The following is a 56339-nucleotide window of genomic DNA, read 5'->3' as shown; positions in this document are numbered from 1 at the left end:
GTGTGTTGACCCTGCTTCACGACATCTGCAAGAAAGACCGACTCACGGCCATCGTGACTCTGCATCAAGTCAACCTCGCGCGCATGTTCGCCGACCGCATTGTGGGCCTTCGCCAGGGCCAGGTGGTGTTCGACGGGACAGCAGCGCAGTTGACGGAAGAAGCCCAGTCTGCCCTGTACGCGAAGTCGTCACCTGCCAACATGGGCAGTCAATTTGATTCCCCCTCTCAATCCAAGGAGTTTTTACCGTGCTGAATCGCCGCCGTTTCCAATTTATCGCTGCCGCCACTTTGGCCGCCCTGTTGCCACTTGGCGCCCATGCCGAGGGCAAAAATCCTTCCAAGCTTCGCGTTGCACTGTTGCCGGACGAAAACGCCGCCACCATCATTCAGAACGCACAGCCTCTGAAGCGGTACCTGGAACAGACCCTGAAGAAGGAAATAGAGATTACGGTGACTACGGACTACTCGTCGATGATTGAAGCCATGCGCTTTGGCCGCATCGAGGTGGCCTACTTTGGACCGTTCTCTTACGTGCTGGCCAAGTCCAAGGCGCCCAACATTGAGCCTTTTGCCGTTGGCGTGGAGCGCGGCTCTCCGACCTACCAGTCGGTTCTCATTGCCACGGCGGGCGGCCCGGTCAAGACCCTGGCTGACGTTCGTGGAAAGCCTTTTGGCTTTGGCGATCAGGCTTCGACGTCCGGTCACCTTGTACCGCGCGCGCACTTGCTTAAAAACCACCAACTGAACGGCGAGACTGACTACCGCCCCGTTCACCTGGGCACGCACGATGCCGTGGCCCGAGCTGTTCAGGCAGGGCAGGTTCCCGCCGGCGCTCTGTCAAAAACCATTCTGGACAACCTCATCGCAAAGGGCATGGTGGATGCCAACAAGATTGTGCAACTTGAACTGTCGGCACCCATTCCGAACTATCCCATTGCGATGCAAGGTAATCTCACGCCGGAGCTCAAGGAAGCCATCCGAGCCGCCTTTCTTCAGATGAAGGACGCCGAGATTCTCAAGTTATTCCGTGTGCAGGCCTTTGCCGCGACCGATGACAAGGCCTACGACGTTCTGCGTGACACCGCACAAATTCTCAAGCTTGATCTGGGACGCATGAAATGACATCGGTAGCCTTGGAATCCATCATTGCCATTGACGGACAGCGGCGACTCAGACGGCTGGGCGCAGCCTGCGTAGTCCTGCTCGTTTGCACGCTGGCATTGTTTGTCACCGGTTTCTTTGACGCGCAGCGTTTCATCGAAGGGGCTCCTGCCATTCAGCAGTTGGCCTCTGAGATGGTGCCGCCCAACTTCGCTCGCTGGGAGCAATGGGTCATTCCACTGCGCGACACCTTGGCCATGTCGATTGCGGGAACGGCCTTGACCGTTCTGGCGTCCTTACCACTCGCGTTGATTGCGGCGCCCAATACAGCGCCGAATAGGGTGGTGGGACGAATTGCCCGAACCATCCTGGCCGCATTTCGGTCTGTGCCTGAAATTATCCTGGGCATTCTGTTCGTCGCGGCCGTTGGTTTCGGCGCTCTGCCGGGTGTGCTGGCGTTGGCCTTGCATTCCACCGGTATGGTGGCCAAGTTCTTCGCCGAGGCCATCGAGCATGTGGACCCCAAGCCCCTGGAGGCCGCTAAGGCCGCGGGCGCAAGCCGGTTTCAGGTCATCACCCATGCTGTGTTACCGCAGGTTTTGCCCCAGTTGGCGGACATCACCATCTACCGATGGGAATATCACTTTCGCGCATCGGCAGTGATGGGCATCGTGGGTGCGGGCGGCATTGGCTTCGAACTCATGGCAGCTCTGCGCCTGATCAAGTACGACGAAGTCTCCGCCATTTTGCTGTCCATCCTCATATGCGTGCTCGTGGTCGACGGCATTGGGTCGGCGCTTCGCAAACATCTGAAATAGAAAGAGAGAGGAAGGTAATGATGCCGAAAATTGTGGTGACGCAGCCCATCCATGAAGAGGTACTGGCGCGTCTTATGCAGGTTGGTGAAGTGGTGATGAATCCCGGTCCTGAGCCGTGGAGCGAGGCCGAGCTCCACCGTCATCTGAAGGATGCCGACGCAATGATGGCTTTCATGCCTGACCGGGTAGATCAGCGAACCCTGTTGCACGCTCCCAGGCTCAAGACCATCGCTTGCGCCCTGAAGGGGTATGACAACTTTGACCTCAAGGCATGTGCGCAAGCCGGTGTCAGCGTGAGCTTCGTTCCTGACCTGCTCACAGAACCCACGGCAGAACTCGCCATTGGGCTGGCCATCGCCGCCGCGCGCCATGTGCTGGCAGGTGACGTCAGTGTTCGCAAGAGCTACGCAGGATGGCGTCCCCAGCTGTACGGAATGGGGTTGCACGGCTCGATAGTGGCGGTCGTCGGACTTGGCGCCGTTGGGCGGGCCATTGTGGACCGTCTCTGTGGCTTCGGGTGCGCTCAACTGCTGGGCGTGGACCCGCATGGTGATGACGAACGCCTGACCATGGTGAGCCTGGGTGAGGCCCTGTCGCAATCCGACTATGTCATTCTGGCCGTTCCGCTGCTGGACGTAACGCGTCACCTCGTCAATGACACCATGCTTGAAGGTGTTCGGCGGGGGCAGATCCTGGTCAACATTGGGCGAGGCTCGGTTGTGGACGAGGCTGCCGTGGCACGGGCGCTCAAGGACGAGCGCCTGGGTGCATACGCCGCCGATGTCTATGAGATGGAGGACTGGCTGCTTGCAGATCGCCCTCGCCAGATTCATCCGGAACTCTTGCAACACCCCTCCACGGTTTTCACACCCCACATTGGTTCGGCGGTGAAGAAGGTTCGCCGAGCCATCGAGTTGCAGGCTGCTGAAAATTTGCTACTCGCGCTGAGTGGGAGCGAGCCGCTTGCACACTACGAGGCATCGCACTGAGCGGCTCATGTGGCAGCTTCGCACTGCTCGGTGCAGCCATGAGGTCACCACACCAGAGAATGCTTTTGGACGTTCTATGGTTCTGGCCGATCTAATTCTTTGAGAAGACCTTGGCTACGTGTTTCGGACCCGCGGGCCAACTGCGGATGCTCTTCGCAATGGTTCCGATAAGCCGTGCCGCCAAGTATCCGGGGTGGGATTCCCCCGGTTTCTCGGACGGTTTTCTGGGATCGTTGCCTACATCAACACCGACCGCAGCGGGTCGGGAGAACCAATTCATCCTTGGTGTGATCAGTTGCTCCTGCTACCTTGCCCGGCTCGCATCAATAGAGTGACCGGTCTGAGCAACAAAGCGGTCGCTTGAGACCCTGCTCGGCCAATGACCAGTTGCGCAACACGCGAACTTTCAGGCGTTAGGTTCGAGTGTCGGAGATCAGCCTGAAGCAGCCAGCCCAGCAGGCGTTGCGACCGGCCCCTTCTGGCCGCAAGCTGCCCCACAGCCTTTGAAGCGCGGTCTTTGCTCAGCGCCTTCTGAGCATTTCACTGAAAAATCAGCTTTCCCTTCAAGCCGATTCGGGGAATTAAATCCTGCCGGCCTATCAGTTAAATAGGCCGCTAAGGCGCTTTAGATAAGCGCTAGCAGCTACCAAATTCATAGCATCCAGCGCCTTTCGGTATCACGGGCACGCGTGCTGCCCCACCTCCGAACCCAGCCCCTCACCCCACCTGCCACCACCGTGGCAACAACGCGCGCACCTCTGCACGCTGAAAGCGGTCGTCCATCAGCACCACCACGCCCCGGTCCTGTTCGGTGCGGATCACGCGGCCGGCGGCCTGCACCACCTTGCGCAGGCCGGGGTAGAGGTAGGTGCAGGCATAGCCCTGGCCGGGGCCCATCACCTCGTCCAGCGCACATTGCATGGCGTCGTTCACCGCGTTCACCTGCGGCAGGCCCAGCGTGGCGATGAAGGCGCCGATGAGGCGGGTGCCCGGCAGGTCCACGCCTTCGGCAAAGGCGCCGCCCAGCACGGCCAGGCCCACGCCCTGGCCGCCCTCGGTGAAGCGGGCGAGGAAGGCGGCGCGGCTGGCATCGTCCATCTCGCGCGTTTGCTGCCATTGGGGCACCTGCGGGTGGCGCTGGGCCAGGGTGGCGGCCAGGCGCTGCAAGTAGTCGAAGCTGCTGGCAAAGCACAGGTAGTTGCCGGGCTGGTGCGCGTACTGCGCGGCCACCAGATCGGCGATGGGGGCGAGCGAGGCCTCGCGGTCGCGCCAGCGGGTGGAGATGTGCGGGGCCACGCGCACCTGCAGCTGGTGGGCGGCAAAGGGGGCGGCCACGTCCAGCCAGACGGTGTCGGGCGGCAGGCCCAGCAGGTCGCGGTAGAACTGCGGCGGGCTGAGCGTGCCCGAGAACAGCACCGTGGCCTGCGCTGCCGCGTGGCGCGCCGCCAGGTGCGGTGCGGGCATGACGTTGCGGATGCTCAGCGTGGTGGCGGGTGTGCGGGCCCGGCCGCTGCGGCTGCGCGGTGGCGTGGCGGTGTGCTGCAGGTCGAACAGCGCATGCGGGCCGAACTGCTCGGCCAGGGCCTGGAAGTGCAGCAGCGACCAGTAGAACGCCAGCACCGCGTCGCCCGGCGGCAGGGGCTGGTCGGCCTGGGCCTCGGCCATGGCGCCCACGGCGCGCTGCACGGCGCCCAGCAGCGCGGGCGGCACGGTGGCGTGGGCCTGGTAAGTGGGCGTGGCGGCGAGGGGGTGCGCGGGTGCGGTGGCGCCGGTGTGCAGTGCGCCGGGTGCGCCCGGCGTGTCAGCGTCCTCTACGCTCTGGCCCAGGGTCTTGCTCAGCGCGTTCCACTGGCGGTGCAAGGCGTCGAGCGCCTTCTTGACGGGACCGGTGGCGGTCTGGCGTGCGGCGGCCAGCTCGAAGGGCGAGAGCGGCGCCGTGTACATGCTGCGTGCGCGCTCCAGCAGGTTGTGGGCTTCGTCCACCAGCACGGCCACGCGCCAGCCCTGCTGCTGCGTGAGGGCGTACAGCATGGCGGCGCTGTCGTAGTAGTAGTGGTAGTCGGCCACCACCACGTCGGCCCAGCGCACCAGCTCTTGCGACAGGTAGTAGGGGCAGATGCCGTGCTGCAGCGCCACGCTGCGCACGGCGGGTGCATCCCACGGCGCGGGCTGCTGCACGGCGGCGGCGCGGGCGGCGGGCAGCCGGTCAAAGAAGCCGCGCGCCAGCGGGCAGGCATCGCCATGGCAGGCGCTGCCGGGGTGTTCGCAGGTCTTGTCGCGCGCGTGCAGGTCCAGCACGCGCAGCGGCGTGCCGGGCGCGTGGGGTGCCAGCGCGCCCTGCAACTGGGCCAGCGCGTGCAGCGCCGGGCCGTGGCCCGTGCCCTTGGCGGTGAGGAAAAACAGCTTGTCCAGGCCACTGGGCAAGCGTGACGCGCTCTCTTTTTTGATGGCTTCCTTGTCCCCTCTGGCCACCGCATCGGCGGCGGCGCCGGATGCGGCAGCGGCCGGAGCCGGCCTGCCCTGCCCTTGCGTGGTCATCGCCGGGGGTACCGTGGCCGGGGGCGCCATAGCCTTGAGCAGCGGGAACAGCGTGCCCAGGGTCTTGCCGATGCCGGTGGGCGCCTGGGCCAGCAGGCAACGCCCGGCGGGGGCGCTGGCGCCCTCTGCGTTGGGGTGTGCGGTGCGGTACACGGCCACGGCCAGCTCGCGCTGCCCGGCGCGGAATGCGGGCAGCGGAAAGCGCAGCCGCACCAGGGCGGCGTTGCGCTGCTGGCGGTGCGCGGCCTCGCTGTGCGCCCAGGCCAGATAGCGCTGGCACTGCGTGGCAAAGAACGCCTGCAGCGCGGCGGCGGTGTGTTCCTGCACCAGCACGGTCTCGGCATGGGTGGTGGCGTGCACGTAGACCAGCGCAAGCTTGAGCCCCGCCAACCCGCGCGCCTGGCACAGCAGGTGGCCGTACACCTGGGCCTGGGCCCAGTGCAGCGCGCGGTGGTGGGGGCGCACGCTGTCCAGCGTGCCGCGGTAGGTCTTGATTTCTTCGAGCTGCCCCAGCGCCGCGTTCCAGCCATCGGCGCGGCCGCGCACCATCAGGTGGTCGTACGTGCCGCTCAGCGGCACTTCGGCCTCGTAGCCTGCGCCGCGGCGCTGCTGCACCGCACGGTGGCCTTCCATGCCTTCGAGCGCGCTGGGGGCGGGGGTGAAGCGCAGGTCCAGGTCACCCGTGCGGGCCGTGAACTCGCACAGCGCGCGCACGGCCACCACGTGGGGGCGCGGGGCGGCCGTCATGCCGGGCCGCACCACTGCACGTGGCACACCTGCACCGGAATGCCCTGCGCCACGCAGTAATCCAGCCAGCGGATCTGGTTGTCCTGCAGCTTGTCGCCGGGGGCCTTCACCTCCACCAGCGCATAGCGCTCGGCCCCGGGCGGGCGGCCGGGCCAGAAGCGCACCAGGTCGGGCAGGCCGGTGCGGTTGGCCTGCACGTCGCGCAGCAGCCGGGCGAACAGCCGCTCCAGGTGCGCGGGCGGAATGCAGTCCAGCGCCAGCGCCAGCAGTTCGGCGCTCAACGCGCCCCAGGCCACGAAGGGCGACTGGGTGCCGTGCTTCTCTTCAAAGCGCTGCAGGATGGTGGCGCGGTAGCGGCCGTCGTGCAGTTCGGCCAGGCAGGCGTTGAACAAGGCCTGGCGGCGCGCCACGAAGTCGGGCGCGGCCAGGTCGGCCGGGCCGCTCTGGAAGGGGTGGAAGAACGCGCCCGGCAGCGGCGCAAAGATGGCCGGCCAGCACAGCAGGCCGAACAGGGCGTTGACGAGCGTGTTCTCCACATAAAACACCGGTGCCTCGGCGCAGTGCCAGTGCGCGCGCAGCGCGTGCTCCACCGACTGGGGCGGCGTGGGCGCGGGCAGTTCCACGTCCATGCGCAGCGCAGCCACGGCCGGGGCCAGCGCGGGCCGGCGCGGCCCGCCGCCCTGCCCCAGGCTGCGGCGCAGGCGCGGCAGCATGCGCGCCACGCGCTGGTGTTCTTCTTCACTTTCAGGAGCAGTCAGCGCTTGATGGGCAAGGGCTAGAGCCTGATCGGAGCATTGCATGCGCTCCAGCACGCGGATCTGGCGGTGGCGCGCACCGGGGGCGCTGCTGGCGGCGTAGGCCTGGGCGGCCAGCGGCCAGTCGCGCGCGCGCTCGCAGGCCTGGCCCACGCGCAGCAGGACCCGCGCGCGGCGCTGCTCCAGCCATGGCGTGGCGCTGTGCGCGGCGGCCAGGGCCTGCAGCAGCGCAGCGGCGTCGAAGCCCTCCGCGTCCAGCGCCTGGCGGCAGGCGCTGAGGGCGAGGTAGGTGTCCACATCGGCCTGATGCTGGAAAGCGCGCGAGGCAGCGTCCAGCGGCACGGCCTCGTAGCGGAACACGCCCAGGTCGGCCAGCACGAACTCCGCCCAGCTCTGGTGCAGGTTGCCGAAGAACATGAGCCGCAGCCGCTCGCAGCGCGCGCCCACCGTCACCTGCCACACGGGCTCGTCGGCATGCGGGTGCCAGGCGGCGTAGGGCTGCCGCAGGTCAGCGCGGTCGGCCAGGGCCTGCAGCATCTCGGCCTTGCGCATGGTGGGGTGCAGCGCAGTGCCCTGCAAAATCTGTAGCAGCTCGCGCTTGGTGTGCAAAGCGAACAGCTCCGATAGACCCAGGGGCGCATCGGCGCACAGCCAGCCCCGCGACAGCAACGGCGCGGCAGCGTCGCGCGTGTCGGGAATCTCGTCATAGGCCAGCTTGCTCGCGCGAAACCACGGCCCGCGCCGCATCACCATGCGCACCAGCAGGGCCTGTGCGGCCTGGGGCAGTTGCCGAAAGTCGGTGAGGAACTGCAGGTCGTCCACACCGAGCAGGTCGCCATAGCGCGTGTGCAGCCAGTCCAGCGCACGCTGGAAGTTGTGCAGGTAGTAAAAGCGGTGCGGTGCGGGCGCAGGGCTGGGCTGCGGCATACAAAAGACTGTGCGTTTATACAGTCAATGATACCGGCGCAGCGGGTGCGCCGTTAATGTGGGGATAACGCGCCGTTTCTAGAATGCGGGCTTTTGCCAAGCGGGCCGCATGCACATCCTGATCGTCGAAGACAACGCGCTGGTGGCCAGCGGCATCCAGGCCGGGCTGGAGTTGCACGGCTTCACCAGCGACACCGCGGGCAGCGTGGCGCAGGCGCAGGCCCACATGACTAGTCGCCAGTTCGATGCCTGCGTGCTGGACTTAGGCCTGCCCGATGGCGACGGCATCAGCCTGCTGCGCCAGTGGCGCGCCAAGGGGTTGGCGCTGCCGGTGCTGATCCTTACCGCGCGCAGCACCATCGAGGACAAGGTGGCCGGCTTTCAGACCGGCACCGACGACTACCTGACCAAACCCTTCGACCTGCAGGAGCTGGTGCTGCGCCTGCGCGCCCTGCTGCGCCGCGCGGGCGGGCGCACCAGCGACCTGCTGGCGCTGGGCGACTGCCAGGTCAACATGGCCACCGGCGAAGTCACGCGCAACGGCGTGGCGATAGACATCTCGCGCCGCGAATGGGCTTTGCTGCAGGCCCTGCTGCAGGCGCACGGGCGCGTGCTGAGCGCGGCACAGCTGCATGACAGCCTGTACGGCCTGGACCAGGACGTGGGCAGCAACACCGTGAACGTGCACGTGCACCATCTGCGCAAGAAGCTGGGCGCCGATGTGATCGACACCGTGCGCGGCCTGGGCTTTCGGCTGGGCGCGCGCTACTGCGGCGGTGCGGCATGACGGCACGACCTATGCAAAGCCTGCGGGTTCGGCTGGTGCTGGGCCTGAGCCTGACCATTTGCATGGTCTGGAGCGGCGTGGCGATCTGGCAGTTCACCAACATGCAGCGCGAGCTGCGCACGCTGCTGGACGACCGCCTCATCGCATCGGCCCGGATGGTGGTGGGCATCGTGCAGCAGTTCCAGCAGGCCGAGCTGGCGGCAGCGCCGCGCGCCAGCAACGATGCGCTGCTGTCGGTCATTGGCCGCGATGGCGTGGCCTGCGAGGTGAGCCTGGTGCGCAGCGAAGTGGACATCCTGCCCATCGCGCGCACCAACAACATCCCGGACATGGCCTCTGCCGGCAGCGCGGGCTTTGGCCAGATCACCAAGGGCGGCAAGCAGTGGCGCACCTATGTGCTGGAGGACAAGGGGGTGCGCGTGGCCACCGCCGACCGGCTGGATGTGCGCGACCAATTGGTGCAGACCTTCGTGCGCACGCTGGTGCTGCCCTTCGTGCTGGCGCTTGCCGTCATCCTGCTGCTGACCTGGTGGATGGGCACGCGCAGCCTGCGCCCGCTGCAGCGCCTGCGCGAGGAGCTGGTGCAGCGCCCACCCCACGACCCCACGCCCGTGCAGTCGGGCCGCGACGTCAAGGAACTGGCCCCGCTGGTGGACAGCCTGAACCAGTTGCTGGCGCGCATGGACGCCAGCATGGAACACGAGCGCCGCTGGACCGCCGACGCGGCGCATGAGCTGCGCACGCCGCTCACCGCCATCAAGACCCATGTGCAGGTGGCGCAGTTGACACTTGCCGCGGGCAACAACAACGCCAGCCCCGACAAGGCCGCCAACGCACTGCGCCAAGCGGGCGAAGGCATTGACCACATGCACGCCACGCTGGAGCAACTGCTGCAGCTTGCACGCGTGGAAAGCGCCAGCGCGGGAGAGGCGCGCGCCACCGTGGGCACCGGCATCGCGCAGGCCTTCCGCCTGGCCTGCAGCCAGTCCCTGCAGCGTGCCGAGAACGAGGGCATTCAGTTGCCCTCCCCACCGCTGGACGCGGCAGAAATACCCGCCGACCCGGCAGCCTGGCAGGCAATACAGCTACCGCTGCCCCCCGCGCTGCTGGCCTGCGCCATCACCAACCTGATCGACAACGCGCTGCGCCATCACCAGGGCCCCGCCCCTGTGAGTGCCACGCTGCGCTGGCAAGCCGATGCTGCCGGCCCGGGCACGGTGGAAGTCTGTGTGCGCGACGAAGGCCCCGGCCTGACCCCTGCGGAGTGCGAGCAAGCGCTGCGGCGTTTCTGGCGCAAGTCCAGCTCCTCGCCCGGCAGCGGCCTGGGCCTGACGATCGTGCGCCGCATCGCCGAAAGCGCCCATGGCACGCTGACGCTGGAGCCGGCCCAGCCCGGCCTGCGGGCGCGGCTGTGCCTTCCGGCGCTGGCGGTGACCTCTTCGGCGGCAAAGGACTGACGCCGCCGTGGACCGCGTACTGCACCTGGGCCCACTGGTCCTGCCGTGGATGTTGCTGGTGCTCCTGGGCGCCTGGCAGTTGGGCACGATGGTGCATGAGCGACTGGCCGCACGGCGTGGCCTGACGGGCGGCCCGCATGGCTGGCGGCTGCCCCTGGTCGCACTGATCGCGGCGCGGCTGGGCTTCGTGCTGCGCTATGCGGATCTGTATGCCAGCGCGCCGGTGGCTGTGCTCGACATCCGCGACGGCGGGTGGTCGCCCTGGGCGGGCCTGGGCGCCGCGCTGCTCTATGTCGCGCTGCTGTGGCTGCGCCGCAGCCCATGGCGGCAGAGCGCCACGGCCGGGCTGGCCACATTCGCCGGCGTATGGCTGCTGGGTTGGGGCGTGCTGCAGGCTACGGCACCGCGCGAGCAGGCCGCCCTGCCCTCATGGCAAGGCGTGGCGCTGGATGCGCGCACGGTCGCCCTGCCAGAGCTGAAGGGGCAGCCCGTGGTGGTGAACCTGTGGGCCAGTTGGTGCCCACCCTGCCGGCGCGAGATGCCCGTCATACTGCAGGCGCGCGAGGCGCAGTCGCCCCAGTCACAGGTGCGTTTTCTGTGGGTGAACCAGGGGGAGCCTCCCGAGACAGTCGCCCGGTTTGCGGCGCAGCAGCGCCTGCCGGCCGCCGATGTGCTGCTGGACTCAGCGGGCCAGCTGGGTAGCGCGCTAGGTCACAAAGCCCTGCCCACCACCCTGTTCTATGACCGCCAGGGCCGCCTGGCCGCAGTGCGCGTGGGCGAGCTGTCGGCTGCCACGCTGGCCCAACACCTCGCGCTCATCAGCGGCCACTCCGCCCCTTAGCAACGCGGCCGCTGGCGCAAAGAGGTGCGCCGCCGGCATCACGACACGCCCTGCGGCGCGCCAGCCCCTTTCAGGAACGCATTGATGGGCAGCTGGATATAGGTACGCCCGTCGTCCTGCGCGGGCGGCAGCTTGCCGGCGCGCACATTGACCTGCACCGAAGGCAGGATGAGGGTGGGCATCGCCAGTGTGGCGTCCCGCGCGGTGCGCATCTGCACGAACGCGGCCTCGGTCACGCCCTCGTGCACATGGATGTTGCCGCTGCGTTGCTCTGCCACGGTGCTGACCCAGGCAGGTGCGCGGTTCTCGGGCGGATAGTCGTGGCACATGTGCAGTCGGGTGTGCGCGGGCAGCGCCAGCAGGCGCTGGATGGAGCGGTACAGCGTGGCGGCATCGCCACCCGGAAAGTCCGCGCGGGCCGTACCCACGTCGGGCATGAACAGCGTGTCGCCCACGAACACGTCGTCACCCACGCGGTAGGCCATGTCGGCAGGCGTATGGCCCGGCACATGCAGCGCCGTCAGCTCCAGCCCGCCGACATGGAAGGTCTCGCCGTCCTCGAACAGGTGGTCGAACTGGCTGCCGTCGGGCAGGAAGCTGCGCTCGAAATGGAACACGCTGCGAAAGAGCTGCTGCACCGCGCGGATGTGCGCGCCGATGGCGACCTTGCCGCCGAGGTGGTGGCGTATGTGCTGCGCGCCCGAGAGATGGTCGGCGTGTGCGTGGGTTTCCAGGATCCACTGCACCTGCCAGCCCTGGCGGCGCACGTATTCAATGATGCGGTCCGATGAGGCGCTGGTCAGCGTGCCGGACTTCGGCTCGAAATCCAGCACGGGGTCGATCACGGCCGCTTGGCCGGCGTCGGTGTCTGCGAGCACATAGCTCACGGTGCCCGTCACGGGGTCGAAGAAGGGCTCGATATGCATGGAGGCGTGGGGCATGAAGGTCCTTTCGCAATGAAGACGGAAGTGCCGAAGCAGCACCACCAACCAACAACAGTTTATTTTTTGATATATTATATGAAAACATATTGTCTTGCACCTCCATCATGATTAACGACGCCACGACCCTGGACCTGCCCGCCATGCGCGCCCATGCGGGCGAAGCCGTGACCATGCTCAAGCTGCTGGGCAACGAAGACCGGCTCATGCTGCTGTGCCAGCTGACCGAAGGCGAGCGCACCGTGGGTGAGCTGGAGCAGCTCACCGGCATCGGCCAGCCCACGCTGTCGCAGCAGTTGGGCGTATTGCGCCGCGACGGGCTGGTGCAAACCCGCCGTGAAGGCAAATTCATCTGGTACCAACTGGCGGACGACCGCGCACTGCAGCTGATGCAGGCCATCCATCGCCTTTTCTGCAAGCAAGGAGCTTGATCCCATGACCATCCTCTGGAATTCGTTCACCCCCTGGTCATCGCTGGCCGGCGGCATGCTGATCGGCCTGGCCGCGGCGCTGCTGATCGTGCTGCTGGGGCGCATCGCCGGCATCAGCGGCATCGTGGGCGCACTGCTGCAGCGCAGCAGCTGGGCCAGCGTTGCCAACTGGGGCTGGCGTGCGGCCTTCGTGATCGGCATGGTGGCGGCGCCATTGGTCTGGCAGCTCATCGCCCCCCTGCCCCCCATGGAGATGCCCAGTAACCCGCTGGTCATCGTGCTGGCCGGCCTGCTGGTCGGTTTTGGCACCCGGCTGGGGTCGGGCTGTACCAGCGGCCATGGCGTGTGCGGGCTGTCGCGCCTGTCGCTGCGCTCCCTGGCCGCCACCCTGACCTTCATCGGTGCCGGCGCCGCCACGGTGTTCGTGGTGCGTCACGTGCTGGCCTGACCCCATCTCAAGGAGAAACACCATGGCTTCTGCCATCGCATCACTGCTCGCCGGCCTGATCTTCGGACTGGGCCTGATCCTGTCGGGCATGGGCAATCCCGAAAAAGTACAGAACTTCCTGGACTTCTTCGGCGCATGGGACCCTTCGCTCGCCTTCGTCATGGGGGGCGCCATTTTTGTGGGGCTGGTGGCGTTCACCTGGGCCCGCAAGCGCAAGACCTCGCTGCTGGGAGACCCCATGCAGCTGCCCTCCTCCACCGCGGTGGACAAACGCCTGCTGACCGGCGCGGCGCTGTTCGGCATCGGCTGGGGCCTGGCGGGGTTCTGCCCCGGCCCGGCCGTGATGAACCTGGGGACGCTGCGCGGCGAGGTCTGGCTGTTCGTGGCCGCCATGCTGGCGGGGATGCAGCTGCAACACTTCTGGGATCGCCGCACGCGCTCCTGAAAAAATAGCTGGCAGCGCTTGTCATTGGCCGAATTCATCGCAGTAACGCATTGAAAACCAATACCAGCAAGCGCTATAAGCTCCTTAATTCATAGCGATGCACATGGACTCCCTGTTGTTTCTCCTCACCGCCGCACTGCCGTTGCTGTACCTTGTGCGGCACTGGGCGTGGGCACCTTCCGCCACACGCGCCCATACACGGTTGCGGCAGGAATGGTTTACCGCCATCGCGCAGCACAAGGGCACCGAAGTGCTGGGGGTCCAGACGCTACGCAACTCGCTCATGTCCTGCACCATGACGGCGACCACCGCCACCCTGGCCTTCATGGGCGGGCTCACGCTCACCCAGGGCCACTGGCCGTCGCAGTGGTGGCACCACGGTTTTCCACCGTTGGGCACCGACCAGGGGTTGGCCTTCTGGAACGCGTTCGCCGTGCTGGTGCTGCTGGCACTGGCATTTCTGACCTCGATGCTGGCGGCGCGCAACTACCACCACGCTGGCTTCGTGGTGGGCATGCCCGTGGAGTCCGCTGCGCGCCGGTCATGGCAGACCCTGGGCGAGCGCAGTCTGATGCGCGCGGGCCTGTACTACAGCCAGTCGCTGCGCCTCATGATCTGGGCGGTGCCGCTGGCGCTGTTCTACATCCACAGCCTGCTGGGCGCCGCCGTCGCGGTGGCGCTGTTCGTGTCGATGTGGGGCTGGCTGGACGTGGACCGCTGATGCCCTATTTGCCGCCGCCCAGGCGGTCCATCAAGCCGCCGCGAGAGCTGTCGGGGTTGGCCACTTGGCCGCTGGCGGACTCCACGGCAGTGACAAAGTAGCTCATCGCCTCGACGGCCTTGCTGCGCTCCTCACCGCTGTTGAGCGTCTCATCCACGCTGCGCCCATCGGCGGTGTGAACCCGCACCCAGCTACGCGGCGTATAGGCGATCTGGTCCACCAGCCGCAAGGGCACATCGAACGCCGTGGCGGGGTAGCCCAGCGCAGCGGCCTCGGCGCGCGAACGCGACCGCACGCGCACCGCCTGCCCGCCCCCCAAATGGAAGTCCGCGCCCGTGACCTCCGCCGCCTGATGGGGCAGGCCCACGGTGAGCACCGCCTGCGCCGGCTTCGCCGCGCTCCACGCCGCCGCCAGCACGGGGCACTGGGGCCGGGAGCACGCGGCACTCGCGGGCGCCACCGTCACGGTCTTTTTCCCTTCGGATTCGCCTTGCTGAATCTGCGGCACCAGCGTTTGCTGGCTGGCACAGCCCGCCAACACCAACGCTCCGAACGCACCCGCCCGCCAGAATTTCATGGATTCACTCCCACATAGAAAACCGCATGGTGCCATGCCCGCGGGCGAGATGCGGCAACCCTCGGAATCCTTCATGGGCCCGCTCCCGGAATAAGGCATCCGCGCCGACCGGCTCCGGCGTCGCCATTGCACGCTCTGCGCCAACGCGACGGCACGCGATGCGGCGCGCGGCTTTCACCGAGGCGCGCAGGAGGCGATCCGCCACCACACTGCCGGGCATTACCGCCCCCAGCAGGTCCGCCGACGGATTGCATGGCAGCCACCATGGCCGGGCTTACCACCAGTGCCCACCTTGCTAGGTCAGGGCCTGGATCGTTTGCTGGCCAGCGCATTCACCTGGCAGGCAACGCACTGAGGCCCGCCACCCCGCTCCGCGCATGGCCGCAAGCCGGCCGGCCAAGGAGTTGCGGGTCACGATGTGGGGGGCGTCGCCTCCCTCATGGCTTTGGCGAGCCCATGGTTGCCGCGGGACTCCAGTCCTTGAATCGCGCCCTCGCGGTCTTGCTCGCTGTGGTGCTGGTTCAGCTTGCGCTTTCCTTCCAGTCGCCCGAGACGGATCTCGATGCCCACGATATGCCGCAGTTGCTCATCCAGGTAGTCTGGCGGCGCATCGCCCATCTTCCACGGCTGTGCCTGCCCCGCCTCATGCTGGCGCGTTAGCAAGGCGACCACCCTGCGAACGAATTTCACATCGTCGCGGACATGAATCGTTCCGTGGGCATGGACAACCTCGTAGTTCCAGGTAGGCACGCGCCGATGCGTCTCCTGTTTACCGGGGTACCAGTTGGGAGAGATATAACCTTCGACGCCGCGGAAGACGACAAGCACTTGATCGCCGTCGCGTACCTCGCGCCAGATGGGATTGCCACGCGCCACATGCGCCAGCAGCATGTCGCCATCCAGAAAAAATGGAAGGTGGTTGGCCTCCAAACCGGCGGGAGTGTGTGTCACCAGCATGCCCAGCGCGTTCTCGCGGACGATGCGGTGAAGCTCCCCAATCCGGGACTCGGCGAATTGTGCAGGTAGGTACATAAAGTGCGTGGTGAAAAAAGTTGCCGGAAGCCTTTCAGCCAAGCGCCCGTTTGGCGCCTATCCAAACCCGCTGCGCAAAGGATGGACAGGCCCCTAAGGCTAGCAGCCTCATCGTCAGCACTAACGTGATGAGCGCTTCAAATGTGCGAGCGCCTGTCCAAATCCAGCGACTACGGGGCTAACTGCTCCCGCAAGGTTGCCAATATTTCTTCGGACAGCGCCGGGTTGCCTGCCGCCGTGGCGCGGGCGAGAACCAATGCACCAACCATGCTGCTAAGGGTCGCGATAGTCCGGGTACGCTTGGCCCCGTCATTACCCGGGAGCACGCTCATAAAGCGCTGGATGTTGCGCTCCACCCCCTGTGCAAAAACCTTTGACATCTCAGGCCCCGCTCTTGCAGCATCCGCCGCCAATGCCGCAGCAGGGCAACCCTCTCCAGGGTGATCGCGGTGGTTCACAGAAAGGTAGCCATGCACCAGCGCACGGAGTCTGGTTTCAGGCGCACCTTCCGCCTCCCGAGGCTCCCATCCGTCTAGCGGCGTGATCGTCCACTCAAACGCACGCAGGCACGCCTCGCGCGCGAGCGCATCCTTGGACTCAAAGTGTCGGTACAGCCCGCCGTGCGTCAAGCCTGCATCGCGTGTGATCTCGGCCACGCCCACGCCATCCAGGCCCTTCTCCCGATAAAGGCGCGCAGCGGCTTCCACGATTCCTTCGCGATTCTCGGCGGCCTGTGCTTTGCTCACTTTCATGCATTAGATGATACCCATCATCAAAACTCACTTATGATGACAACGATCATCAATAAATCACGCTCAACGCTTCGCAGGAGCTGGATTTCACAGTGGAAGGTGCAGCATGGATCGTCGGGTCGTCATCACTGGCTTGGGCTTGGTATCTCCTTTGGGGTGCAATGTGGAAGTGGCCTGGCAACGCCTGCTGGCTGGCCAGTCTGGGATCCGCACCCTGGCTGCAGCCGTGGGTGAAGGCACGGGTGTCTCCATCGCTGGACGGGTGCCAAGCCAGGAAGAGGATCCGCAAGCGGGGTGGAACGCCGAAGCTGTCGTCTCGGCGAAGGAGCTACGTCGCATGGACCGCTTCATCGCCTTTGCGTTGGGCGCGGCAGACCAAGCTCTGGCACACGCACGGTGGACCCATCCAAGCGTTGAGCAGCAAGAGCGTGCGGCGACCATCATCGGCTCCGGCGTGGGCGGCTTTAGCACCATCGCAGAAGCGGTGCGCACGACGGATGGCAAGGGGCCGCAGCGCTTGTCGCCTTTCACCGTACCCGCTTTCCTGGCCAATTTGGCGGCCGGACAGGTGTCGATCCGGCACCGGCTGAAGGGTCCGTTGGGTGCTCCGGTGACGGCCTGTGCGGCCAGCATTCAAGCCATTGGCGATGCAGCACGGCTGATCCGCAATGACGAAGCGGATATGGTGCTCTGCGGCGGCAGCGAAGCCACCATTGACCGGGTTGCGCTGGGCAGCTTTGCCGCCGCGAAAGCAGTAACGACCTACAGTGACGGCGATCCCGCAAAGGCTTCGCGCCCCTTTGACCTGGCTCGGAACGGCTTTGTCATGGCCGAGGGTGCGGGCCTGTTGGTGCTGGAGGTCCTGGATCATGCATTGGCGCGTGGTGCCACGCCGCTGGCCGAGATCGTGGGCTACGGCACCTCCGCTGATGCATACCATGTCACCTCCGGGCCGGAGGATGGCTCTGGCGCCGCACGATCAATGCGCGCCGCGTTGCGCCAGGCACAGCTGCAGCCTTGGGATATTCAACGTAAGCGCACGGTCATCCCACCCTTGAGGGCGGCGGCGTAAGCGGCAACGATGGTGTCCACCAAACCAGATAGGTGGACACCATGACCGAAGCCCAGAACAAGACCCGTCGGCGCCACAGCGCCGAGCTCAAGCAGCAGATCCTGGCCGAGTGCGCCCAGCCCGGTGCATCGGTGGCCAGCGTGGCGCTCTCGCACGGCATCAACGCCAACGTCGTGCACAAATGGCGCCGACTGGCCCATGCCCCCAGCACAGATATGCAAGTTCCCACCTTCGTGCCGGTGACGCTGCCTGCGCCCAGCTGTGCGCCGGCCCCAGACATCCGCATCGAGTTGCGCCGTGGCGCTACCAGCATCTCGCTGACCTGGCCGGTCTGCGCGGCCGAGCACTGCGCGGCCTGGATGCGGGACCTGCTCAAGTGATCCGCATCGACGCCCTGTGGCTGGCTACCGAGCCGCTGGACATGCGTGCCGGCACAGACACCGCGCTGGCCCGTGTGGTGGCCGTCTTCGGTGCTGCGCGTCCGCATCACGCCTACCTGTTTGCCAACCGGAGAGCCAGCCGCATGAAGGTGTTGGTGCACGACGGCATTGGGGTGTGGCTGGCGGCGCGGCGCCTGAACAGCGGCAAGTTCGTCTGGCCGCGTGACGGTGCGTTGACCACCACGCTCAGCCGCTCGCAGTTCGACGCTCTGGTGCTCGGGTTGCCTTGGCAGCGCCTGGGCGATGGTGGCCTCATCACCGTGCTCTGAATCTGATCGCTGACATGCGGCCTGCCAATCGGTGCATGTGCCAATGGCGTGGCGTTACCGGCGCTGGCACAGTCATGCCCATGGTCGTAGAGCCGCAATCCCTGGATAGTCTGAGTCCCGAGCAATTGCGCTCGGCGCTGCTGTCCATGCTGCAAGCCGCTGCTGCCAAGGACCAGGAGCTTGCCTTCAAGCAGACCCTCATCGACAAGCTCACGCACGAGAACGCGCTCTTGAAGCGCATGAAGTTCGCCGCCCAATCAGAGCGCTTCAGCCCTGAGCAGAAGAGCCTGCTCGACGACGAGATCGAAGCGGACCTGGCGGCCGTGGCCAGCGAGATCGACGCGCTGGCGCAGACGCAAGCACCGGCCACCCCCGAGAAGAGACAGGCCAAGCGGATGCCCTTGCCGGCGCACCTGCCACGCCGCGAGATCCGCCACGAACCCACGTCCACCACGTGCGCGTGTGGCTGCCAGATGAAACGCGTGGGCGAGGACGTGGCCGAGAAGCTGGACTATGTGCCCGGCGTCTTCAGTGTCGAGCGCCACATCCGCGGCAAGTGGGCCTGCGCCCGGTGCGAGACCATTCAACAAGCGCCGGTCGAGGCGCACGTCATCGACAAAGGTATCCCCACCACCGGCCTGCTGGCCCAGGTGCTGGTGGGCAAGTACGCCGATCACCTGCCGCTGTACCGGCAGGAGGCGATCTTCGGCCGCGCTGGCCTGGCCATCCCTCGCTCGACCCTGGCGCAGTGGGTGGGCACCTGCGGGGTGCGGCTGCAGCCGCTGGTCGATGCCCTGAAGACCGAGATCCTCAGCCACCGGGTGCTACACGCCGATGAGACGCCGGTGGCCATGCTCAAGCCCGGCGATGGCAAGACGCACCGCGCCTACCTCTGGGCCTATGCGCCGGGGGCCTTCGAGAGCATCAAGGCTGTGGTCTACGACTTCTGCGAATCCCGCTCGGGCGAACACGCCCGGCGCTTCCTGGGCCACGGCACCGACAAGGCCTGGAAGGGCTGCCTGACCTGCGACGACTTCAGCGGCTACAAGGCCTTGATCGCCAGCGGCGTGACCGAGGTGGGCTGTCTGGCCCATGCCCGGCGCAAGTTCTTCGACCTGCACGCGGCCAACCAGAGCCAGATCGCCGAGTTCGCCCTGCAGCAGTTCGCCCGGGTCTATGAGATCGAGCGGGACGTCAAAGAGCTGGACACCGAGCAACGGCAAGCCGTTCGGCAGCAGCAGACCCGGCCGATCCTGGACGCTCTTAACGAGTGGATGACGCTGCAACGGCGCCAGGTGCCCGACGGATCAGCAACCGCCAAGGCGCTGGACTACAGCCTGCGGCGCTGGGATGCGCTGACCCGATTCGTGGATGACGGACAACTGCCGGTCGACAACAACTGGATCGAGAACCAGATCCGGCCCATTGCCATCGGTCGTAACAACTGGCTGTTTGCCGGCAGCCTGCGTGCGGGCCAGCGAGCGGCCGCCGTCATGAGCCTGATCCAGTCGGCCCGTATGAACGGGCACGACCCGTATGCCTACCTCAAGGACGTGCTCACGCGACTGCCCACGCACAAGGCCAGCCGCATCGTCGAGCTCCTGCCACACCGCTGGAAACCCGCCGACGCCTGATCACCGGCCTCGGTAGGCCTGGGTTTGCCGGACGCTTACTATTCAACACCTGAATGCGCACGCGACCTCCACTCTCGTGGGAGACCGAGGCGAGTTGGCAGCCATTCGACAAGTGTTTGGAGCCGGCTCTGGCCCATCCATCACAGCCACCAAATCCGCCGTGGGTCACATGCTGGGAGCCGCTGGCGGGGCCGCTGCGATCTTTACCGTATTGGCATTGCGCGACCAAATGGCGCCACCTGTGCTCAACCTAGAACATCCAGATCCATTGGCCGACGGCCTGGATCTGATCGCTGGGAGTGCGCGTGCCCATGCCATAGAGCACGCCATGCTCAACGGATTTGGTTTTGGCGGTGTGAATGCGTCTCTGGTTCTGAAGAGATTTACAGCCTTACCCATATCTTGACCAGAAGCCTCAATAGACAACATCACACATGCCACGTCTATGAGGTTTTGCAGCACGTTGGGTAAGTGCCTCTCCGTCCCCGCGAGCAACGATTGCACTGAATCACCAAAGCCTGGGATGGCGCGCTGAACCCCGTGGCTTGAAGCGTTACCGGGCCGCTCTTCGCGGCCTTTTTGCGCTTGCAGCGCGACAAGCGATCTGATGCACAGCCTGAGGTCTCAAGGGCACGTCCCAAAGACTTCCCGCACATTGCGCAAAAAAAGCCCGCGAGCATGCGCTCGCGGGCGTATCCATTTACGCGAAAACAATCCACAAATCCACAAGGTAGCCACGTAGCCACCTCGTGCGGAACTTCTTCCAAGGTTCCTAGCACAAATTTTGCATAAAGCAAAATTTGGCCAAACGTCAAATAAACCATAACGTGGCCAGATGGCCACTTTATGCCTTACGCCACAGTTCTCCAGAGTGTGGCGGTGTCTTGAGTGGTGGAGCTGGCGGGAATTGAACCCGCGTCCGCAAGCCTTCTTCGGGCAGATCTACATGTTTAGTGCTCTGTTTTGAATCTCACATCTCACATCGCGCAGGCACACGCTACGCAAGATGCCAGCACCCTTGAATCTCATGCCATGCCAAGGTACCCGGCATGCCACCAGCTGATGTAAATTCCCTTGCAGCCTGGAGGCCTTGCGGCCCCCTTGCCCAGCCCATCAGCGTGCTGTTGCAAGGCTCACCGGTATTTAAGCGGCGAGTGCGAAACGTTCGTCGTTTGCAGTTAGTTTAGTGAATGGAGATTTACGAGCGTCACTCAAGCTCGACATGCACCGCTCCGATTCCGAACCCACGTCGAAACCGGGACAGCCCCTTGGATGACTATTTTAGTCCAGGCCCATCAATTTCAAGAGGTCAAGGGGGGAATAAATCTCTGCATCCGCGCCCCAACTCTTCGGGGAGGCGCCCGAGCCAAGATAGCCGTACATGGCCACCACGGTTTTCATGCCTGCAGCTTGCCCTGCCTGAATATCTCTTTCGTCGTCACCGACGTAAATACACTCGTACGGCTCCAGCCCAAGACGCCGTGCAGCCTCCCACAAAGGCTCTGGGTGGGGCTTGGAATACGCAGTGGTGTCTCCACTGACGATGGCCCCCGCATTGGCGAAAAGCGCCACGCGCTGGGCGATGAGCGAGGTAAAACGCTCCACTTTATTGGTCACCACACCCCATTTCAACGGACGATGCTCAAGAGTAGCCACCAATTCCTGGATGCCAGGAAACAATGCCGTTTGATCGTGGATGCATTGCTCGTAGTTGGTGAAAAACTCTTCCCTCAAGCCGGGAAAGTCCGGATGGTCCGGCGTGATACCGAATGCCACCGACAACATACCCCTCGCGCCCGCGCCGGCCAGGGGACGATAGGCCTCCAGCGGCAGCGAAGGGAGCCCGCGGACGGACCGCAACTGGTCCGCAGCAAAGCCCAGGTCAGGCGCACTATCGATCAAGGTGCCATCCAGGTCGAACAACACCCCGCGCACCGCCGTGAAAGACACCTCGCTCATGCAGTGGGTCGCCTGGTAGCGAACAGGTAATTCACATCGGTATCCCCGCTCAGCCAATAGCGGCCGGTTACGGGGTTGTACTGCATGCCGCGCGTATGCAACACATCAAGGCCCGCCTGGCGGCATGCGGATGCCAGCTCACTAGGGCGGATGAATTTGGCGTACTCATGCGTTCCCTGGGGCAGCATCTTGAGCAGGTATTCCGCCCCAACGATCGCCAACGCAAAGGCCTTCGCATTCCGGTTGATCGTAGAGAAGAACACCCATCCGCCTGGCTTGACGAGGCGCGCGCATGCGGCCACGACCGACTGGGGATCGGGCACGTGCTCCAGCATCTCCATGCAGGTGACCGTGTCGAACGACCCAGGACACTCGTTTGCCAACTCCTCGACGCTGATCTCCCGGTACTGTACGCGCGGCGTTTCCGCCTCCAGGGCATGGAGCCGCGCCACGCGCAATGCCTTGGACGCCAGGTCGATCCCCGTGACTTCTGCCCCCTTGCGGGCCATGGAGTCCGACAGAATTCCCCCGCCGCACCCCACGTCGAGAACCTTGCGCCCTTCCAGAGGCGAGAGTTGATTGATCCAATCCAGCCGCAACGGATTGATTTGGTGCAGCGGACGGAATTCGCTGTCGGGGTCCCACCAGCGATGGGCCAGTTCCGAAAACTTGGCCAACTCAGCGGGATCGGCGTTTACAGAAACAGTCATGTTTTCATTGTCCCATCTGCAACGAGCAAGGCATAAAAAAAGCCCCGTTGCCGGGGCTTTTTTGTGACCGATGGATCGATCAGTTGGCGCGGGTACCAACCACTTCGATTTCCACGCGGCGGTTCTTGGCGCGACCTTCCTTGGTCTTGTTGTCCGCCACGGGCTGCTTTTCGCCCTTCCCTTCGGTGTAGACGCGGTTCTTTTCGATGCCCTTGGACACCAAGTAAGCCTTCACGGCTTCAGCGCGACGCACGGACAGCTTCTGGTTGTATGCGTCGGTACCGATGGAGTCGGTGTGACCCACGGCAATGATCACTTCCAGGTTGATGCCCTTGACCTTGGAAACCAGGTCGTCCAACTTGGCCTTGCCTTCGGGCTTGAGGACGGACTTGTCGAAGTCGAAGAAAGCGTCGGCTGCATAGGTCACCTTGCTAGCGATAGCAGGTGCGGGGGCAGGAGCGGCAGGAGCTGCGGCTGCGGGAGCGGGTGCAGCTGCGGGAGCAGGAGCAGCAGCCTTCACCAGAGCGCCGTCGCAACCTTCGGCAGCGGTTGCGGGGGTCCAGTTGGCGTCGCGCCAGCACAGTTCATTCGTGCCGTTCTTCCAGACCAGCTCACCCGAGCCGTTTTGCCAGTTATCGATGACCTTACCGCCGTCTGCCGCCTTCACTTGAGCAACAGCCGAGGTAGCAAGCACAGCAGAGGCCAACAACATCGCCACTTTGTTCAGTTTCTTCATGGTTCTCCTCTTGGGGAAAAAGCCGCAGCCGCGCTGCGAATCAGGGACGTCGTCAGTGACCATCACCAAAAACGTTGAAATGATTGTGCCATACGTAACAAGGCCGGGGCTGCTTTGACGAGGTGCAAACCGTAGGACAAAAGCGCAATCCCAGGGATGTGTTGCTCAGCTACTACAGGGCGTTGCACCTAAAATGGCCGCATCCTGCCGCCACCCCTCCGTCGACATGACCCAGTTTGCCAAAGAAACCCTGCCCATCAGTCTCGAAGAGGAGATGCGGCGCAGTTACCTGGATTACGCAATGAGCGTGATCGTCGGGCGCGCCCTGCCCGACGCGCGGGATGGCCTGAAGCCTGTGCACCGGCGCGTGCTGTTTGCCATGCACGAGCTCAACAACGATTGGAACCGGCCTTATAAGAAGTCCGCCCGTATCGTCGGTGACGTGATCGGTAAGTACCACCCCCACGGCGACAGCGCGGTATACGACACGATCGTGCGCATGGCGCAAGACTTCTCTCTGCGCCACATGCTGGTGGACGGCCAAGGCAACTTCGGCTCAGTGGACGGCGACAGCGCCGCGGCAATGCGCTATACCGAAATCCGCCTGTCAAAAATAGCGCACGAGATGCTGGCGGACATCGACAAGGAAACGGTCGATTTCGGCCCGAACTACGACGGCAGCGAGAAGGAACCGCTGGTGCTGCCGAGCAAGCTGCCCAACCTGCTGGTCAACGGATCGGCCGGCATCGCCGTGGGCATGGCAACCAACATCCCGCCGCACAACCTCAATGAGGTGGTGGATGCCTGCTTGCACCTGCTGCGCCAGCCTGACGCGACGGTGGACGAACTCATGGAGATCATCCCCGCGCCCGACTTCCCCACGGCCGGCATCATCTACGGCATCAACGGGGTCAAGGAAGGCTACCGCACGGGCCGCGGCAAGGTGGTGATGCGCGCCAAGTGCCACTTCGAGGACATCGACAAGGGCCAGCGCCAGGCCATCATCGTTGACGAGCTGCCCTACCAGGTCAACAAGAAGACGCTACAGGAGCGCATGGCCGAGCTGGTGCACGAGAAGAAGCTCGAAGGCATCAGCCACATCCAAGACGAGTCGGACAAATCCGGCATGCGCCTGGTGATCGAACTCAAGCGCGGCGAAGTACCCGAGGTGGTGCTCAACAACCTGTACAAGCAGACCCAGCTGCAAGACACCTTTGGCATGAACATGGTGGCGCTGGTGGATGGCCAGCCCAAGCTGTGCAACCTGAAGGACCTGATCAAGGTCTTCCTGCAGCACCGCCGTGAAGTGGTCACGCGCCGCACGGTGTTCGAGCTGCGCAAGGCCCGCGAGCGCGGCCACGTGCTGGAAGGCCTGGCCGTGGCGCTGGCCAACATCGACGAGTTCATCCGCATCATCCGTGAGTCGCCCACGCCGCCCGTGGCCAAGGCCGAACTGATGGCGCGTTCCTGGGACAGCCAGCTGGTGCGCGAGATGCTCACGCGCACGCGCGCCGATGGCGGCGTGGTCAACGCGGACGACTACCGCCCCGAAGGGCTGGAACGCGAGTTCGGCATGCAGGATGGCGGCCTGTACCGCCTGTCGGACACGCAGGCCCAGGAAATCCTGCAGATGCGCCTGCAGCGCCTGACGGGCCTGGAGCAGGACAAGATCGTGGCCGAGTACAAGGACGTCATGTCGGTCATCGAGGACCTGCTAGACATTCTGGCCAAGCCCGCGCGCGTGTCCACGATCATCGGCGAAGAGCTTTCCACGCTGCGCCAGGAGTTCGGCCAGTCCAAGGTGGGTGCGCGCCGCAGCACCATCGAGCACAGCGCCCAGGACCTGTCCACCGAGGACCTGATCACGCCCACCGACATGGTGGTCACGCTGTCGCACACCGGCTATATCAAGAGCCAGCCACTGTCCGAATACCGCGCGCAAAAGCGCGGCGGGCGCGGCAAGCAGGCGGCGGCGACCAAGGAAGACGACTGGATCGACCAGCTCTTCATTGCCAATACGCACGACTACATCTTGTGCTTCTCCAACCGCGGCCGGCTGTACTGGCTCAAGGTGTGGGAAGTGCCCTCCGGCTCGCGCAACTCGCGAGGGCGCCCCATCGTCAACATGTTCCCGCTGGCCGAGGGCGAAAAAATCAACGTCGTGCTGCCCCTGACGGGCGGCATGCGTACCTTTCCCGCCGACCACTATGTGTTCATGGCGACCAGCATGGGCACGGTGAAGAAGACCGCACTGGACGAGTTCAGCAACCCCCGCAAGGGCGGCATCATCGCGGTGAATTTGGATGATGGCGACTACCTCATCGGCGCGGCGCTGACCGACGGCCAGCACGACGTGATGCTGTTCTCCGACGGCGGCAAGGCCGTGCGCTTCGACGAGAACGACGTGCGGCCGCTGGGCCGCCAGGCGCGCGGCGTGCGCGGCATGATGCTGGAGGACGGCCAGAGCGTGATCGCCATGCTGGTGGCTGAGGATGAGAACCAGAGCGTGCTCACCGCCACCGAGAACGGCTACGGCAAGCGCACGAGCATCGTCGAGTACACCCGCCATGGGCGCGGCACCAAGGGCATGATCGCCATCCAGCAAAGCGAGCGCAACGGCAAGGTCGTGGCCGCCACGCTGGTGCATGCCGACGACGAGATCATGCTGATCACCGATACCGGCGTGCTGGTGCGCACCCGCGTGTCCGAGATCCGCGAACTGGGCCGCGCCACGCAGGGCGTGACGCTGATCTCGCTGGACGAAGGCGCCAAGCTCAGCGGACTGCAGCGCATCGTGGAGAACGACGCGAACGCCGCCGATCTCGATGCAGCCGACGCCCCGCCGCCTGCTGACGCCTGAAACCGCTTCCAAAACGATAGCTGCCAGCGCTTGACTGACAAGCGCTGGCAGCACATTTGACCCATGACCATGAATCGCCCTTACAACTTCTCGGCCGGTCCGGCCGCCATCCCTGAGGAAGTGCTGCAGCAGGCCGCCGCCGAGATGCTGGACTGGCACGGCAGCGGCATGGGCGTGATGGAGATGAGTCACCGCGGCAAGGAGTTCATCGCGATCTACGAGCAGGCCGAAGCCGACCTGCGCGAGCTGCTGGCGGTGCCGCCGGAGTTCAAGATCCTGTTCATGCAGGGCGGTGGCCTGGCGGAGAACGCCATCGTGCCGCTGAACCTTTCGCGCGCAGCCACCGTGGACTTCGTGGTCACCGGCAGCTGGAGCCAGAAGTCGCGCAAGGAGGCAGCCAAATACGCCGCCGAGGTGCGCACCGCGGCCTCCGGCGAAGAGAGCCAGTTCACCACCCTGCCCGACCCGGCCGGCTGGCAGCTGAGCCGCGGCGCCAGCTACGTGCACATCTGCAGCAACGAGACCATCCACGGCGTGGAATTCCAGGAGCTGCCCGACCTGCGCGCCCTGGGCAGCGATGCGCCACTGGTGATCGATTTCTCCTCGCACGTGGCGTCGCGCCCCGTCGACTGGAGCCGCGTGGGCCTGGCTTTCGGCGGCGCGCAGAAGAATCTGGGCCCGGCAGGCCTGACGCTGGTGGTGGTGCGCGAGGACCTGCTGGGCCACGCCCTGCCCGCCTGCCCCAGCGCCTTCGATTACAAGATCGTGGCCGAGAACCACTCCATGTTCAACACGCCCCCCACCTGGGGCATCTACATGGCGGGCCTCACCTTTCAGTGGCTCAAGCGCCAGCGCGAGGGCGCGGCCAGCGGCGTGGCCGCGATGGAGCAGCGCAACATCGCCAAGGCGCGGCTGCTGTACGACTTCATCGACCAGTCGCAGTTCTACGTGAACAAAGTGGCGGCCAACTGCCGCTCGCGCATGAACATCCCCTTCTTCCTGCGCGATGAGTCGCGCAACGACGCCTTCCTGGCCGGCGCCAAGGAGCGCGGCCTGCTGCAGCTCAAGGGCCACAAGTCCGTGGGCGGCATGCGCGCCAGCATCTACAACGCCATGCCTCTGGCGGGCGTGCAGGCGCTGGTGGACTATCTGCAGGACTTCGAACGCACCGCTGCCTGAAGCCACGGCACGGCCCTTTCATAAAAATGTGAGCTGCGCGCGCTTGATGTATCTGGGTTTGAGATAGTTCCTCCACTCAAACACAGAACAGACAAGCGCAGGCAGCTATCAAATCCATGGCAGACAACGCTTCAAGCCCCACACCCCAGGCCAGCCCCGCGCTGGCCGATCTGCGCGTGCAGATCGATTCGCTGGACCACCAGCTGCTGCAGCTTCTCAACCAGCGCGCCCGCGTGGCCGAGCAGGTGGGCGAGCTGAAGAAGCGCGAGGGCACGCCCTACTTCCGCCCCGACCGCGTCGCCCAGGTGATCGAGAAGATCACCAACGCCAACCCCGGCCCGCTCAAGGGCGCACACGTGTCCGCCATCTGGCGCGAGATCATGTCGGCCTGCCTGGCGCTGGAATCGCCCCAGCGCGTGGCCGTGCTGGGCCCCGAGGGCACGTTCTGCGAGCAGGCAGCCATCGAATACTTCGGCGGCGCGGCCGACCTGATGTACTGCAACAGCTTCGACGAGGTGTTTCACGCCACGGCCGCGGGCAGCGCGCAGTACGGCGTGGTGGGCGTGGAGAACTCCAACGAGGGCGTGGTCACGCGCTCGCTGGACATGTTCCTGCACACCCCCTGCCATGTGGTCGGCGAGGTCAGCCTACTGGTGCGCCACAACCTGCTGCGCTCCACCAACAGCGCCGAGCACATCGAGGCCGTGTTGGCCCATCCCCAGGCGCTGGCACAGTGCCAGGGCTGGCTGTCCAAGCACCTGCCCCACGCCGAGCGCCGGCCCGTGTCCAGCAATGCCGAAGGCGCACGCCTGGCCGCCACCAACCCGGCGTGGGCCGGCATCTCCAGCGAGCGCGCCGCGCAGCAGTTCGGCCTGCATGTGGTGGCCCACGCCATCCAGGACGACGCCTACAACCGCACGCGCTTTGCCGTGATCTGCCTGCCGCACACGCTGGCCACGCCCGCGCCCACGGGGCGGGACTGCACCAGCCTCATCATCTCGGTGCCCAACCGTCCCGGCGCGGTGCACGACCTGCTGGTGCCCTTGAAGAAGCACGGCGTGTCCATGACGCGCTTTGAATCCCGCCCCGCGCGCACCGGACAGTGGGAGTACTACTTCTACATTGACATCGAAGGCCACCCCGCCCAGCCCAACGTGGCTGCCGCGCTGGCCGAGCTGCAGCAGCTGTGCGCCTTCTACAAGGTGCTGGGCACCTACCCCGTTCCGGCGTGAGGGGGCAGCATGTTTGAACAACTGGGACTGATCGGCTGCGGCCTGATGGGCGGCTCCTTCGCCCTGGCATTGAAGAAGGCGGGGCTGGTCAAGCGCGTCGTGGGCTACAGCAAGTCGCCCTCCACCACCGATCGGGCGCGCCAGCTCGGCGTGATTGACGTTGAGGCGCCCTCCGCGCTGCTGGCCGCCGCGGGTGCCGACATCGTGCTGCTGGCCGTTCCCGTGGCCGCGACCGAATCCACCTTGAAGGCCATCAAGCACCTGGTCACGCCGCAGATGCTGCTCATGGACGTGGGCTCCACCAAGGCCGACGTGGTGCAGGCCGCGCGCCGCGCGTTGCGTGACCAGATCGGCTCGTTCGTGCCGGCGCACCCGATCACGGGGCGCGAGGTGTCGGGCGTGGAACATGCCGACGTCGATCTGTACACCGGCCGCCAGGTGATCCTGACCCCCACCGAGCGCACCCTCACCGCCCAGCTGCACCGCGCGGAGGACGTGTGGCGCGCCCTGGGCTGCCACGTGAGCAGCATGTCGCCCGAGGCGCACGACGCCAGCTTCGCGGCCGTGAGCCATCTGCCGCACATGCTCGCGTTCGCCATGATCTCGGGCATCACCGCGCAGCCCAACGCGGACGAACTGCTCGCGCTGGCCGGACCCGGCTTTCGCGACTTCACCCGCATCGCCGCCAGCGACCCCAAGATGTGGCGTGACATCCTGCGCGCCAACCGCGACGAGGTGCTGGCCCAGTCGCGCGTGTTCAAGCAGGCACTGCAGACGCTAGAGGAGGCCATGCAGGCCGACAACGACCAGGCGCTGGAAGACCTCATCACGCTCGCCAGTCACACCCGCGCGCACTGGCGCATGGGCGCGCCCCGCAAGCACAAGGACCACTGATGTTCTCCACCGCGTTCCTCGACCTGCCGCCCCTGGCCAGCGTGCAGGGCAGCGTGCAGCTGCCGGGCTCCAAGAGCATCTCCAACCGCGTGCTGCTGCTGGCCGCGTTGAGCCAGGGCACGACCGAGGTGCGCGACCTGCTGGCCTCCGACGACACGCGCGTGATGCTGGATGCGCTGCGCCAGCTCGGCTGCACGGTCGACGAAGCCGGAGGCGGCACCGTGCGCATCACGGGTTTGGGATCGTCCACGCCGCCCTCGCCCACGCAGCTCTTCATGGGCAACGCCGGCACAGCCATGCGCCCGCTCACCGCGGCACTGGCGCTGCTGGGCGGCGAGTACGAACTGTCGGGCGTGCCGCGCATGCACGAGCGTCCCATTGGCGACCTGGTGGACGCCCTGCGCCAGCTCGGCTGCCGCATCGACTACCTGGGCAACCAAGGCTTTCCACCGCTGCGCATCGCCCACGCGGGCGGCCTGCCGCCGCTGCAGCTGCAGGCGCCGATCCGCGTGCGCGGCGACGTGTCCAGCCAGTTCCTCACCGCGCTGCTGATGGCGCTGCCGCTGGTGGCCCGGCAGCAGGACGTGGTGATCGAAGTCGTGGGTGAGCTGATCTCCAAGCCCTACATCCACATCACGCTGGAGCTGCTGGCGCGCTTTGGCATCGCCGTGCGGCACGAGCAGTGGCAGCGCTTCACCATTCCCGCGGGCAGCCGGTACCAATCGCCGGGGCTGATCCATGTGGAGGCGGATGCATCATCTGCTAGCTATTTCATAGCTGCTGGCGCAATCGCTGCGGGCGCTAACGGCCAAAACGGCATCAAGATCCTGGGCGTCGGATTGGACTCGATCCAGGGCGACATCCGCTTCGTCGAGGCGGCGCAGGCCATGGGCGCACGCGTCACCGGCGGCCCCAACTGGCTGGAGGTGGCCCGCGACACCTGGCCGCTCAAGTCGATCGACCTGGACTGCAATCACATCCCCGATGCAGCGATGACCCTCGCCGTCATGGCGCTGTATGCGCGGGGCACGACCGTATTGCGCAACATCGCAAGCTGGCGCGTCAAGGAAACCGATCGCATTGCCGCCATGACCTGCGAGCTGCGCAAGCTGGGCGCCACGGTGGAGGAAGGCGCGGACTACCTGTGCGTCACGCCACCCGCCCAGTCCGGCGACTGGCGCGCCGCCAGCATCCACACCTACGACGACCACCGCGTGGCCATGTGCTTTTCGCTGGCGGCCTTCAACCCGGCCGGACTGCCCGTGCGCATCGAAGACCCCAAGTGCGTCGCCAAGACCTTCCCGGATTACTTCGAGGCCCTGTTCCAGGTGGCGCAGACCGACGCGGACCGCATCCCCGTGATCTGCATCGACGGCCCGACGGCCTCGGGCAAGGGCACGGTGGCCGCTGCCGTGGCGCGTGCGCTGGGCTACCACTTCCTGGATTCGGGGGCGCTGTACCGCATCACCGCCCTCGCGGCGACCCGTGCGGGCCTGGAGATCAGCCCCGACAACGAGCCGCGCATCGCCGAACTGGCGCGGCAACTGCCCGTGCGCTTCGCGGGCGACCGCATCTGGCTGGGTGAGGAAGACGTCACCGACGCCATCCGCACCGAGCAGGCCGGCATGAACGCCTCGCGCGTGTCGGCGCTGCCGGCGGTGCGCGGCGCCCTGGTCGCGCTGCAGCATGGCTTTCGCCGCCTGCCGGGCCTGGTGGCCGACGGGCGCGACATGGGCACGGTGATCTTCCCGCAGGCACCGCTCAAGGTCTTCCTCACGGCCAGCGCCGCCTGCCGGGCCGAGCGCCGCTATAAGCAGTTGATTTCCAAGGGAATTTCGGCTAATATCGCCGACCTTCGCGCAGACTTGGAAGCGCGGGACGCGCGGGACGCAAACCGCAGTGCCTCGCCCCTGAAGCCCGCGCAGGACGCCCTGGTACTGGACAACTCCGAGCACACGATCGACGAGGCCGTGATGCAGGTGATTGACTGGTGGCAGGCTCGCCAGCCGTTCGGCGCGTAAACGCTGACGGCCGGTACATGGCCCACACGGCCCCCGCCGCGCCCTGACTGCGCACTGGCCGTGTGGTTCTTACAACCTCAACCCCGCGGTGTGATGCCGCACAACCTCCGCAAGCAGTCTTAGAAACGAAGGCAATGGTGCCGTCGGAAACCTGCATGCGGGCAAGGAACTACATGTCTGAATCTTTTGCCGCCCTTTTTGAAGAGTCGTTGACACGCACCGAAATGCGTCCCGGCGAAGTCATCACCGCTGAAGTCGTGCGCGTGGAGCACAACTTCGTCGTGGTGAACGCTGGCCTGAAGTCGGAAGCCTATGTGCCGATCGACGAATTCAAGAACGACCAGGGCGAGATCGAAGTCCAAGTGGGCGACTTCGTGTCCGTGGCCATCGGCTCGATCGAAAACGGCTACGGCGACACCATCCTGTCGCGCGACACCGCAAAGCGTCTGGCCTCCTGGCTGTCGCTGGAGAAGGCGCTGGAATCCGGCGAATTCGTGACCGGCACGACCTCCGGCAAGGTCAAGGGCGGCCTGACGGTGCTGGTCAACGGCATCCGCGCCTTCCTGCCCGGTTCGCTGATCGACACCCGTCCCGTCAAGGACCTGACTCCGTACGAAAACAAGACCCTGGAGTTCAAGGTCATCAAGCTGGACCGCAAGCGCAACAACGTGGTGCTGAGCCGCCGCGCCGTGGTGGAAGCCTCCATGGGCGAAGAGCGCGCCAAGCTGATGGAAACGCTGAAGGAAGGCGCCATCGTCAACGGCGTGGTCAAGAACATCACCGAATACGGTGCGTTCGTGGACCTGGGCGGCATCGACGGCCTGCTGCACATCACCGACATGGCATGGCGCCGCGTGCGCCACCCCTCCGAGGTGGTCACCGCCGGCCAGGAAATCACGGCCAAGATCCTCAAGTTCGACACCGAGAAGAACCGCGTCTCGCTGGGCCTCAAGCAAATGGGCGACGACCCGTGGCTGGGCGTATCGCGCCGCTACCCCTCGGGCACGCGCCTGTTCGGCAAGGTCACGAACATCGCCGACTACGGCGCGTTCGTCGAACTGGAGCCCGGCATCGAAGGCCTGGTGCACGTCTCCGAAATGGACTGGACCAACAAGAACGTGGCTCCTTCCAAGCTCGTGTCGCTGGGTGACGAAGTCGAAGTCATGGTCCTGGAGATCGACGAAGACAAGCGCCGCATCAGCCTGGGCATGAAGCAGTGCAAGGCCAACCCCTGGCAAGAATTCGCGCAGGACACCAAGCGCGGCGACCGCGTCAAGGGCCCGATCAAGTCGATCACCGACTTCGGCGTGTTCGTGGGCCTGGCTGCCGGCATCGACGGCCTGGTGCACCTGTCCGACCTGTCCTGGAACGAGCCCGGCGAATCCGCCGTGCGCAACTACAAGAAGGGCCAGGAAGTCGAGGCGATCGTGCTGGCCGTGGACGTGGACCGCGAGCGTATCTCCCTGGGCATCAAGCAGCTCGACGGCGACCCGTTCACCACCTTCGTGACGGTGAACGACAAGGGCCAGACGGTGACCGGCAAGGTCAAGACCGTGGACGCCCGTGGCGCCGAGATCGATCTGGGCGAAGACATCGTGGGCTACCTGCGCGCCTCGGAAATCTCCCGCGACCGCGTGGAAGATGCCCGCAACGTGCTGAAGGAAGGCGACGAAGTCACGGCCGTGGTGGTGAACGTGGATCGCAAGACCCGCAACATCCAGCTGTCCATCAAGCAAAAGGACATGGTTGACCAACAGGAAGCCATGGCGCACCTGTCGGCCCAGTCCGCGAAGGAAAACGCCGGTACCACCAGCCTGGGCGCCCTGCTGCGCGCCAAGCTGGACAACTCCGACAAGTAATCCGTCGCGGCCTGCCCTGCAGGCGCCGGTGTGCCTCCACCTGCGGGTGGCGGCACACCACACACAGCGGGCGCTCTGGTAGCGCCCGCTGTCACATCAACCTCTGCCCGAATGCCGTCCCATGACCCGATCTGACCTCGTCGAAGAACTGGCTGCCCGCTTTGGGCAGCTCACCCAGCGCGACGCCGAATACGCCGTCAAGACCATTCTGGACGCCGTGAGCGATGCACTGGTGCGCGGGCACCGCATCGAGATCCGCGGCTTTGGCAGCTTCTCGGTCAACCGCCGCCCCCCGCGCATGGGCCGCAATCCGCGCAGCGGCGAGGCGGTGCATATCCCCGAAAAGCGCGTTCCCCACTTCAAGCCCGGCAAGGCACTGCGCGAAACCGTGGACCAGCGCACCGCTGAACTGCAGGGCGTACAGGCGCAATAAAACCATAGCTGTTCACGCTTGCTGGGCAGGCGCTAGAGCCGTTTTTGGCTTGAGGTCAACGGATGGCCTGCCGCCTACCGCTCAGGCCGCTACGCTGCCCGTAGAATCTCGCCACCACTGGGGAGATGCATGAAATACCTCCTGTGGCTGCTCAAGGCAGCCATTTTTTTTACCCTGTTCGCGTTCGCGCTGAACAACCAGCAGGACGCCACGGTGTACTTTTTCTTCGGCACGCAGTGGACGGCACCGGCCGTGCTGATCGTGCTGACGGCCTTCGCGCTCGGCGTGGCCGTGGGCGTGCTGGGCATGGTGCCGCGCTGGTGGCGCCACCGCAGCGCTGCGCGCCGCGCGCACCAGGCCTTGCCGCACCCCGCCGCGCCCGCCCCCGCGTCCCCTGCCGCATCTCCGGCGGCGGTCGACCCCGCCCTGCCGCAGCCGCCCGTCCATGGAATTTGACCTGAGCTGGATCTTCCTGGGGCTGCCGCTGGCCTTCGGGCTGGGGTGGTTCGCCTCGCGTTTCGATCTGCGGCAGATGCGCGAGGAGAACCGCCGCGCACCCAAGGCTTACTTCAAGGGCCTGAACTACCTTCTCAACGAGCAGCAAGACCAGGCCATCGACGCCTTCATCGAGGCGGTGCAGAACGACCCCGACACCACCGAACTGCACTTTGCCCTGGGCAACCTGTTTCGCCGCCGCGGCGAGTACAACCGCGCCGTGCGGGTGCACGAGCACCTGCTGTCGCGCGGCGACCTGAGCCGCGCCGACCGTGAGCGCGCACAGCATGCACTGGCGCTGGACTTCCTCAAGGCAGGCCTGCTCGACCGCGCGGAAGACGCACTGCGCCGCCTGGAGGGCAGCGCCTTCGAGGGCCAGGCACGCATGGCCCTGCTGGCCATTTACGAGCGTTCGCGCGACTGGCCACAGGCGTCCGACATTGCACGGCGCATGCACGATGCGCAGCAGGGCGACTTCAGCACCCGGCTGGCGCACTACCTGTGCGAGCAGGCGCTGGCGCTGGCGGCCCATGGCGAACTGCCCGCCGCCCAGGCGCTGCTGGAGCAGGCCCTGGCCACGGCGCCCCAGGCGCCGCGCGCGCGCATCGAGCTGGCGCGGCTGCAGCAGCGCCAGGGCCAGCCCGAAGCGGCCTTCGACACCCTGCAAGCGCTCGCCCAGGCCGCACCCGCCGCGCTGCCGCTGGCCGCACCGCTGCTGGTGGAAACCGCCACCGCCACGGGACAAGCGCCGCTGGCCCAGGCGCTGCTGCAGCACCACTACGAGGACATGCCATCCCTGGATCTGCTGGAAGCCGTGGTGGCGCTGGAGGCTGCCAACGCGGACACTGCGGCCGTGGGGCGCGAATGGTACGTGCGCCACCTGGAGCGCGAGCCCTCCCTGGTCGCCGCGACGAAATGGCTGGCAGGCGAGACGCTGACCCATGAGCAGTTCCACCCGCAAATCCAGCGCGCGCTGGAGCAGGCGGCAAAGCCGCTCACGCGCTACCGCTGCGCAGCCTGCGGGTTCGAGGCACGCCAGCACTTCTGGCAATGCCCGGGCTGCCAGACCTGGGACAGTTATCCGGCACGGCGCGTCGAGGAACTGTAGCCGTGCGCATGCCTCCGGCCCTGCGGCATGCGAGCGTAGCGCTCGTGCTGCTGCATGCCGCCGTCGCGCTAGCCGGCGTGGACGTGAACCACGCACGCGAAGCGGACCTGGATGGCGTCAGGGGCATTGGGCCTGCGATGTCGTCGCGCATCCTGGCAGAGCGGGCACGCGGGCCCTTCCAGGACTGGAGCGACCTGATCGCACGGGTGAAAGGCATCGGCCCCTCGGCCGCCGCCCGGCTGTCGGCGCAGGGGCTCACCGTCAATGGCGCCGCCTATCCAACCGTAGCAACGCCCGCGGGCGCGCCTGCAGCCTCCGACGCGGGGGTCGGCGACAGCCCCTCCTCACGCTGACACACACTGGTAGCCGCGCGCCATAACGCGCTGGACGGCAGCGTATTCGCCGCCACTTGCTCGGGTTTTCATAGCACGCGGGAAGGGGCGACGCCCTAGAATCAGACGCTGATGCCTCTGACCCTCCTCATTCTTCTTCCCTTTGTGGGCAGCTTGCTGGCGGCCGTGCTGCCCGCGAATGCGCGCAATACCGAGTCCACGCTCGCGGGCCTGGTCGCGCTGTTTTGCACGGTGCAAACGGCGCTGTACTTCCCCCAGATCGCCGAAGCGGGCGTGTTGCGCGAGGAGATCACCTGGTTGCCTGCCCTGGGCCTGAACCTGGTCATCCGCATGGACGGGTTCGCCTGGATGTTCAGCATGCTGGTGTTCGGCATCGGCACGCTGGTGGTGCTGTATGCGCGCTACTACATGTCGCCGGCGGACCCGGTGCCGCGCTTTTTCTCGTTCTTTCTGGCTTTCATGGGCGCCATGGCCGGCGTGGTGCTGTCGGGCAACATCATCCAGCTGGTGTTCTTCTGGGAACTCACCAGCCTGTTCTCGTTCCTGCTCATCGGCTACTGGCACCACCGTGAAGACGCCCGCCGGGGTGCGCGCATGGCCCTCACCGTGACGGGCGCGGGCGGACTGTGCCTGCTGGCCGGCATGCTGGTGCTGGGCCACATCGTGGGCAGCTATGACCTGGACCGCGTGCTGGGCGCAGCCGAGCTGGTGCGCGACCACCCCATGTACCTCACGGCGCTGGTACTGGTGCTGCTGGGGGCGTTCACCAAGAGTGCGCAGTTTCCGTTCCACTTCTGGCTGCCCAACGCCATGGCTGCGCCCACGCCCGTGTCGTCGTACCTGCACTCGGCCACCATGGTGAAGGCGGGCGTCTTCCTGCTGGCACGGCTGTGGCCCGTCATGGGCGGCACCGAGCCGTGGTTCTGGCTGGTGGGCGGCGCGGGCCTGGCCACGCTGCTCATCGGCGGCTACGCGGCCATGTTTCAGAACGACCTCAAGGGCCTGCTGGCGTATTCCACCATCTCGCATCTGGGTCTGATCACGCTGCTGCTGGGCCTCAACAGCCCGCTGGCCGCCGTGGCCGCCGTGTTCCACATCATGAACCACGCCACGTTCAAGGCGTCGCTGTTCATGGCCGCGGGCATCATCGACCACGAAAGCGGCACGCGGGACATACGGCGCCTCTCGGGCCTGCGGCGCATGATGCCCGTCACCGCCACGCTGGCCACGGTCGCCAGCGCCGCCATGGCGGGCGTGCCGCTGCTCAACGGCTTCCTGTCCAAGGAGATGTTCTTCGCGGAGACGGTGTTCTTCGACGCTGCGCCGGCCGTGGCCCAGATACTGCCGATCGCGGCCACCGTCGCGGGCATGTTCAGCGTGGCCTATTCGCTGCGCTTCATCGTCGATGTGTTCTGGGGCCCCCCCGCCACCGATCTGCCGCATGAGCCCCATGAGCCGCCGCACTGGATGCGCGTGCCGGTGGAGTTGCTGGTCTGCGCCTGCCTGGTGGTGGGCGTGCTGCCCGCGTGGTCGATCGGCCAGTACCTGAATGCCGCGGCGCTGCCGGTGGTGGGGGGCGAACTGCCGGCCTTCAGCCTGGCGGTCTGGCACGGCTTCAACACGCCCTTCATGATGAGCCTGGTGGCGCTGGTCGGCGGCACCGCCCTGTACATGGTGTTGCGCTGGGAGCGCAAGCAAGGCCGCATCAACGCCGCCCCACTGATGCACCGCGTCAGCGGACGCGGCGTGTTCGAGGCAGTGCTGGTGCAGATCACGCGCTGGGGGCACAGCGGGCGGCGCCTGCTGTCCACGCGCCGCCTGCAGTGGCAGATGCTGTGGCTGGTGCTCGTCACGCTCGTGGGCGCCGCCATGCCGCTGTACACACGCGGCTTGCAGTTGGGAGATCGGGGCACGCTGCCGCTGTCGCCCGCTTTCGTGCTGATCTGGGCGTTGGGCATGGTCTGCGCCGTGGCCTCGGCCTGGCAGGCCAAGTACCACCGCCTGGCCGCGCTGACACTCATGGGCGGTGCAGGGCTGTGCGTCTGCATCACCTTCCTGTGGTTCTCCGCGCCGGACCTCGCACTCACCCAGCTGGCCGTGGAACTGGTCACCACCATCCTGATCCTGCTGGGCCTGCGCTGGCTGCCCAAGCGCGACGAAAGCCTGCCCGCCTCGCCCGCCAGCGCCGCGCTGGCGCGCACGCGGCGCGTGCGCGACCTGTTGCTGGCCGTCGCCGCGGGCGGCGGCATGGCGTGGCTGGCATTTGCCATGATGAGCCGGCCCTTCGCGCAGAGCACCTCCACGTTCTTCCTGGAGCGCGCCCTCACCGAAGGCGGCGGCACCAACGTGGTCAACGTCATGCTGGTGGACTTCCGCGGGTTCGACACGTTCGGCGAGATCGTGGTGCTGGGCATCGTGGCGCTCACGGTGTATGCGCTGTTGCGGCGCTTTCGCCCCGCGGTGGAGACCATGGACCTGCCCGAGCAGCAGCGCTACCTGCCGGCCGATCTACAGACCGACCTGCTGAACCCGCGCAACGCCACCGACACGGCCGTCGGTTACCTGATGGTGCCCGCGGTGCTGGTGCGGCTGCTGCTGCCGTTCTCGGCCCTGGTGGCCTTCTACCTCTTCATGCGCGGGCACAACCAGCCGGGCGGCGGCTTCGTGGCGGGGCTGGTGTTCTCGGTGGGGCTGGTGCTGCAGTACATCATTTCGGGCACATCGTGGGTCGAGGCACACCTGCCCCTGTATCCGCGGCGCTGGATCGCCTCCGGCCTGCTGCTGGCGCTGGGCACCGGACTGGGCGCCGTGGCGCTGGGCTATCCGTTCCTTACCAGCCACACCGCGCACCTGCACCTGCCGCTGATCGGGGACCTCCACGTGGCCAGCGCCATGTTCTTCGACATGGGCGTGTTCGCGCTCGTCGTCGGCTCCACGCTGCTCATCCTCACTGCCATCGCCCACCAGTCGGTGCGCAGCCACCGTTACCACGCCCGTCTCATGGAAGAAGAACAACAAGCGGCCAGCGAGCAAGCAGCCGTCCCCGCCACACAAGGAGCCGTCTGATGGAAATCGTGCTGGCTCTGTCCATCGGCGTGCTCACGGGCTCGGGCGTCTGGCTGCTGCTGCGCCCCCGCACCTTCCAGGTCATCATGGGCCTGTCGCTGCTGTCGTATGCCGTGAATCTGTTCATCTTCAGCATGGGTCGCCTGGGCCTGGCCGTGGACAAGGAGCCCGTGCTCGTGCCCGGCGTGCCGCAAGACCTGCAGCATTACGCGGACCCCATGCCCCAGGCGCTGGTGCTCACCGCCATCGTGATCGGCTTTGCCATGACCGCACTGTTCCTCGTCGTGCTGCTGGCTTCGCGGGGCATGTCGGGCACCGACCACGTGGACGGCTCGCACTCGCGTGAAACGCAGGAGATGCCATGAGCCGCATCGCGGAGCTGACCTCCCTGCTCATGCCGCACCTGATGCTGGCGCCCATCGGGCTGCCGATGCTCACGGCCGCTTTGCTGCTCACCATGAAGGAAGAGCAGCAGCGCCTGAAGCTGGGCCTGAACATCCTGTCCACCCTGCTCGGGCTGCTGGTGGCCGTGGCGCTGCTGCTGTGGTCGCACGAATCCGGAGCGCCCGCGACCATGGGTGTGTACCTGCCGGGCAACTGGCCGGCGCCGTTCGGCATCGTGCTGGTGCTGGACCGGCTCTCGGCCATGATGCTGCTGCTGACGGGCTTCGTGGCGCTGTGCTCCATCGTGTTCGCCGGTGCGCGCTGGCACCGCGCAGGCGTGCACTATCACACGCTGTTCCAGTTGCAGCTCATGGGGCTGGGGGGCGCCTTCCTCACGGGCGACCTGTTCAACCTGTTCGTCTTCTTCGAGATCCTGCTGGCAGCCTCGTACGGCCTGCTGCTGCACGGCGCCGGCCGCACGCGCGTGCAGGCCGGCCTGCACTACATCGCCATCAACCTGGCGGCGTCCTCGCTGTTCCTGATCGGCGCGTCCATGCTGTACGGCATCACGGGCACGCTCAACATGGCCGACCTGGCGCAAGCCATCCCGCAGGTGTCGGCCGCCGACCGGGGGTTGTTGCACTCGGCGGCTGCCATCCTGGCCACGGCGTTTCTCATCAAGGCGGCTGTGTGGCCCCTGAACTTCTGGCTGGTGCCGGCCTACAGCGCGGCCACGGCGCCCGTGGGTGCGCTGTTCGCCCTGATGACCAAGGTGGGCATCTACACGCTGCTGCGCCTGTGGACGCTGATGTTCAGCAGCGAGGCCGGTCCCTCCTCCCTGTTCGGCAGCCTGTGGCTGATCGGCGGTGGCATGGTCACCATGGCCTTCGGCGCCATCGGCATGATGGCCTCGCAGCGCCTCACCCACCTGGCCGGCCATGCGGCCGTGCTGTCGTCGGGCACGCTGCTGGCGGCGGCAGGCTTCGGGCAAAACGCGCTCACTGCCGGGCTGCTGTACTACCTGCCCAGCTCCACGCTGGCCGTGAGCGCGCTGTTCCTGCTGGCCGACCTGATCGACCGCTGGCGCAACGATGGCGCGTCGCTGGCGCCTTACGAACTGGACGACGTGGCCCCCTTCCTCACCCCCGAGCTTATGCCCACCACCGGCTTGAACCTGGACGAGGACGAGGAAGTGCTGGTCGGCCGCGTCATCCCCGCCGCGGCCGCGTTTCTGGGTCTGGCCTACATGGCCTGCACGCTGGTGATTGCGGGCCTACCGCCGCTGTCCGGCTTCATCGGCAAGTTCGCGATGCTGACGGCGCTGGTAAACCCGCTGGGGCTCGGCTCTTCGGCCGGCACACAGCCCGGCCTGCCGGGCTGGACGTTGATCGCGCTGATGATCGCCACGGGTCTGCTGGCGCTGCTGGCGCTCACGCGCTCGGGCATACGCCACTTCTGGGCCGCGCACGACCGCCCCACGCCCCAGTTGCGCGTGATGGAGGGGCTGCCCATCGCCATACTGCTGGGGGCCTGCGTGGCGCTCACCCTGCAGGCCAACGGCGTGATGCGTTTCACCGAGGCAACGGCCAACGGGCTGCATGCGCCGGGCACGTATGTACGCGCCGTGATGACGGCCGCGCCCATTCCCGGCCCCACCACGACGCCGACGCCTGAGCGCGCGGAAAGCTCTGCCACCACGAAGGCCGCGCCATGATGAAGAAGCTGCTGCCCGCCCCGCTGGTCTCCCTGGGTTTGTTCGTGATGTGGCTGCTGCTCAACCACACCACCAGCATCGGCCACGTCCTGCTGGCACTGGTACTCGCATGGGGCCTGCCGGTGCTGTTCAGCGAATTGCGCCCGCAGAAGGTGCGCGTGCGCCACCTCGGCACGATCATCCGGCTGTGCTTCACGGTGATGGTGGACACCACGCGGTCCAACCTTGCCGTGCTGCGCTTTCTGCTGCTGCCGTCGCAGCGCCGCCACCCGCCGGACTTCGTCAAGATTCCGCTGGAGCTGCGCGACCCCAACGCCCTCGCCGTACTGGCCATGATCGTGTGCATCACCCCTGGCACCTCCTGGGCCGAGCTGTCGCTGGACCGCAGTCTGCTGATGCTGCATGTGCTGGAGGTGGACGATGCGCAGGCCATCATCGACCACGTCAAGGCGAGCTACGAGCGCCCGCTGATGGAGATTTTCGAATGACCGGTTCCGTACTGTCCTGGGCGCTGCCCATCGCCATGTTCCTGCTGGCCGCGGCCATGGTGCTGTGCCTGGTGCGCCTGCTCAAGGGCCCCGCCGCGCAGGACCGCGTGCTGGCGCTGGACTGCATGTACCTCAACGGCATGCTGCTCATGCTGGTACTGGGCATCTACTACGGCAGCACCAACTACTTCGAGGCCGCGATGTTGATCGCACTGCTGGGCTTCGTCAGCTCCACGGCCATGGCCAAGTTCCTGCTGCGCGGGGAGGTGATCGAATGAGCGACGCACTGCCGCTGTGGCTGGACATCGTGCTGTCCGCGCTGGTGCTGTGCGGCGCGGCCATCGCGTTCATGGGGTCACTGGGGCTGCTGCGCCTGGCCACCTACTTCGAGCGCGTGCACGCACCCTCCATCATCGCCACCATGGGCTGCTGGTGCATCATGCATGCCACGCTGGTGTACTTCTCCGTGACGGGCAACGGCCTGGCGCTGCATGCGCTGCTGATTGCCCTGTTCATCGCCATCACCGTGCCCGTGACCAACATCTTCCTGATGCGCGCCGCGCTGTTTCGCGCGCGCCGCGCGGGCGAGAAGGTGCCGCCCAGCCTCAGCCGCGTGGCGGACAGCAGCACGCTCGATTCGTGATTTGCTACTGAAAATATAGCTAACAGCGCTTGACCAGCAAGCGCTAGAGCCTTATTTCACTCAAAACCACTCAGCGGCCACCAAAGCCACCACCGCCCGGCGTGTGGATCTCGAACACATCCCCCGCTTCCATTTGCGCCTGCCCGATGTGCTGCAGCGGCTCTGCCCGGCCGTCCGCACGCACGACGCGGTTGACGCCGGGCATGCCCGGCTGCCCGCCCGCCATGCCGAAGGCGCCGTGCACCCGGCCGTTGGACAGAATGCTCGCGGTCATGGGCTCCAGGAAGCGGATGCGGCGCACGCCGCCGTCGCCGCCCTTCCAGCGGCCGCCGCCGCCCGAACCGGCGCGGATGGCGTAACTCTCCAGCCGCACGGGGAAGCGGAACTCCAGCACCTCCGGATCGGTCAGGCGTGAATTGGTCATGTGCGTCTGCACTACGCTCGTGCCATCAAAGCCCCCCACCAGCGCGCCCGCGTCGTCGAACTGGCCGCCCGCCCCGCTGCCGCCCGAGATGGTCTCGTAATACTGGTAGCGGGCGTTGCCGAAGGTGAAGTTGTTCATCGTGCACTGGCTGGCCGCCGACACGCCCAAGGCGCCCAGCAGCGCGTTGGTGATGCAGCTGGAGGTCTCCACGTTGCCCGCCACCACCGATGCCGGCGGGTTGGGGTTGAGCATGGAGCCCGGCGGAATGATGACCTGCAGGGGCTTGAGACACCCGGCGTTGAGCGGAATGTCGTCCTCCACCAGCGAGCGGAAGACGTAGAGCACCGCGGCCATGCACACCGCCGTGGGCGCATTGAAGTTATTGGACTGCTGCGCGCTGGTGCCGGTGAAGTCGATCACCGCACTGCGCGTGGCCGCGTCGATGCGCACGGCCACGGTGATCTGCGCGCCGTTGTCCAGCGGCAGGGTGAAATGCCCGTCCTGCACGCGCGCGGCCAATCGCGTGATGGCGCGGCGCACGGACTCCTCGGCGTTGTCCTGCACATGCTGCATATAGGCCTGCACCACGCTCAGGCCGAAGTGCTCCACCATGCGGCGCAGCTCCTGCACGCCCTTCTCGTTGGCGGCGATCTGCGCCTTCAGGTCGGCCAGGTTCTGCTGCGGGTTGCGGCTGGGGTACTCGCCACTCTCCAGCAGCGCAATCATCTCGGCCTCGCGCAGCACGCCGGCATCCACCAGCTTCACGTTGTCGATCTGCACGCCCTCTTCCTCGATGCGCGTGGAAAACGGCGGCATCGATCCCGGCGTGGTGCCCCCCACGTCCGCATGGTGGCCGCGGCTGCCCACGTAGAAGGTGGGCTCGGCCGCCTCACCGTGGTCGTCGCCGATGTAGACCGGCGTGATCACGGTGATGTCCGGCAGGTGCGTGCCGCCGTGGTAGGGGTCGTTCAGCACAAACACGTCGCCGCGCCGCATGTGGCCGCGGTTGCGCGCGATCACGGTGCGGATGCTCTCGCCCATGGATCCCAGGTGCACCGGCATGTGCGGCGCGTTGGCAATCAGCTGGCCCTCGGCGTCGAACAGCGCGCAGCTGAAGTCCAGCCGCTCCTTGATGTTCACCGAGTACGCGGTGTTCTGCAGCTGCAGCCCCATCTGCTCGGCAATGTTCATGAACAGGTTGTTGAACACCTCCAGCAGCACCGGGTCCACCTGCGTGCCCGCGGCATGGCGCTGGGCGCGCGGCAGGTGGCGGTGCAACACCAGATGGTCCAGGGACGTGAGCCGTGCCTGCCAGCCTGGCTCTACCACTGTGGTAGCGTTCTTCTCGGCAATGATGGCCGGGCCCTGCAGCAGGTCGCCGGGGCGCATGTCTTCGCGCACCACCAGCGCGGCGTCGTGCCAGGCCGGTGTGCCGTCCGTGCCCACCGTGAACATGCGCACGGTGTCGCGCCGCGGCACTTCGCGCTCGGGCTGCAGATCCTGCGCATGCTCGACCGGCGCATCGCCCGCCACCACGGCTTCCACCGACACCGCCTCCACCATCAGTGCCTTGCCCTGCATGAGGAAGGCAAAACGCTGGCGGTACGCGGCCTCGAAGCCCCGCGTGATGGCCTGGAGGTCGCCAAAGGGCACGGCCAGCGCCGAATCGGTGCCCTCGTAACGCACATGCACTCGCCGACGCACCACGATGTCGCCGCCTGAGAGGCGCTCTTGCGCCATCTCGGCCTCGGCGGCCTCGGCCAGTGCATCCAGCGTGGCCGTGATGCCGGGCAGCGCCTCGGGTGTGAGGCGTGCCTCCACCGCCTTCTCACGCATCACGTTCTGGTCGGCCAGCCCCATGCCGTAGGCCGACAGCACGCCCGCCAGCGGATGCACCAGCACCTGCTGCATGCCCAATGCATCGGCCACCAGGCAGGCGTGCTGGCCGCCCGCGCCGCCAAAGCACTGCAGCGTGTAGTGCGTGACGTCGTAGCCGCGCGCCACGGAGATCTTCTTGATGGCGTTGGCCATCTGCTGCACCGCGATCTGGATGAAGCCATGCGCGCAAGCCTCGGGCGTCAGCGCAGCTGCGCCATCTGCCGCTCCTGCGGTCTGGCCCGCCAGCGCCGCAAAACGCTCGCGCACCACGACCGCGTCCAGCGGCTCGTCGGCGCCATGGCCGAACACACGCGGGAAGTACGCGGGCTGGATCTTGCCCACCATCACGTTGGCATCGGTCACGGCCAGCGGGCCGCCGCGGCGGTAACTGGCGGGACCGGGGTTGGCGCCGGCGCTTTGGGGACCTACGCGGAAACGGGCGCCGTCGAACTCCAGGATGGAACCGCCGCCCGCGGCCACCGTGTGAATGCTCATCATGGGCGCACGCATGCGCACGCCCGCCACCTGGGTCTCGAACTCGCGCTCGAACTCACCCGCAAAATGGCTCACGTCGGTGGACGTGCCGCCCATGTCGAAACCGATCACGCGCACCGGCGGCTGCGTGGCGGCCGCACCGGCCCCTGGCGCTGCCTCGGCCTGCGCCGCAATCTGCGCCGTGCGCGCCATGCCCACGATGCCGCCGGCCGGCCCGGAGAGGATCGCGTCCTTGCCCTGGAAGCGGTGCGCATCCGTGAGCCCGCCCGAGGACTGCATGAAATACAGCGGCACGCCCGGCATCTCGGCCTCCACCTGCTGCACGTAGCGCCGCAGGATGGGCGACAGATACGCGTCCACCACGGTGGTGTCGCCCCGGCTCACGAACTTCATCAGCGGGCTGGTGCCGTGCGAAGTGCTGACCTGCGTGAACCCGGCAGCCAGCGCCAGGCGGGCGGCTGCTTCCTCATGCGCGGGATAGCGGTAGCCGTGCATGAACACGATGGCCACGCTGCGCAAGCCGGCGTCATAAGCGGCCCACAGGCGTTCCTTCAGGTGGTCTTCCTCCAGCGGCTGTACCACCTCGCCGTGCGCGCCCACGCGCTCCTGCGCCTCGATGACGCGGCTGTACAGCAGTTGCGGCAGCACGATGTGCCGATCGAAGATGCGCGGACGGTTCTGGTAGGCGATGCGCAGCGCGTCCTTGAAGCCACGCGTGGTAACCAGCAGCGTGGGCTCCCCCTTGCGTTCCAACAGCGCGTTGGTGGCCACGGTGGTGCCCATCTTCACGCACTCCACCAATTCAGGCGTCACGGCCTCGCCCGGCGCCAGCCCCAGCAGGTGGCGGATGCCCGCCACCGCCGCATCGCGGTACTGCTCGGGGTTCTCGGAGAGCAGCTTGTGCGTCACCAGGCTGCCGTCGGGGCGCCGGCCCACGATATCGGTGAACGTCCCCCCCCGATCCACCCAGAACTGCCAGAGTTTCTTTGCCATACCCGTTTCCTTTGTGTGCCGCGTGTGAAACATTGCGGAGAAAGAACCCACAATTTACCGATAATTTATCTGCAAGCCTGCATGATCCATACCGGATATTCACCACCCCGCCCACGCATATGACCCAACCGCCCGCCGCCACAGGTTCCCGGCTGCTTGACCTGCCACTGGAGCGCACGCTGCACGCCTGGGTACAGCGCTTTGGCGAGCCGCGCTGGCGCGGCTGCCACCTGGAAGGCTGGGTGTTCGAAAGCCAGGCCGCGCGCCTTGCTGCGGCGCAGCAGCTGGCGGCCGCAGGCGTGCATGCCCGCTTTCACAGTGCCTACAAGCCGCTGGTACAGCATTTCATGGACCACGTGGATTGCACCCAGGTGGTGCAGGCCCGCGTGCGCTATCCGCTGGCGGCGCACGGGCCTGCACAGCGCTTTCGGTTGGAGGCCTATCCGCTCGCAGCCCTGCTGGGGGGCGGCATCTTGCACATGGAGCCCCACGACGACGCCAGTGGCGGCTACCACGTGGAACTGGAACTGCGCGACGGCACCCGCACCGTGCAGCACGTGCACGCACCCAACCGCGTACACACCGACATGACGGGCGCCACGGTGCTCTCGCCCACCGGCTGGCTGCGCGTGGGCACACAGGAAGGCGCTGCCGACCTGATCGACACCGCCGTATGCACCGACTACGAGCAGGCCTTCGCCGCGGCGGTGCAGGCGGTGCGCAGTCACGCGTGGCCGGACCATGAGCCGTACTTCGACCGCCTGCTGCTGCGCGTGGACCTGCCGGGCTACGAGCAGCCCGTGGGCGCCACCGGCGAGACCATAAGCACCCTGGAGGCGCTGCACGAGGACCTGTACTTCACGCTGCTGGAGTTCTTCCAACAGCACAGCGGCCGCCCCGTGGGCGACCGCCGGTTGCAGCCCGGGCAGATCGTGCCCGACGTGCGCGTGGGCGACGGCGCTCCGCACGTACAGGTGGACCTGCTGCCCTTCGCGGCGTGCGCCGACGACCTGCCAGCCCACCCAATGGCCCACGCCCCGGACAGTTTGGCGACGCTGGCCGAGTCCCCTGCCCCTGATCGCATCACCCAGACCCTGCACGCCTGGCCCGCGCAACGTTTCAGTGCCCGGTCACGCCAGGGACGCACCGTATGGGGGCAGTACCACGCGGGCACGCAGGCACCGGTGTTCATCAGCGCGGGCCAGCATGCCAACGAGACATCGGGCATCGTGGGCGCGTTGCGCGCCGCCGAAGTGCTGCAGGCGCAACCCGGCGCGCACTTCGCGCTGATCGCGCTAGAGAACCCCGACGGCTACGCTCTGCACCGCGCGCTGAGCGCCCGCCATCCGGGCCACATGCACCATGCCGCGCGCTACACCGCGCTGGGCGACGATGTGGAATACCGCAACCACGCGCCGCTTTACGAGCGCGAGGCCCGCCAGTCCGCGCTGGCGCTGTCGGGCGCGCAACTGCATGTGAACCTGCATGGCTACCCCGCGCATGAGTGGACGCGACCGCTGTCGGGCTATGTGCCGCGTGGATTCGAGCAGTGGATGCTGCCCAAGGGGTTCTTCCTCATCCTGCGCTACCACGCCGGGTGGCAGCAGCCCGCGCGTGCGCTGCTGGAGGCCGTGTGCGCGCGCCTGCGGCAGGTGCCGGGGTTGGCGGATTTCAACGCACGCCAGCGGGCCCTCTACGAGCACCACGCAGGCCCGCTGCCCTTCGAGGTGCTGGATGGCATCGCCTGCATGCAGTCGCAGACGTCGCACGATGCGCCGGTGACGCTGATCACCGAGTTCCCCGACGAGACGGTGCACGGCGACGCCTTCCGCTTTGCGCACACGGTGCAGATGCACACCGCCCTGGCCGCCGTGCAGGCCTGGCAGGACATTGCCACGCATCTGCCATCGCCCGTCGGCACTTCAAGCCAAATAGGCCTCTAGCGCTTTACCGACAAGCGCTAACAGCTATTAAATATATAGCACGTCTCACATGGACGCCGCGGCACGGGCCGCCTGGTCGTACATGCCGGACAGCACGCGCAGCAGGCGCGCCAGCTCGCCAATGTCGCGGTTCAGGCCGTCGTCGGCATTCAGCGCATCGATCAGGCAGCTCTCGCGGATCTCACGGTAGCGCTGCACATGGGCGCGCCCCGCCTCGGTGGCGGCGTAGGTCACGTCCTTGCCGTTCTTGCTGGAGGCCACCACGCCCAGCGCCAGCAGCTTCTTGAGCGAGTAGTTCACCACGTGCGTGTCTTCCACGTTCATGATGAAGCAGATGTCGGCCAGCCGCTTGTCGCGTGCGCGGTGCGTCACATGGTGCAGCACCACCACGTCCAGCGGCGTGAGGTCGCGCAGACCGGCCGCGGCCATGCAGTGCACCACCCAGCGGTGGAACGCATTGCCCGCGACGATGAGGCCGAACTCGAACTCGCTCATCTCCGCACTGCGGTCCGACACCAGATGCGCGGACGACACGATGGGCCCGCGCGCCTTGGCGGCCTTGCCCACCTTGGCAGTGGCAGCGGGGGCCGGGGACTTGGGTCTGGCGGCTGCGGTCATGGTTTCACTCCGAGGACTGCGCCAAAAGCGACAGACGGCATTGGCATGGGATGTGCATGTCGATTGATTGTAGGGAGCAGCCCGATGATTTGCCGGCAATTTATCGACATTCAGGTGAATCACCTAGGCCGTTTCCCTGCGGCCCCCGCTACAGTGAACGCGCTGAGCCCCCTCTCTTCTCAACCCTTGCGGAGACCCCCGAGATGAAGCGTCGAAACCTTGCCGCCGTTGCACTGGCTGCCCTCACCGGCCTGTGCGCCCCCGCCCTGCATGCCCAGACCAAGTGGGACCTGGCCGCCGCCTACCCGGCCACCAATTTCCACACGGAGAACCTGGCGCAGTTCATCAGCGACGTGGACAAGGGGTCAGGAGGCAAGCTCAAGATCACGCTGCATGCCAACGCCGCACTGTTCAAGGCGCCCGAGATCAAGCGCGCCGTGCAGGGCGCGCAGGCGCAGCTCGGCGAGATCCTGCTCGCCAACTTCCAGAACGAATGGCAGATCTTCGGCGTGGACGGCCTGCCCTTCCTGGCCGACAGCTACGACGCGTCGATGAAGCTGTACAAGGCGCAAAAGCCGTTCCTGGAGAAGAAGCTGGCCGAGCAAGGCATGGTGCTGCTGTACGCCGTGGCCTGGCCGCCACAGGGCATCTACACCAAGAAGCCCGTGAACAACGCCGCCGACCTGAAGGGCATCAAGTGGCGCGCCTACAGCCCCGCCACCGCGCGCATCGCCGAGCTGGTGGGCGCGCAGCCGGTGACGGTGCAGGCCGCCGAGTTCTCGCAAGCGCTCGCCACCGGCGTGGTGGAGTCCACCATGACCTCGGGCGCGACGGGCGTGGACAGCAAGCTCTACGAGCACCTCAAGTATTACTACGACACCCAGGCCTGGCTGCCCAAGAACGCGCTCATCATGAACAAGAAGGCGTTCGATGCGCTGGACAAGCCCGTGCAGGAAGCCGTGCTCAAGGCCGCCGCCGACGCGGAGACCCGCGGCTGGGCCGCCAGCCGCCGCGTGAACGAGGACACATTGGCCAAGCTCAAGGCCGAGGGCATGCAGGTAGTGCCGCCCAGCAGCCAGCTGAAGGCCGACATGGCCAAGGTGGGCGACACCATGCTCAAGGAATGGCTGGACAAGGCCGGGCCCGACGGCAAGGCGCTGATCGACGCCTACCGCAAGTAACTCCTCCCCGCCCAGAGAGCCTCCACGCGCCAGACCACGATGCGACGCCTGTTGAACTTCCTCTATGACGGCGCCGCCGCGCTGGCGGCGCTGTGCATGGTGGCGCTTCTGTGCGCCGTGCTGCTGTCCATCGTGAGCCGGCAGCTCAGCTTCCATGTACCGGGCATCGACGCCTATGCGGGCTATCTCATGGCGGCTGCGGGCTTTCTGGCGCTGGCGCATACCCTCAAGCGCGGCGAGCACATCCGCGTGACGCTGGTGCTGAGCGCCCTCAAGGGGCGCGCGCACCAGGCGCTGGAGCTGTTCGCGCTGGCCCTGGGCACGCTGCTGGCCGTGCTGTTCGCGTACTACAGCGTGCGGCTGGCCTGGCAGTCGCATGCGTTCAACGACATCTCCACCAGCAGCGACGCCACGCCGCTGTGGCTGCCGCAGCTGTCCATGGGCGTAGGCGCGATGGTGATGGCGATTGCCTTCGTGGACGAACTGGTGCTGCAGCTCCTGGGCCGGCGCGCGGGCGCCACGCCGGGCGAAGCCCTGCGCAACGAATGACCGGAAGACGCCTTCATGAGTGACCTTGCCATCACCGGCCTGTTGATCCTGTCGCTGTTCCTGATCCTGGGCAGCGGCGTGTGGATCGGGCTCACGCTCTCGGGCGTGGCCTGGATCGGCATGCAATTGTTTTCCTCGCGCCCCGCGGGCGACGCCATGGCGGTGACCATCTGGGGCTCCTCGTCGAGCTGGACGCTCACCGCCCTGCCCCTCTTCATCTGGATGGGCGAGATCCTGTTTCGCACGCGGCTGTCGCAAGACATGTTCAAGGGCCTGGCCCCGTGGGTGCAGGGCCTGCCCGGGCGGCTGCTGCACACCAACGTGGTGGGCTGCACCATCTTTGCCGCCGTGTCGGGGTCCAGCGCCGCCACCTGCGCCACCATCGGCAAGATGACGCTGCCCGAGCTCACGCGCCGCGGCTACCCCGAGAAGATGGTTATCGGCACGCTGGCCGGCGCCAGCACGCTGGGCCTGCTGATCCCGCCCTCAATCATCATGATCGTCTACGGTGTGACGGCCGAGGTATCGATCTCCAAGCTGTTCATTGCCGGCGTGCTGCCCGGGGTGCTGCTGGCCGCGCTGTTCTCGGGCTACATCATGTTCTGGGCATTGCGCCACCCCGACCAGGTCCCAGCGGCCGATCGGCAGATGGGCCTGCTGGACAAGCTGCGCGAATCGCGCGCGCTGATTCCCGTGGTGCTGCTCATCGCCGCGGTGCTGGGCTCCATCTACACGGGCATCGCCACCGCCACCGAAGCCGCGGCCGTGGGCGTGGTGGGCTCGCTGGTGCTGTCCGCGGCGCAGGGGTCGCTGAACTGGGCGAGCTTTCGCGACGCGCTCATGGGCGCCACGCGGCTGTACTGCATGATCGCGCTGATCCTCGCGGGCGCGGCCTTCCTCACGCTGGCCATGGGCTACATCGGCCTGCCACGGCACCTGGCGGAATGGATCTCTTCGCTGGGGCTGAGCCAGGCGCAACTGGTGGTGGCGCTGGCCGTGTTCTACATCGTGCTGGGCTGCTTCCTGGACGGCATCTCCATGGTGGTGCTGACCATGGGCGTGCTGATGCCCACAGTGAGCGCAGCGGGCATCGACCCCATCTGGTTCGGCATCTTCGTCGTGCTGGTGGTGGAGATGGCGCAGATCACCCCACCCGTGGGCTTCAACCTGTTCGTGCTGCAGGGCATGACGGGCAAGCAGCTACCGTGGATCGCCCGCGTGGCCGCTCCCATGTTCCTGCTGATGTGCGCGGCCGTCACGCTGATCTATGTGTTTCCGGGCATCGTGACCTGGCTCCCGCAGCAAATGACGGCGCGCTGACGAGGCCGCCGCCGCTCGGCAGCGCCTCCCTACAATGCGCCGATGTTCCACGTTCTTGCCATCTGCGCCGGTGCCTGCGCCGGCGCGCTCGCGCGCTGGCGGCTGGGCCTGTGGCTCAACACGCAGGGCGCGCTGCTGCCCTGGGGCACGCTCGCGGCCAACCTCATCGGCGGCTACCTCATCGGCCTGTGCCTGGCGCTGTTCCAGGCACTGCCGCAGTTGGACCCGGTCTGGCGCGCGCTGCTCATCACGGGCTTCTTGGGGGCGCTGACCACCTTCTCCACCTTCTCGGCCGAAGTGGTCGGGCTGCTGCAGCAGCAGCGCCTGGCGCAGGCCCTGGGCCTGTGTGCGCTGCATGTGGCCGGCTCGCTGTGCATGACCTGGGCCGGGCTGCACAGCCTGCCCTGGCTGTGGGCGGGCGCGCGGCAAGGCGCTTGATCACTATTAATTTAATAGCTACTAGCGCTTGATGCATAAGCGCTACAGGCCATATTCATTAAAATTCCCTCGCTACACTGCGCACCCCGGCGACTGCCCCACAGACAGCCGCCTCCACTGAAAAATCATCCATGCAAGCCAATACCGACCTTCAAGACAGCCGCCTGGCGCATGCCTGGGCCGAGCTGCACAACTACGCCGTTGCCGGCAATCCGCTGCACGCCGAGGCCTACCGCCTCGCCTTCGCCGACCCCGAGTTCATGCTGCGCCGCGAGACGCGCGGCATCCGTTTTCAACTGGAACTGCTGAAGCCCGACCTGGGCCAGACGGCGCAGGGCATCGAGCACACCGTCGTGGTGTACGGCAGCGCACGCTTCATCTCGCCCGAAGCGGCCGAGCAGCAACTGGCCGATGCACGCGCCAGCGGCGATACCGAGCGCATTGCGCGCGCCGAGCGTGCGGTGAAGAACGCCTATTACTACGACCAGGCCCGCCAGTTCGCGCGCCTGGTGGCCGAGTACAGCGAGAGCCGCCCGCCCGCCGAGCGTCTGTACATCTGCACCGGCGGCGGGCCGGGCATCATGGAGGCGGCCAACCGCGGCGCACACGACGCAGGGGCGCTCAACGTGGGCCTCAACATCTCGTTGCCGCACGAGCAAAGCGGCAACCGTTTCATCTCGCCCTCGCTGTCGTTCAAGTTCCACTATTTCGCGCTGCGCAAAATGCACTTCATGATGCGCGCCAAGGCCCTGGTGCTGTTCCCTGGCGGCTTCGGCACGCTGGACGAACTGTTCGAGGTGCTCACGCTGGTGCAGACGGGCAAGGCCAAGCCCGTGCCCATCGTGCTGTTCGGCGTGGCCTTCTGGAAGAAGCTGATCAACTTCGAGGCGCTCGTGGAGCAAGGCACGATCTCGCCCGAGGACCTCCAGCTGTTCCACTACACCGACGACCCAGCCGAGGCCTGGAGCATCATCCGCACGTTCTACGAACTCTGACCGCGCACCAGCGGCGCGGCGCCCCGTGCGGACCGCCTTGACAGTCCAGGCCTGTCAGGGATGCGGCGGAGGGGCTGGCGCCTCGCCGCGCAGCCGCCAGGCCACGCGCGCACCCAGCCCCACAGTGGCGCCCACGGCCCAGAACAGGCCACTCAGCCCTACCAGCGCGCTCGCGGTGCCAAACAGCAGCGGCATCACCACGCTGGAGCCGTTGATCGCCATCAGCCGCAGACCCAGCGCCTCGCCATGGCGGTGCGCGGGCGTGAGTTGGTGCAGCATGCTCATGATCATGGGCTGCACCGAGCCCAGCGCGAACCCCAGCAGCACCGAGCACGCTCCCAGCGTCACGGCCGTCGGCAGCAGCGGATAGACCGCGAACAGCAGTGCCGTCGCCACCATGGCGCCGGTGACCACGGTGGATTCGCGCAGCCGGTCGGCCACCAGCGGCATGAGCACGCGGATCACCGCGGCGGCAATCGCGAACGCGCCGAGGATGGAGCCGATCACCGAGGCCGACAGCCCCCGCTCATGCCCCAGCAGCGGCACCACGAAGGTGTGCACGTCCCAGCACGACGACAGCAGCCAGTTCACGATGAGCAGCCGCCGAAAGCCGGGCTCGGCCAGCAGGTCCCAGGCCCGCGCGCGCGTGCCGTCCTCCGCGGCCACCACCGGCGGCATCTCCTGCGTGCCGCGCACCCAGAACCAGGTGGCCAACGGCAATACCGCCATGAGCGCGAAGGCCGCGCGAAAGCCCGTGGTCGCGCCCGCCTGTGCACCCGCGTGATCGATCAGCAGCCCCGCGCAGAACGGGCCCACGAAGTTGGACACCGCCGGCCCGATGGCCAGCCAGCTGAAGACCTGGCGCAGCTGCGTGCCGCCGTGCGCGGCGCGGCCCACGTGGCGTTGCAAGGCGATCGTGGCAGCCCCCGTGGCGCCACCGGTGAGCAGTGCCGCAGCGCACAGCACCGCAAACGTCGGCCACACCAGCGCCGCGCCGGCACCCAGGACGGCCGCGACGACCGCGTGGCGCACCGGGCGCTTGAGCCCATGGCGGTCGGCATAGCGCCCCGCGGGCAGCGCCAGGAACACCTGCGTGAGCGCGAACAGCGCCAGCAGCACACCCACGGCCGCCGCGCTGTAGCCCTCGCGCAGCGCCAGCAGCGGCGCGGCCATGCGCATGCCCGCCATGCTGGCGTGGATGCAGATCTGGCCGGCGATCAGCCGCGCGAGCGCCAGGTTCAAGTCACTCGCCTTCGTCTTCGATCAGCAGGTCCGGCAAGGGTGCACCCTCTGCATCGCCCTGCCCCGCCGCCGGCTCCGGCGCGGGCAGCTCCTGCACGCCGCGCAGCTTGCGCTGGATGGCACGTGTGCGCACATCCACCTGCTCGAACTTTTTGGCCGCCGCGTCGATGGACTTGCGCGTAGCCTCCACCACGTCGCCGAACTTGGCGAACTCGGTCTTCACCTGGCCCAGCACGCTCCACACCTCGGACGAGCGCTTCTCGATGGCCAGCGTCTTGAAGCCCATCTGCAAGCTGCTGAGCATGGCCGCCAGATTGGCAGGCCCGGTGATCATCACGCGGCAGTCGTTCTGCACCGCCTCGACCAGCCCGGGGCGGCGCATGACTTCGGCAAACAGCCCTTCGGTGGGCAGGTAGAGCACCGCGAAGTCGGTGGTGTACGGCGGTGCCACGTATTTGCTGAAGATCTTCTTGGCCTCCAGGCGGATGGAGGATTCGAAGGCGTTGCCCGCCGCTGCGATGGCCCCCTTGTCCGCCGTGTCCTGCGCGTCCAGCAGGCGCTGGTAATGCTCCACGGGGTACTTGGAGTCGATGGGCAGCCACACGGGCTGCTCGTCGCTCTTACCCGGCAGGCGGATGGCAAATTCCACCAGATCGTCGCTGCCCGGCATGGTCTTGACGTTGCGGGCGAACTGCTCGGGCGTGAGCACGTTGTCGATGATCGCGCCCAGCTGCATTTCGCCCCAGGTGCCGCGCGTCTTCACGTTGGTCATCACGCGCTTCAGGTCGCCGACGCTGCCGGCCAGCGTCTGCATCTCGCCCAGGCCCTTGTGCACCTGCTCCAGCCGGTCGCTCACCAGCTTGAAGGACTCGCCCAGGCGCTGCTCCAGCGTGGCGTGCAGCTTTTCGTCCACGGTGCGGCGCATCTCCTCCAGCTTGGCGGCGTTGTCGCCCTGGATGGCGGCCAGGCGCTCGTTGAGCGCGCCCCGCAGCGCCTCGGCATTGTTCTGGCTGCTGGCGACCAGGCCGGACAGTTGTTGCCCCATGGACTCCTGCAGGGCGGAGAACTGGCTGCGCAACTGGTGCGTGGTGCCCTCCAGCTGGTCGCGCAGCGCGCCCGACATGGTGCCCAGCTGGCCCTGGATGTCGCCCTTGAGCGAGTCCAGCGTGCCGCGCGTGGTGCCGCTCAGCGCCTCAAAGCGCTCCTGGATGCGCTGGCCGAAGAGCTGCGTGCTCTCGGCCATGGCGTCGCGCGACTTCAGGCTGTCGGCCGCCAGCGCCTGCGCTGTCTGGCTCAGCTCGGCACGAAAGGCGGCCAGCGCATCCGCCTGCTCCTTGCGGGCTACGGCCGCATCGGCGCGCGCCTGCGCCAGGTGTTGCTCCAGACGCGACTGCAGCGCGGCAAACGACGCCTGCAGCTCGCCGCGGCTGGTGCGCGACTCCTGCGCGGCCAGCGCCAGCCGCTCGTCCAGCAGGGCCTGCGTGGTCTGGGTGAACCCGCGCAGTTGCTGGGCCATGGCATCCAGCGCTCCGTCATTCTTGGCCACGGCCAGCTGCGTGGCCTGCACCGCAGATTCCAGTGTCTGCAGGCGCGCCAGCCATTCGAGCGGCAGGTCCACGCGCGGGCGGCGCAACAGCAGCACCGCCAGCAACGCCACGGTGAGCACCAGCAACGCCAGTGCGGCGGTCATTTCGAATGTCATTCTTGAACTATCAAAACAATAGCTGTTAGCGCTTGTCCATCAAGCGCCAGAGGCCAATTTCATTCACACCTTGGCGGGCGTGTTCACGGGAGTGAGGGCACCGCGCCCGTCGAAGAACGCCACCAGGTTGTCCGCCGCCAGTTGCGCCATGGCGAGCCGCGTGGGCACGGTGGCGCTGGCGATGTGCGGGGTGAGCACCACGTTGGGCACCTCCAGCAACGCGGGGTGCACCGCGGGCTCGCCTTCGAACACGTCCAGCCCCGCGGCAGCGATGCGGCGCTCCTTGAGCGCCTGGGCCAGCGCCGCGTCATCAACGATGCCGCCGCGCGCGATGTTGATCAGCGTGGCCGTGGGCTTCATGCGCGCGATCTCGGCCGCGCCGATGGCGTGGTGCGACTCGGGCGTGTAGGGCAGCACCAGCACCAGGTGGTCGGCCTGGGCCAGCAGCTCGTCCTTGCCCACGTAACGCGCCTTGCATTCGGCCTCCAGCGCGGGCGACAGGCGCGAGCGGTTGTGGTAGATCACGTTCATGCCAAAGCCATGCGCCCCACGCTTGGCAATGCCCTGCCCGATGCGGCCCATGCCCAGGATGCCCAGCGTGCTGCCATGCACCTCGCAGCCGGCGAACATGTCGTAGCTCCAGCGCGTCCACTGGCCGGCGCGCAGGTAATGCTCGCTCTCCGTGATGCGCCGCGCCGTGGCCA

The 56339-nt window shown here is 66.6% G+C and carries 50 protein-coding genes, 1 other RNA gene and 2 pseudogenes (2 of these 53 only partly in view); 38 read left to right on the top strand and 15 right to left on the bottom strand.

The window, feature by feature from the left end:
* The 4 genes in view from phnC to DTPSY_RS07110 are tightly spaced (at most 17 nt apart) and all read left to right on the top strand, a layout consistent with a single transcriptional unit that may run on beyond the window.
* On the top strand, positions 1–254 hold the 3' portion of the coding sequence (gene phnC, locus DTPSY_RS07125; RefSeq protein WP_015913024.1) for a phosphonate ABC transporter ATP-binding protein. The gene continues 568 nt to the left of window position 1, outside the view; the window shows 254 of its 822 coding nt (coding positions 569–822); its start codon lies off the left edge, out of view; its stop codon occupies positions 252–254.
* Positions 248–1123 (top strand): phosphate/phosphite/phosphonate ABC transporter substrate-binding protein, encoded by an 876-nt coding sequence (gene phnD / locus DTPSY_RS07120; RefSeq protein WP_015913023.1) that lies wholly within the window; start codon positions 248–250, stop codon positions 1121–1123. The genes phnC and phnD overlap by 7 nt, the downstream gene beginning before the upstream one ends.
* A complete protein-coding gene (gene phnE, locus DTPSY_RS07115; protein ID WP_015913022.1) occupies positions 1120–1920 on the top strand; it encodes a phosphonate ABC transporter, permease protein PhnE in 801 nt (266 codons plus the stop codon). Before phnD ends, phnE begins: the two co-directional genes overlap by 4 nt.
* Positions 1921–1937: 17 nt before the next feature.
* Complete coding sequence (locus DTPSY_RS07110) at positions 1938–2909, top strand: phosphonate dehydrogenase (RefSeq protein WP_015913021.1); 972 nt, start codon at positions 1938–1940, stop codon at positions 2907–2909.
* A 717-nt stretch (positions 2910–3626) separates the two neighbouring features.
* On the opposite strand, the gene DTPSY_RS07105 is transcribed toward DTPSY_RS07110, so the two are convergent.
* Entirely contained in the window at positions 3627–6194 is a 2568-nt protein-coding gene (locus DTPSY_RS07105) for a helicase C-terminal domain-containing protein (protein WP_015913020.1), read from the bottom strand.
* Positions 6191–7876 carry a VRR-NUC domain-containing protein gene (locus DTPSY_RS07100; RefSeq protein ID WP_015913019.1) on the bottom strand — a complete coding sequence of 562 codons (1686 nt, stop codon included), beginning with the start codon at positions 7874–7876 and terminating at the stop codon, positions 6191–6193. The genes DTPSY_RS07105 and DTPSY_RS07100 overlap by 4 nt, the downstream gene beginning before the upstream one ends.
* Before the next feature lie 109 nt (positions 7877–7985).
* On the opposite strand from DTPSY_RS07100, the gene DTPSY_RS07095 reads away from it, so the two are divergent.
* Genes DTPSY_RS07095 through DTPSY_RS07085 form a run of 3 tightly spaced genes read left to right on the top strand, consistent with a single transcriptional unit; the run spans position 7986 to position 10961 of the window.
* Positions 7986–8663, top strand: coding sequence for a response regulator (locus DTPSY_RS07095; RefSeq protein WP_015913018.1), 678 nt, complete (start codon positions 7986–7988; stop codon positions 8661–8663).
* On the top strand, positions 8660–10120 hold the full coding sequence (locus DTPSY_RS07090; protein WP_015913017.1) for an ATP-binding protein: 1461 nt from the start codon (positions 8660–8662) through the stop codon (positions 10118–10120). The genes DTPSY_RS07095 and DTPSY_RS07090 overlap by 4 nt, the downstream gene beginning before the upstream one ends.
* Positions 10121–10127: 7 nt before the next feature.
* Positions 10128–10961: a TlpA disulfide reductase family protein gene (locus DTPSY_RS07085; protein WP_041838819.1), complete on the top strand. Its 834-nt coding sequence runs from the start codon at positions 10128–10130 to the stop codon at positions 10959–10961.
* A 38-nt stretch (positions 10962–10999) separates the two neighbouring features.
* Here DTPSY_RS07085 and DTPSY_RS07080 read toward each other — a convergent pair whose 3' ends face one another.
* Positions 11000–11902, bottom strand: a complete 903-nt coding sequence (locus DTPSY_RS07080; RefSeq protein ID WP_015913015.1) for an MBL fold metallo-hydrolase — start codon at positions 11900–11902, stop codon at positions 11000–11002.
* A gap of 107 nt (positions 11903–12009) precedes the next feature.
* Here DTPSY_RS07080 and DTPSY_RS07075 point away from each other — a divergent pair, with 107 nt between their 5' ends.
* The 4 genes from DTPSY_RS07075 to DTPSY_RS07060 all read left to right on the top strand — a co-directional run bounded on the left by DTPSY_RS07075 (position 12010) and on the right by DTPSY_RS07060 (position 13947).
* Entirely contained in the window at positions 12010–12333 is a 324-nt protein-coding gene (locus tag DTPSY_RS07075; protein ID WP_011805640.1) for an ArsR/SmtB family transcription factor, read from the top strand.
* A gap of 4 nt (positions 12334–12337) precedes the next feature.
* Complete coding sequence (locus DTPSY_RS07070) at positions 12338–12781, top strand: YeeE/YedE family protein (protein WP_011805641.1); 444 nt, start codon at positions 12338–12340, stop codon at positions 12779–12781.
* Positions 12782–12803: 22 nt separating this feature from the next.
* A complete protein-coding gene (locus tag DTPSY_RS07065; protein ID WP_015913014.1) occupies positions 12804–13226 on the top strand; it encodes a YeeE/YedE family protein in 423 nt (140 codons plus the stop codon).
* A gap of 103 nt (positions 13227–13329) precedes the next feature.
* On the top strand, positions 13330–13947 hold the full coding sequence (locus DTPSY_RS07060; protein WP_238526582.1) for a DUF599 family protein: 618 nt from the start codon (positions 13330–13332) through the stop codon (positions 13945–13947).
* Between the two features lie 4 nt (positions 13948–13951).
* Here the strand turns inward: DTPSY_RS07060 and DTPSY_RS07055 are convergent, their stop codons facing one another.
* From DTPSY_RS07055 to DTPSY_RS07045, 3 genes are all read right to left on the bottom strand, one after another.
* The gene (locus DTPSY_RS07055) at positions 13952–14524 is read right to left on the bottom strand and encodes a hypothetical protein (protein ID WP_015913012.1); all 573 of its coding nucleotides are present in this window, start codon (positions 14522–14524) and stop codon (positions 13952–13954) included.
* 411 nt (positions 14525–14935) lie between these two features.
* Positions 14936–15556, bottom strand: a complete 621-nt coding sequence (locus DTPSY_RS07050; RefSeq protein ID WP_015913011.1) for an FMN-binding negative transcriptional regulator — start codon at positions 15554–15556, stop codon at positions 14936–14938.
* A gap of 170 nt (positions 15557–15726) precedes the next feature.
* Positions 15727–16308: a TetR/AcrR family transcriptional regulator gene (locus DTPSY_RS07045; RefSeq protein WP_015913010.1), complete on the bottom strand. Its 582-nt coding sequence runs from the start codon at positions 16306–16308 to the stop codon at positions 15727–15729.
* 106 nt (positions 16309–16414) lie between these two features.
* Here DTPSY_RS07045 and DTPSY_RS07040 point away from each other — a divergent pair.
* The 5 genes and pseudogenes from DTPSY_RS07040 to DTPSY_RS18020 form a co-directional block, all read left to right on the top strand.
* A pseudogene (locus DTPSY_RS07040) lies at positions 16415–17338 on the top strand (beta-ketoacyl synthase N-terminal-like domain-containing protein); the annotation flags it as partial.
* 83 nt (positions 17339–17421) lie between these two features.
* Positions 17422–17760: an IS66-like element accessory protein TnpA gene (tnpA, locus tag DTPSY_RS07035; protein ID WP_015912731.1), complete on the top strand. Its 339-nt coding sequence runs from the start codon at positions 17422–17424 to the stop codon at positions 17758–17760.
* Positions 17757–18089, top strand: coding sequence for an IS66 family insertion sequence element accessory protein TnpB (tnpB, locus tag DTPSY_RS07030; RefSeq protein ID WP_015912732.1), 333 nt, complete (start codon positions 17757–17759; stop codon positions 18087–18089). The genes tnpA and tnpB overlap by 4 nt, the downstream gene beginning before the upstream one ends.
* Positions 18090–18163: 74 nt before the next feature.
* Positions 18164–19723 carry an IS66 family transposase gene (gene tnpC, locus DTPSY_RS07025; protein ID WP_015912733.1) on the top strand — a complete coding sequence of 520 codons (1560 nt, stop codon included), beginning with the start codon at positions 18164–18166 and terminating at the stop codon, positions 19721–19723.
* Between the two features lie 40 nt (positions 19724–19763).
* Positions 19764–20129, top strand: a pseudogene (locus tag DTPSY_RS18020) (beta-ketoacyl-[acyl-carrier-protein] synthase II); the annotation flags it as partial.
* 483 nt (positions 20130–20612) lie between these two features.
* Here the strand turns inward: DTPSY_RS18020 and ssrA are convergent.
* The 4 genes from ssrA to ompA form a co-directional block, all read right to left on the bottom strand.
* Positions 20613–20991, bottom strand: a transfer-messenger RNA (tmRNA) gene (ssrA, locus tag DTPSY_RS18015).
* A gap of 13 nt (positions 20992–21004) precedes the next feature.
* The gene (locus DTPSY_RS07020) at positions 21005–21682 is read right to left on the bottom strand and encodes an HAD-IA family hydrolase (RefSeq protein ID WP_015913009.1); all 678 of its coding nucleotides are present in this window, start codon (positions 21680–21682) and stop codon (positions 21005–21007) included.
* Positions 21679–22392 carry a bifunctional 2-polyprenyl-6-hydroxyphenol methylase/3-demethylubiquinol 3-O-methyltransferase UbiG gene (gene ubiG, locus DTPSY_RS07015; RefSeq protein WP_011805662.1) on the bottom strand — a complete coding sequence of 238 codons (714 nt, stop codon included), beginning with the start codon at positions 22390–22392 and terminating at the stop codon, positions 21679–21681. Before ubiG ends, DTPSY_RS07020 begins: the two co-directional genes overlap by 4 nt.
* 79 nt (positions 22393–22471) lie before the next feature.
* Positions 22472–23128, bottom strand: a complete 657-nt coding sequence (gene ompA / locus DTPSY_RS07010; RefSeq protein ID WP_011805663.1) for an outer membrane protein OmpA — start codon at positions 23126–23128, stop codon at positions 22472–22474.
* A gap of 226 nt (positions 23129–23354) precedes the next feature.
* Between ompA and gyrA the strand changes: the two genes are divergently transcribed.
* From gyrA to DTPSY_RS06930, 16 genes are all read left to right on the top strand, one after another.
* Positions 23355–25988 (top strand): DNA gyrase subunit A, encoded by a 2634-nt coding sequence (gene gyrA, locus DTPSY_RS07005; protein ID WP_015913008.1) that lies wholly within the window; start codon positions 23355–23357, stop codon positions 25986–25988.
* A gap of 69 nt (positions 25989–26057) precedes the next feature.
* A complete protein-coding gene (gene serC, locus DTPSY_RS07000; RefSeq protein ID WP_041838989.1) occupies positions 26058–27167 on the top strand; it encodes a 3-phosphoserine/phosphohydroxythreonine transaminase in 1110 nt (369 codons plus the stop codon).
* A gap of 116 nt (positions 27168–27283) precedes the next feature.
* Positions 27284–28399 carry a prephenate dehydratase gene (gene pheA / locus DTPSY_RS06995; RefSeq protein WP_011805666.1) on the top strand — a complete coding sequence of 372 codons (1116 nt, stop codon included), beginning with the start codon at positions 27284–27286 and terminating at the stop codon, positions 28397–28399.
* Positions 28400–28408: 9 nt separating this feature from the next.
* Entirely contained in the window at positions 28409–29293 is an 885-nt protein-coding gene (locus DTPSY_RS06990; RefSeq protein WP_015913006.1) for a prephenate dehydrogenase, read from the top strand.
* On the top strand, positions 29293–31314 hold the full coding sequence (locus tag DTPSY_RS06985; RefSeq protein WP_015913005.1) for a bifunctional 3-phosphoshikimate 1-carboxyvinyltransferase/cytidylate kinase: 2022 nt from the start codon (positions 29293–29295) through the stop codon (positions 31312–31314). Before DTPSY_RS06990 ends, DTPSY_RS06985 begins: the two co-directional genes overlap by 1 nt.
* A gap of 155 nt (positions 31315–31469) precedes the next feature.
* Positions 31470–33173 carry a 30S ribosomal protein S1 gene (rpsA, locus tag DTPSY_RS06980; RefSeq protein ID WP_094766865.1) on the top strand — a complete coding sequence of 568 codons (1704 nt, stop codon included), beginning with the start codon at positions 31470–31472 and terminating at the stop codon, positions 33171–33173.
* Between the two features lie 121 nt (positions 33174–33294).
* Positions 33295–33606: an integration host factor subunit beta gene (locus tag DTPSY_RS06975; protein ID WP_011805670.1), complete on the top strand. Its 312-nt coding sequence runs from the start codon at positions 33295–33297 to the stop codon at positions 33604–33606.
* Positions 33607–33735: 129 nt separating this feature from the next.
* A complete protein-coding gene (locus DTPSY_RS06970; RefSeq protein WP_015913003.1) occupies positions 33736–34062 on the top strand; it encodes a LapA family protein in 327 nt (108 codons plus the stop codon).
* Positions 34052–35209, top strand: a complete 1158-nt coding sequence (lapB, locus tag DTPSY_RS06965) for a lipopolysaccharide assembly protein LapB (protein WP_015913002.1) — start codon at positions 34052–34054, stop codon at positions 35207–35209. The genes DTPSY_RS06970 and lapB overlap by 11 nt, the downstream gene beginning before the upstream one ends.
* Positions 35210–35217: 8 nt before the next feature.
* Positions 35218–35562, top strand: a complete 345-nt coding sequence (locus DTPSY_RS06960) for a ComEA family DNA-binding protein (RefSeq protein ID WP_015913001.1) — start codon at positions 35218–35220, stop codon at positions 35560–35562.
* Between the two features lie 111 nt (positions 35563–35673).
* Positions 35674–38628: a monovalent cation/H+ antiporter subunit A gene (locus tag DTPSY_RS06955; RefSeq protein ID WP_015913000.1), complete on the top strand. Its 2955-nt coding sequence runs from the start codon at positions 35674–35676 to the stop codon at positions 38626–38628.
* Positions 38628–38993, top strand: coding sequence for a Na+/H+ antiporter subunit C (locus tag DTPSY_RS06950; RefSeq protein ID WP_011805675.1), 366 nt, complete (start codon positions 38628–38630; stop codon positions 38991–38993). Before DTPSY_RS06955 ends, DTPSY_RS06950 begins: the two co-directional genes overlap by 1 nt.
* Positions 38990–40726: a monovalent cation/H+ antiporter subunit D gene (locus DTPSY_RS06945; protein ID WP_015912999.1), complete on the top strand. Its 1737-nt coding sequence runs from the start codon at positions 38990–38992 to the stop codon at positions 40724–40726. Before DTPSY_RS06950 ends, DTPSY_RS06945 begins: the two co-directional genes overlap by 4 nt.
* Positions 40723–41214: a Na+/H+ antiporter subunit E gene (locus tag DTPSY_RS06940; protein ID WP_015912998.1), complete on the top strand. Its 492-nt coding sequence runs from the start codon at positions 40723–40725 to the stop codon at positions 41212–41214. Before DTPSY_RS06945 ends, DTPSY_RS06940 begins: the two co-directional genes overlap by 4 nt.
* Positions 41211–41492, top strand: coding sequence for a K+/H+ antiporter subunit F (locus tag DTPSY_RS06935; protein ID WP_011805678.1), 282 nt, complete (start codon positions 41211–41213; stop codon positions 41490–41492). Before DTPSY_RS06940 ends, DTPSY_RS06935 begins: the two co-directional genes overlap by 4 nt.
* Positions 41489–41857, top strand: coding sequence for a monovalent cation/H(+) antiporter subunit G (locus DTPSY_RS06930; protein WP_011805679.1), 369 nt, complete (start codon positions 41489–41491; stop codon positions 41855–41857). Before DTPSY_RS06935 ends, DTPSY_RS06930 begins: the two co-directional genes overlap by 4 nt.
* A gap of 70 nt (positions 41858–41927) precedes the next feature.
* Here the strand turns inward: DTPSY_RS06930 and DTPSY_RS06925 are convergent, their stop codons facing one another.
* Positions 41928–45647, bottom strand: a complete 3720-nt coding sequence (locus DTPSY_RS06925) for a hydantoinase B/oxoprolinase family protein (protein ID WP_015912997.1) — start codon at positions 45645–45647, stop codon at positions 41928–41930.
* Positions 45648–45766: 119 nt separating this feature from the next.
* On the opposite strand from DTPSY_RS06925, the gene DTPSY_RS06920 reads away from it, so the two are divergent.
* The gene (locus tag DTPSY_RS06920) at positions 45767–47590 is read left to right on the top strand and encodes a M14 family metallopeptidase (RefSeq protein ID WP_015912996.1); all 1824 of its coding nucleotides are present in this window, start codon (positions 45767–45769) and stop codon (positions 47588–47590) included.
* Positions 47591–47635: 45 nt separating this feature from the next.
* Here DTPSY_RS06920 and DTPSY_RS06915 read toward each other — a convergent pair whose 3' ends face one another.
* Entirely contained in the window at positions 47636–48208 is a 573-nt protein-coding gene (locus DTPSY_RS06915; RefSeq protein WP_015912995.1) for a winged helix DNA-binding protein, read from the bottom strand.
* Between the two features lie 203 nt (positions 48209–48411).
* Here DTPSY_RS06915 and DTPSY_RS06910 point away from each other — a divergent pair, with 203 nt between their 5' ends.
* The 5 genes from DTPSY_RS06910 to DTPSY_RS06890 all read left to right on the top strand — a co-directional run bounded on the left by DTPSY_RS06910 (position 48412) and on the right by DTPSY_RS06890 (position 52691).
* Positions 48412–49389 (top strand): TRAP transporter substrate-binding protein, encoded by a 978-nt coding sequence (locus DTPSY_RS06910; protein WP_015912994.1) that lies wholly within the window; start codon positions 48412–48414, stop codon positions 49387–49389.
* A 39-nt stretch (positions 49390–49428) separates the two neighbouring features.
* Entirely contained in the window at positions 49429–49938 is a 510-nt protein-coding gene (locus tag DTPSY_RS06905) for a TRAP transporter small permease (protein WP_015912993.1), read from the top strand.
* A gap of 15 nt (positions 49939–49953) precedes the next feature.
* A complete protein-coding gene (locus DTPSY_RS06900) occupies positions 49954–51258 on the top strand; it encodes a TRAP transporter large permease (RefSeq protein WP_015912992.1) in 1305 nt (434 codons plus the stop codon).
* 42 nt (positions 51259–51300) lie between these two features.
* Positions 51301–51696, top strand: coding sequence for a fluoride efflux transporter CrcB (gene crcB, locus DTPSY_RS06895; RefSeq protein WP_015912991.1), 396 nt, complete (start codon positions 51301–51303; stop codon positions 51694–51696).
* Between the two features lie 131 nt (positions 51697–51827).
* Positions 51828–52691, top strand: a complete 864-nt coding sequence (locus DTPSY_RS06890) for an LOG family protein (RefSeq protein WP_015912990.1) — start codon at positions 51828–51830, stop codon at positions 52689–52691.
* 54 nt (positions 52692–52745) lie between these two features.
* Here the strand turns inward: DTPSY_RS06890 and DTPSY_RS06885 are convergent, their stop codons facing one another.
* The 3 genes from DTPSY_RS06885 to DTPSY_RS06875 all read right to left on the bottom strand — a co-directional run.
* The gene (locus DTPSY_RS06885) at positions 52746–53933 is read right to left on the bottom strand and encodes an MFS transporter (RefSeq protein ID WP_015912989.1); all 1188 of its coding nucleotides are present in this window, start codon (positions 53931–53933) and stop codon (positions 52746–52748) included.
* A gap of 1 nt (position 53934) precedes the next feature.
* Positions 53935–55635: a DNA recombination protein RmuC gene (locus tag DTPSY_RS06880; RefSeq protein WP_015912988.1), complete on the bottom strand. Its 1701-nt coding sequence runs from the start codon at positions 55633–55635 to the stop codon at positions 53935–53937.
* 63 nt (positions 55636–55698) lie between these two features.
* Positions 55699–56339, bottom strand: partial view of a 2-hydroxyacid dehydrogenase gene (locus DTPSY_RS06875; RefSeq protein ID WP_011805690.1) — the 3' portion only. It continues 340 nt past the right edge of the window; 641 of the gene's 981 nt are visible here — the last part of the coding sequence; the start codon falls outside the window, past its right edge; the stop codon is at positions 55699–55701.

The sequence above is a fragment of the [Acidovorax] ebreus TPSY genome, assembly GCF_000022305.1.
In the GTDB taxonomy this organism is placed as follows: domain Bacteria; phylum Pseudomonadota; class Gammaproteobacteria; order Burkholderiales; family Burkholderiaceae_C; genus Diaphorobacter; species Diaphorobacter nitroreducens.
This window is presented reverse-complemented; position numbering and strand designations above follow the sequence as displayed.

Bases quoted from the DNA above. Each gene is read 5' to 3' on its own strand.
- DTPSY_RS06970 (WP_015913003.1), top strand. From the start codon at position 33,736: ATGAAATACCTCCTGTGGCTGCTCAAGGCAGCCATTTTTTTTACCCTG.
- DTPSY_RS07075 (WP_011805640.1), top strand. From the start codon at position 12,010: ATGATTAACGACGCCACGACCCTGGACCTGCCCGCCATGCGCGCCCAT.
- DTPSY_RS06890 (WP_015912990.1), top strand. From the start codon at position 51,828: ATGCAAGCCAATACCGACCTTCAAGACAGCCGCCTGGCGCATGCCTGG.
- DTPSY_RS06985 (WP_015913005.1), top strand. From the start codon at position 29,293: ATGTTCTCCACCGCGTTCCTCGACCTGCCGCCCCTGGCCAGCGTGCAG.
- DTPSY_RS07050 (WP_015913011.1), bottom strand. From the start codon at position 15,556: ATGTACCTACCTGCACAATTCGCCGAGTCCCGGATTGGGGAGCTTCAC.
- ompA (WP_011805663.1), bottom strand. From the start codon at position 23,128: ATGAAGAAACTGAACAAAGTGGCGATGTTGTTGGCCTCTGCTGTGCTT.
- DTPSY_RS07110 (WP_015913021.1), top strand. From the start codon at position 1,938: ATGATGCCGAAAATTGTGGTGACGCAGCCCATCCATGAAGAGGTACTG.
- lapB (WP_015913002.1), top strand. From the start codon at position 34,052: ATGGAATTTGACCTGAGCTGGATCTTCCTGGGGCTGCCGCTGGCCTTC.
- gyrA (WP_015913008.1), top strand. From the start codon at position 23,355: ATGACCCAGTTTGCCAAAGAAACCCTGCCCATCAGTCTCGAAGAGGAG.
- pheA (WP_011805666.1), top strand. From the start codon at position 27,284: ATGGCAGACAACGCTTCAAGCCCCACACCCCAGGCCAGCCCCGCGCTG.
- rpsA (WP_094766865.1), top strand. From the start codon at position 31,470: ATGCGGGCAAGGAACTACATGTCTGAATCTTTTGCCGCCCTTTTTGAA.
- DTPSY_RS06975 (WP_011805670.1), top strand. From the start codon at position 33,295: ATGACCCGATCTGACCTCGTCGAAGAACTGGCTGCCCGCTTTGGGCAG.
- tnpC (WP_015912733.1), top strand. From the start codon at position 18,164: ATGCCCATGGTCGTAGAGCCGCAATCCCTGGATAGTCTGAGTCCCGAG.
- DTPSY_RS07045 (WP_015913010.1), bottom strand. From the start codon at position 16,308: ATGAAAGTGAGCAAAGCACAGGCCGCCGAGAATCGCGAAGGAATCGTG.
- serC (WP_041838989.1), top strand. From the start codon at position 26,058: ATGAATCGCCCTTACAACTTCTCGGCCGGTCCGGCCGCCATCCCTGAG.
- DTPSY_RS06990 (WP_015913006.1), top strand. From the start codon at position 28,409: ATGTTTGAACAACTGGGACTGATCGGCTGCGGCCTGATGGGCGGCTCC.
- DTPSY_RS07090 (WP_015913017.1), top strand. From the start codon at position 8,660: ATGACGGCACGACCTATGCAAAGCCTGCGGGTTCGGCTGGTGCTGGGC.
- crcB (WP_015912991.1), top strand. From the start codon at position 51,301: ATGTTCCACGTTCTTGCCATCTGCGCCGGTGCCTGCGCCGGCGCGCTC.
- DTPSY_RS06900 (WP_015912992.1), top strand. From the start codon at position 49,954: ATGAGTGACCTTGCCATCACCGGCCTGTTGATCCTGTCGCTGTTCCTG.
- DTPSY_RS06940 (WP_015912998.1), top strand. From the start codon at position 40,723: ATGATGAAGAAGCTGCTGCCCGCCCCGCTGGTCTCCCTGGGTTTGTTC.
- DTPSY_RS07020 (WP_015913009.1), bottom strand. From the start codon at position 21,682: ATGAGCGAGGTGTCTTTCACGGCGGTGCGCGGGGTGTTGTTCGACCTG.
- DTPSY_RS06955 (WP_015913000.1), top strand. From the start codon at position 35,674: ATGCCTCTGACCCTCCTCATTCTTCTTCCCTTTGTGGGCAGCTTGCTG.
- DTPSY_RS06910 (WP_015912994.1), top strand. From the start codon at position 48,412: ATGAAGCGTCGAAACCTTGCCGCCGTTGCACTGGCTGCCCTCACCGGC.
- DTPSY_RS07070 (WP_011805641.1), top strand. From the start codon at position 12,338: ATGACCATCCTCTGGAATTCGTTCACCCCCTGGTCATCGCTGGCCGGC.
- phnE (WP_015913022.1), top strand. From the start codon at position 1,120: ATGACATCGGTAGCCTTGGAATCCATCATTGCCATTGACGGACAGCGG.
- DTPSY_RS07080 (WP_015913015.1), bottom strand. From the start codon at position 11,902: ATGCCCCACGCCTCCATGCATATCGAGCCCTTCTTCGACCCCGTGACG.
- DTPSY_RS06925 (WP_015912997.1), bottom strand. From the start codon at position 45,647: ATGGCAAAGAAACTCTGGCAGTTCTGGGTGGATCGGGGGGGGACGTTC.
- DTPSY_RS07055 (WP_015913012.1), bottom strand. From the start codon at position 14,524: ATGAAATTCTGGCGGGCGGGTGCGTTCGGAGCGTTGGTGTTGGCGGGC.
- tnpA (WP_015912731.1), top strand. From the start codon at position 17,422: ATGACCGAAGCCCAGAACAAGACCCGTCGGCGCCACAGCGCCGAGCTC.
- DTPSY_RS07065 (WP_015913014.1), top strand. From the start codon at position 12,804: ATGGCTTCTGCCATCGCATCACTGCTCGCCGGCCTGATCTTCGGACTG.
- DTPSY_RS06950 (WP_011805675.1), top strand. From the start codon at position 38,628: ATGGAAATCGTGCTGGCTCTGTCCATCGGCGTGCTCACGGGCTCGGGC.
- DTPSY_RS06920 (WP_015912996.1), top strand. From the start codon at position 45,767: ATGACCCAACCGCCCGCCGCCACAGGTTCCCGGCTGCTTGACCTGCCA.
- DTPSY_RS07095 (WP_015913018.1), top strand. From the start codon at position 7,986: ATGCACATCCTGATCGTCGAAGACAACGCGCTGGTGGCCAGCGGCATC.
- DTPSY_RS06935 (WP_011805678.1), top strand. From the start codon at position 41,211: ATGACCGGTTCCGTACTGTCCTGGGCGCTGCCCATCGCCATGTTCCTG.
- DTPSY_RS06915 (WP_015912995.1), bottom strand. From the start codon at position 48,208: ATGACCGCAGCCGCCAGACCCAAGTCCCCGGCCCCCGCTGCCACTGCC.
- DTPSY_RS06945 (WP_015912999.1), top strand. From the start codon at position 38,990: ATGAGCCGCATCGCGGAGCTGACCTCCCTGCTCATGCCGCACCTGATG.
- DTPSY_RS06880 (WP_015912988.1), bottom strand. From the start codon at position 55,635: ATGACATTCGAAATGACCGCCGCACTGGCGTTGCTGGTGCTCACCGTG.
- DTPSY_RS06930 (WP_011805679.1), top strand. From the start codon at position 41,489: ATGAGCGACGCACTGCCGCTGTGGCTGGACATCGTGCTGTCCGCGCTG.
- DTPSY_RS06960 (WP_015913001.1), top strand. From the start codon at position 35,218: ATGCCTCCGGCCCTGCGGCATGCGAGCGTAGCGCTCGTGCTGCTGCAT.
- ubiG (WP_011805662.1), bottom strand. From the start codon at position 22,392: ATGACTGTTTCTGTAAACGCCGATCCCGCTGAGTTGGCCAAGTTTTCG.
- DTPSY_RS07100 (WP_015913019.1), bottom strand. From the start codon at position 7,876: ATGCCGCAGCCCAGCCCTGCGCCCGCACCGCACCGCTTTTACTACCTG.
- DTPSY_RS07060 (WP_238526582.1), top strand. From the start codon at position 13,330: ATGGACTCCCTGTTGTTTCTCCTCACCGCCGCACTGCCGTTGCTGTAC.
- DTPSY_RS06905 (WP_015912993.1), top strand. From the start codon at position 49,429: ATGCGACGCCTGTTGAACTTCCTCTATGACGGCGCCGCCGCGCTGGCG.
- DTPSY_RS07105 (WP_015913020.1), bottom strand. From the start codon at position 6,194: ATGACGGCCGCCCCGCGCCCCCACGTGGTGGCCGTGCGCGCGCTGTGC.